Raw genomic sequence first — 54934 nt, 5'->3', positions numbered from 1 at the left:
ACTGCGCGTCGAGCGCACCCCGGGAGCGGAGTTCGAGGAGGAGGCGCTGCGGTCCGCGGACGCCGTGATCGCCTTCGCCGTCACCGACACCGGTATCGGCATCCCGCCGGAGAAGCTGCCGGTGATCTTCGAGGCGTTCCAGCAGTCCGACGGCACGACCAGCCGCAAGTACGGCGGCACCGGCCTCGGCCTGTCCATCAGCCGGGAGATCGCCGGAATGCTCGGCGGCCGGATCGTGGCCAAGAGCGAACTGGGCGTCGGCTCCCGCTTCACCCTCTACGTCCCCGTGCACTACAGCGGCGTCGCCCCGGTGCCCGACCCTTCGGACCCCAGGGCCACCGGCTCCACCGTCCCGGCGGCGGCCCCCGCCCCGGACGAGACGCTGCCGGACACCACCGACCACGCCCCCAGCGGGGTCTTCGGCGCGGCGGACAGCCTGGTCGCCGCCCGGGCCCTGAGCGGCGGGGCCGAGGCCGGCGCCGGAGAAGAGGCCGAGGACCACGACGACGGCTGGCCGGGGGCCACCCAGCTCAAGGAGTGGCAGCGCGGACGCCCCGGCCGGGTGCTGGACGGCCGCCGCATCCTGATCGTCGACGACGACATACGGAACGTCTTCGCCCTCACCCATGTGCTGGGCCGGGTCGGCATGACGGTGAAGTACGCGGAGAACGGCCGCGAGGGGCTGGAGGTACTCCATCGCAACCCCGACGTCTCGCTGGTCCTGATGGACGTGATGATGCCCGAGATGGACGGGTACGAGACGATCCGGGCCATCCGGAGCACACCCCGTCTGGCCGATGTGCCGATCCTCGCCCTGACCGCGAAGGTCATGCCCGGCGACCGGGAGAAGGCCATCGACAGCGGCGCGAACGGCTATGTCCCCAAACCCGTGGACGTCGACCGGCTGATGTCGGCGATCCTCGAGCTGCTCGATCCGGTGGAGGAGGCGGGGAGCGAGGACGCCGCGTCTGGTGGTGACGCTGCCGCGTCAGGTGGTGACCCTGCTGTGGTTGGTGGTGATGCCGTCATGTCTGGTGGTGACCCTGCCGTGGGTGGGGATGACGCCGTCACGTCTGGTGGTGACGCCTTCGACGATGCGTCGCTCGGGGTGCCGGGTGGTGTCGAGGGCGGCGATGGGGACGGCGTCGTTGATGGCCCTGGGGAGGACGGCCCTGGGGAGGACGGCCCTGGGGAGGATGGTGAGGGCGCCGGCCGGGGTGGGAGCGCGCCCGACGAGACCGGTCCGCCGAGGCCGAGGCAGGGGGAGTGATGACGACCGCATGCGAGAAGGCCGGAATCCTCATCGTCGACGACATGGAAGAGAACCTGGTCGCGCTGGAGGCCGTCCTCGGCCCGCTCAATCAGGAGCTCGTCCGCGCTCGCTCCGGCGAGGAGGCGCTGAAGGCGATGCTGCGGCAGGACTTCGCCGTCGTTCTGCTCGATGTGCTGATGCCGGGCATGGACGGCTTCGAGACCGCCGCCAACATCAAGCGGCTCGACCAGACCAAGGACGTCCCGATCATCCTGCTGACCGGGACCGACGCCGACTCCGACTACGCCTACCGGGGCTATGCGATCGGCGCCGCCGACTTCCTCACCAAACCCTTCGACCCCTGGCTGCTGCGGACGAAGGTCAATGTGTTCCTGGAGATGCACCGCAAGAACTGCCAGCTCGAGGCGCGGACCGCGCAACTGGCCGACCGGGTCGCGGAGCTGGAGCGCACGGTCGAGGGGCTGCGGAAGTCCAGCGCCGAGGGTTGATCGGGCCGGGCCGGCCGGCGGCCGCGGTTGACCGGCCAGGTCCGGCCAGGTCCGTTCAGGTTGTGGTCACGGGTCCACGGCGGTGACCAGGACGGCCACCGTGGGCGGCTGGTCCCCCGGGGCCGGGAGCGGGGCGGCCTGGGCCACCGCCGTTCGCACCGCCCGTGCCACGTCCACGGCGCGGTGATCCGCCGCCACGGCCAGCTCGATCCGGATGTGCGTGCCCTCGATCCGTACGGGCCGGGGCGATCCCAGCACCGGCGCGAGCCGGGTGACGCCGGGGACGGAGACGGCGGCGCGAGCGGCGGTCGCGGCGGGGTCCGGGCCGGGGCGTTCGACCGATGTCGGCCGTGGTGGTGGTTGGGGTTGGTGGGGTCGAGGGGTCGCCGGGGGCGGTGGCGGGAGTTCGTCCAGCACGTCCATCACCCGTACGTCCACCGTCTCCACCAGGAGGCCCAACCGGTCCGTCGCCGTGTCGAGGAGTACGTCGCGCAGCCGGTCCGCCGTCACGGGAAGCGGTTCCTCCAGCGTCGCCCCGCACTCCGCCGCGATGCATAGCGTTCCCGGCGGCAGCGCGCTCGGCGGGGGCGGTACCGCGGGTGTCGCGGCGGTGTCGGGGTCGGCGGGCGCGATCCGAAGCGCTCCCAGGCGTGCGTCGGTGATCTCGTCGGCGGCCCGCCGGAGCACCTCGCCGGCCGCGTGTTCGGTGATCCAGGAGCCGTCCTCCCGCCCGCCCAGGGGCAGCAGCCGTCCGAGTCGAAGTTGTTCCCTTACGGTCTGCGCGAGCCGGTCTGTGACCACCGTGTCACCCCTTGGCGCCGGACGGGACCGAGCCTTACTGGTCTCGGCCTGCCGTGTGCTCTCAGCCTGCCGCATCGATCGCGCGAGTGCCGCATCTCCGAGGCGGTTCGGGGAAGGCCCCTTTAAGGTTGACAGCAGAGCGAGCGGAAACTTCTTCGACCGCTCTTCGCCTCGGAAGGGACGATCGGTGATGTCCGAGACCGCACCACGGAACCGACCCGAGACCCCCGCCACAGAGCCCGCCGCCGGCACTCCCAGGACCCTGGGCGCCAGGGGCGGCATCGCCCCGGCCGCCAACGACCGGCCCCGGCGCGGCGGAGGCGACCCCGGCTCGCGGGGGCGCACCACCATCGCCGATGGCGTCGTCGAGAAGATCGCGGGTATGGCGGCCCGCGATGTGGTCGGCGTCCATGCGATGGGCGGCGGCCTCGCACGAACCTTCGGAGTCGTACGGGACCGGGTGCCCGGCAGCCGATCGGTCGCCCGTGGGGTGAAGGCGGAGGTGGGAGAGGTACAGACGGCCCTCGACCTGGAGATCGTGGTGGACTACGGCGTCTCCATCGCCGATGTCGCACGGGCCGTGCGGGAGAACGTGATCGCGGCGGTCGAGCGGATGACCGGCCTCGAAGTGGTCGAGGTCAATATCGCGGTCAGCGATGTGAAGTTGCCGGACGAGGAAGAGGAATCGCCGGAGCCGCGGCTCCAGTAGGCCGGCAGTGGTTCCGGTTGGCTCCAGCAGGGGAGCACACGATGAGCATGGCCGTGGTCGGGATGATCGCGGGGATGGCGCTGGCTTTCGCCGGTTACTTCGGTGGTTTCGGGGCCTTTCTGCTGGTGGCGGCGTTGGGCGCCGTCGGGTTTATCGTCGGCCGGTTCCTGGACGGTGATCTGGAACCGGGCGACTTCTTCCGTTCCCGTGGCCGTGATGACGGACGGCCACGGTGAACACTTTGACGACGACAGGCGCGATGACGACGGCAGGGGCCGTGGCGACGACAGGGGCCATGGCGGCGGTTGAGGCCATGACGACAGTAAGGACGCGCCGTGGTCGAGCCGGGTGAGCGGGGTGCGACGCGGATCGCGGACCGGGTCGTCGCGAAGATCGCCTCGCAGGCGGCGCGGGAGGCGCTGCGGGCGGACGGGGCTGATGTCGCGGATGCGGCTGCCGCTGGGGGCGCGGCGGATGCAGCGGACCTGGCGGACGTCGTGGATACGGCGGGTGCTGCGGATGCCCATGCTGCGGATGTCGGCCTTACCGATGCCGCCGCCGCGCGGCCGCACGCGGTCGCCGTGGTGCGCGGGGACGTCGCGCGCGTCCGGGTCGCCGTCGAACTGGGCTATCCCTCGGACATCGGCGCGCACTGTGGTGCGGTGCGTCGGCAGGTGATCGAACGGGTAGGCGAGTTGACGGGCATGGAGGTGCCCGAGGTCGTGGTGACGGTCGAACGGCTGCATGTGCCGCAGTGGGAGCACCCGGAGCGGAGGGTGCGTCGGGGGAGGGACAGGGTGCGATGAACGCGGACCAGAAGATGCGTCAGTCCACCTCGGCGTCGGCGTACGGCGGGCGGGCGGGGAGGGGAGCCGGGGACGGGGATCCGCCCGTGCGTATGAGGCGCTTCTGGTCCGTGCGGCGGGTACCGGCCGCGATCGTCGCCCTGGTCATTGCCGCCATCAGCGGGCTGCTGCTGTACGACGTGGCGGCCGTGCGTTCGGGTCGGCCCGCCATGCGATGGCGGGAATGGCTCGCCGACGAACTCGCCTCGCGGCCGCTGGACGACGCGTGGGTCATGGGCGGGGCGGCGCTGTTGGCCGCGCTGGGGGTGTGGATGGTGGTCCTCGCGTTGGCGCCGGGGCTGCGCGGGCTGCTCCCGATGCGTCCGCCGGAGGCGGAGCCGGGGGCCGAGGCGGAGCCGGGGAAGGCTGTGGAGCCGGGGAAGGCTGTGGAGCCGGGGAAGGCTGTGGAGGCGGGCGCCCGGGCCGGGGCCGCCGTACGGGCGGGGATCGACCGGACCTCGGCGGGTCTGGTGCTGCGGGACCGTGCGATGGAGGTGCCCGGTGTGCGGTCCGCCCGCGTGGATGTGGGCCGTCGGCGGGTCAGGGCCCGGGCGCTGGCCCACTTCCGTGATCTCGACGAGGTACGGGCGGATCTGGACGCCGCCCTCCACGAGGGCATCCGGCAACTGGGCCTGGCCCGGCGGCCCGCCCTGTCCGTCCGTGTCCGGCGGTCGGCGAAGTCGAAGGGGTGAGCGCGCCATGCTGAGTGTCGTCAACCGGGTGCTGCTGGGGGTCGTCGGTCTGGTGCTGGCCGGGGTGGGCGCGGTGGTCCTGGCCGGGTGGCCGCCGTTCGACGGGCGAGGCGACGTGCTGCTGAGCCGGGCGGACCGGACGCGGTGGCGGGACGCCGAGTGGTGGTGGCCGGCCGCCATCGCGGCGCTGGCGGTGCTCTTCGTGCTCGCGCTGTGCTGGTTCCTGGTTCAGATGCGGCGGCGTCGGCTGCAGGAGGTGCTGGTGGAGACGGGCGACGGCGAGGGCGCCCTGCTGAGGGGGCGGGCCCTGGAGGCGGCGCTCCTGGCGGACGCGGAGTCCCTGGACGGCGTGGAGCGGGCCCACGTCCTGCTACGAGGCCGACGGACCACGCCGGAGGCGCGGATGGGGCTGGTACTGGAACCGCGCGCGGAACCGACGCTGACGCTGGACGCACTGCGGGCGGAGGCCCTGGAGCGTGCACGGAGCTCGGCGGGCCTGGAACAACTCCCGGCGGAGGTGCGCCTGCGGGTGGCCCGGCACGGGGCGGAGCGGGCGCGGTAGGTCTGCGGGGGTGCCCTTGGGACGGGGGCGCCCTTGGGTGCGCGGTGCGCGGTGGGGTGTGTGGTGGGTGCCGGGTGCGGGGCCTTGGGGGCGGGGCCCTGGACCGTATATTTACGGCGCCGTTGGCCGGGGGCGTGGGGTTGGCCGGGGATGGGCGCCACAAATACACGTAAGCGTCCAGGACCCCACCCCTGCGGCCCCGCCCCCTCCTGCCGTCTCGCGGCCGCCCGCCGGTGGCACGGGCCGCCTGTCCGTCCCGTGTTCAGCCCGGGGGCCGGGTGTTGGGGTGGGGGAGGAGCGGCCCCGCCCCCTCCCGCGGTCTCGCGGCTGCCCGCCGGTGGGCCGGGTTCCGGTTCGCTGGGGCACGTTACGCGCCCCCTCCCGCCGTCTTGCGGCTGGGCGTCGGTGGCATGGGTGGTGTGCGGTTCCGGATCGTTCGGGGGAAAAAATCAGCCCCTCCGGCGTTTGAGGAGCGGGGTCCGGGGCGGAGCCCCGGCGGGGGTGAGGGGGGTGGAGCCCCTCCTTCGGGAAGGGGCGGGGTGGGGGGCTTTCCGCCGGAGGCGTCCACGGTCCGCACTTGGTGCACGGCCCCGGGGCCGGGTCTTGGGCGGAGCCCCGGCGGGGCCGAAGCCCCACCCCGCGCGGGGGGAGCCGCACAATGGTGTTGCGCGGGTTGCCGCCGGACGGCCCAAAGCCGCCTCAGAAGTTGTGCAGGGCCCCACCATCCACCGGCAGCATCAGCCCCGTGAGGTACGACGCCGCCGGCGAAAGCAGAAACGCGGCGGCCTTGCCGAATTCCTCGGGCGTCCCATACCGCCGCAGCGGAATCGCCGCCGCGTTCCGCTCCCGTGAGGCCTCCGCGTCGCCGGAGAGGGCGTCGAGTTCGCGGACGCGGTCGGTGTCGATGCGGGCCGGGAGGAGGCCCACGACGCGGATGCCGCGGGGGCCGACCTCGAGGGAGAGGGACTTGGCGAAGCCGGCGAGGCCGGGGCGCAGGCCGTTGGAGACGGTGAGGCCGGGGATCGGCTCGCGGACGGAGCCGGAGAGGACGAAGCCGATCACGCCGCCGGAGGGGAGCTGCTCGGCGGCCGTACGGGCGAAGCGGACGGCGCCGAGGAAGACGGAGTCGAAGGCGGCCTGCCACTGAGCGTCGGTGATGTCGGCCGTCAGCCCGGCCGGCGGGCCGCCGACGCTGATGAGGACGCCGTCGAAGCCGCCGAAGCGCTCGCGAGCGGTGGCGATGAGCCGGGCCGCGGCCTCGGGGTCGGCGTTGTCGGCGGCGACGCCGACGGCGTTCGGGCCGAGGTCGGCGGCGACGGCGGCCGCCGTATCGGCGTCGCGGCCGGTGATGACGGCCTTCGCGCCGTCGGCGATCAGCTCACGGGCGGCGGCGAGGCCCAGCCCGCGGGTGGCTCCGGTGACGATGTACACCCGGTCTTTGAGTCCAAGATCCATGGAGTCAGTCTGCCCTGGGCTGCTCCGCGAGGGTGAGGGCGGTCCCCACGAGGCCGATATGGCTGAACGCCTGGGGGAAGTTGCCGAGCTGCCGACCGGTCGCCGGGTCGTACTCCTCGGCGAGCAGCCCGACGTCGTTGCGGAGAGCGAGGAGGCGTTCGAAGAGCGCGCGGGCGTCCTTGTGGCGGCCGGCCAGGTGGAGGGCGTCGGCGAGCCAGAAGGAGCAGGCGAGGAAGGCACCCTCGGAGCCGGGGAGGCCGTCCATACCGCCGGCGGCGGTGTAGCGGCGGATCAGGCCGTCCTCGCTGAGCTCGCGGCGCACGGCGTCGATGGTGCCGATGACGCGGGGGTCGGTGGCGGGGAGGAAGCCGACGCGGGGGATGAGCAGGGTCGCGGCGTCCAGCTCGGAGGAGCCGTAGGACTGGGTGAAGGTGGACCGCTCGGGGTCGTAGCCCTTGTCGCAGACCTCACGGTGGACGGCGTCGCGCATGGCGCGCCACCGGTTCGCGTCGCCGCTCAGCTCGGGGGCGGCCTCCATGGCGCGGACGGCGCGGTCGGCGGCCACCCAGGCCATGACCTTGGAGTGGACGAAGTGGCGGCGGGGTCCGCGGACCTCCCACAGCCCCTCGTCGGGGTCGCGCCAGGCGGACTCCAGGAAGTCCATGAGCGCGGTCTGGATCTTCCAGGCGTGCGGTTCGGCGGGCAGCCCGGAGGCGCGGGCGAGGTGGAGGGTGTCGAGTACCTCGCCGTAGACGTCGAGCTGGCGCTGGTCGACCGCCCCGTTGCCGACCCGGACGGGGGTGGAGCGCTCGTACCCCTCCAGCCAGGGCAGCTCGTGCTCATGGAGCCGGCGCTCGCCTCTGAGGCCGTACATGATCTGCAGCTCGGCCGGGTCGCCGGCGATCGCGCGCAGCAGCCAGTCGCGCCAGGCGGCGGCCTCCTCGTGGTAGCCGGCGCGGAGCAGGGCGTTCAGGGTGAGGGTGGAGTCGCGCAGCCAGCAGTAGCGGTAGTCCCAGTTGCGGACCCCACCGAGCTGTTCGGGCAGCGAGGTGGTGGGGGCTGCGACGATGCCGCCGCTCGGGGCGTAGGTGAGCGCCTTGAGGGTGATCAGGGAGCGGATGACGGCGTCCCGGTGCGGGCCCTCGTAGCGGCAGCGGGCGGCCCAGTCGCGCCAGTCCGCCAGGCTGGAGCGGAGGGAGTCGTACGGGTCGATGAGCCGGGGGCGGGGCTCGTGCGAAGGGTGCCAGGTGAGCACGAAGGCCACCCGGTCCCCGGCCGAGACGGTGAACTCGGAGCGGGTGCTGAAGTCCTTGCCGTAGGTGTGGACCTCGGGCTCCGAGCGCAGCCATACGGAGTCCGGTCCGGCGACCGCGATCCGGTGGCCGTCGGTGCGGCGCATCCAGGGGACGATCCGACCGTAGTCGAAGCGCAGCCGGAGGACGCCGAGCATCTCGACGCTGCCGGAGACGCCCTCGATGATACGGACGACATCGGGGGCGCGATCGCGCTGCGGCATGAAGTCGATGACCTTGACCGTGCCGGTCTCCGTCTCCCAGACCGACTCCAGGACGAGGGAGTCGTCGAGGTAGCCGCGGCGGGTGCAGGCGCCCGCGCCCTTGGGGGCGAGCCGCCAGTGGCCGTTGTCACGGCCGCCGAGGAGCGCGGCGAAACAGGCCGGTGAGTCGAAGCGGGGCAGGCACAGCCAGTCGATCGAGCCATGGCGGCTGATCAGGGCCGCCGTCTGGTGGTCACCGATGAGGGCGTAGTCGTCGATGTGCTGGGCCATGTCCGGGCGCCTTCCCCCGGAAGGCGGATCCTAGGCCCGGACGGTGCTCAGTCCGCCGTGGCCGCGGCGGGGACCTTCTCCGGGGTGGCCGCCGCCTTCGCGGCCTCCGCGGCGCGGTCCCGGCGCTCGCGGCGGGCCAGGACGACCCAGCCGATGGGCACACCGGCGGAGAACAGCCACCACTGGACGGCGTACGCCATGTGCGGGCCGATGTCGCTGTGGTTGGGCGCGGGGACCGGCTGGGGCTGCTTGTCGCCCTTGGGGGAGGACGAGGTGAGCTCGACGTAGCCGCCGAGGACGGGCCGGGACAGAGCCTTCGCCTGCTGCTCGCTGTTGATCAGCGAGACCTGGCGGGGCGGCAGCCCCTGCTTGTCCTTGATGCCGCTGTTGCCGGTGGTCTCGTCGGCCTTCAGCCGGCCGGTGACGGTGACCTTGCCGGAGGGAGCGGCGGGGACCTTGGGGTACGCGGTGAGGTCGGCACCGGCCGGGATCCAGCCCCGGTTGACCAGGACCGCGCGGTCGTCCGGGAGCAGCAGCGGGGTGAGGACGAAGTAGCCGATGGACTGCTCGTCGGAGCCGGTGCGCTGGCGGACGACGACCTCATGGGCGGTGTCATAGGTGCCGGTGGCGGTCACCGTGCGCCAGGTGTCGTCGCGGGCCACCGTACGGCCGGGGGAGGTGAGCTTGTCGACGGCCACGGCCGGGGCGTCGAGGCTGTCCCCGATCAGCTGGTTCTGCGCGACCCGGTGCTCATGGCGGTGCAGCTGCCAGAAGCCCAGCCTGATCATCGTCGGGATCAGCGCCAGGGCGACAAGTGTGAGGATCACCCACTGCCGGGTCAACAGGAAGCGGTACACGTCCTTGACCCTACTCGGCGTGGATTGTCCCTCGGCCGCTGGGGGCGGCCCAGGCACAATCCACGCAGGTGGCCGGGTTCACACATGGTCGACGATGCCCACCTTCCCTTCCGCCCGCGCGCAGTGCGCACAGCAGTAGAACTGGCCGTCCGCTTCCACGCCCTGCCCGATGATCTGGGCGCGGCAGTGTTCGCAGATGGGCGCCATGCGGTGGATGGCGCACTGGAAACAGTCGAAGACGTGCACATTGCCCTGCGCGTGCACCTCGAATGTCATCCGGTAATCGTTTCCGCATACCTCACAACGTGCCATGCGCCTCAGCGTGCGGGCCCGCGCGGTGGCGGGCGAGCGGCGGGCGGGCGCGTCGCGCCGACTTCACCTGTTTGTCGGCGGCGCGGGGGTGACGTCCTGGAGGAGCTGCATGAAGGCGGCCTCGTCGATGACGGGCGTGCCGAAGGAGCGGGCCTTGGCGGTCTTGGAGGTGGGCGAGTCGGGGTCATTGGTCACCAGCACGCTGGTGAGCCGGGAGACGCTGGTGGCCACGTGCAGCCCGGCCTCGATCGCCCGGTCCTCCAGCAGCTCGCGGTCGACGGAGGTGTCCCCGGAGAACGCCACCCGCATGCCCTGGACCAGCTGCCCGCCCGGCTCGTACCGCCCGGGGTTGGGGTAGGGGCAGGCGGGGCGCTTGCGGCTGGGGCGCCAGGTCTGCCGGTACGACCGCTGGCGGCCGATCGCCGGGCCGTCGGACCACTCGGTGAGCGGCTGGCAGGCCAGCAGCGGCAGGCGCAGCCCGGTCTCGGCGGCCCGGTGGAGGCTGGGCCGGAAGGTCTCGGCGAGCACCCGCGCGTCGTCCAGGGCGTGGTGGGCGCGCCGCTGGACCACTCCGTAGTGCGCGGCGAGGGTCTCCAGCTTGTGGTTGGGCAGCGGCAGGCCCAGCTCCTTGGAGAGGGCGATGGTGCACAGCCGCTGCCGCACGGGCGCGGCGCTCTTGGAGCGGGCGTACTCGCGGGCGAGCATCGACCAGTCGAAGGCGGCGTTGTGCGCGACCAGGACGCGGTCGGCCAGGCGCTCGGCGAGCTCCCCGGCGATCTCGGGGAAGCGCGGGGCGCCCTCGAGCACCTCCTCGGTGAGGCCGTGGATCCACACCGGGCCCGGGTCGCGCTGCGGATTGACCAGGGTGTACCAGTGGTCCTGCACCGCGCCCCGAGCGTCGAGCTGATAGACCGCCGCGGAGACGATCCGGTCGTCGCGGGCGAGGCCGGTGGTCTCCACGTCGACGACCGCGTAACCCTGCGGATAGGTGGCCGGCCAGGAGGACGGCGGCGCGGGGTGCGGTGCGGCTGTCGTCGGGTCTTCGAGCATGGTCAATGAGGATACGGGCCGCCGCCGACAACCCTGACCGGCGGGCCGGTCGGGGCAGGCGGAGCCGCCGGGTTGACGGGGCGTCGGGCCCCGGCCGGAGGTCAGAGGTCGGAGAGGGCCAGCTGCAGATCGACGTCGCTGGTGAGGAGGCGGCCGGCGCGCTTGTCCTCCGGGCGGTCGGGCACCGTCACCTTCACCCCGGGCGAATCCCCGGTGAGAACCGTCACCTTGGCGCCGTCGAAGCGCGGGGCCCGCCGCTCGATGACGGACTTCAGCCGGTCGGCGGCGCGCTCGGCGGTCCGTTTGCCGTCGGTGAGGGCGCAGATGACCCCGGATGTCTCCTTCGCGGATTTCGCCAGCTGTCCGGTGGCCGTGACGCGCACCGCCCCCTTGGCGTTCTTCCCGCCGAAGTCGACGCGGTAGGCATCGCCCAGACAGCGGTCCAGAGCCTGGTAATCCGGGTCGTCCGCCAGGGACTTGCCCTTGGCCGGGCTCACCGAGGACAGGTCCTTGCCCGCGGAGCCGAAGGAGAGCTCGTCCTGGGCGACCCGGAGGGTTATGCCCTCCTTCTTCCAGATGGTCTCGCCGTGCCAGGTGCTCCGGGCGAATTTGCCCGCCTTGAGCTTGGCGGTGATGCGGTCCGCGTCGAAGGAGCCGTCCCAGTGCCCGGCGTAGCCATTGGTCACATCGGTGTCGATCATGGCCGGATCGAGCCCGTAGGCATGGGCGTTGAAGCGGTAGCCGCTCAGCAGTGGGCTGCCCGGCCGGCCGACCGTGCGGAACCGCTGGGAGTCGCCCTTCTCCAGCGAGCGCACCCGGTCGGCGTCGAGATAGGAGACCTGGGCCCCCGTCGCGCCCGCGACCGATACATGCCCGACCGCGGCCATCAGGGGTGAGGGGGAGTCATCGCCGCCCGACCCGGAGGAACACCCCGTGGTGAGCGCCGACAGCAAGCAGGCGAGGGCTATGCCGCCGGTCCGGAACCGTTCTCTGGCTCTGCGCACAGGCGGGGAGCTTAATCGGCCAATGGCTCCTGGGCGACCCCTATTGTTGACATCTCATCTACCATACTTGTTGGTAACTACCCCTAGCGGCGGCCTTGCGGGCGGTTCTATGTTGCGGACATGCCGCACCTGCCCAATGCCGTGCTGTGGTCGATACCGGCCTTTGTCCTGCTCACCGTCGTGGAGATGGTGAGCTACCGCTTCCACCCCGACGACGACGCCGAGGGCTACGCGGCGAAGGACGCCGCGACCAGCGTCACCATGGGGCTCGGCAGCCTCGTCTTCGACCTGGTGTGGAAGATCCCGATTGTGGCGGTCTACGCCGCCATCTACGAACTCACCCCACTGCGGGTCCCGGTGCTGTGGTGGACGCTGCCGCTGATGCTGCTCGCCCAGGACTTCCTCTACTACTGGTCGCACCGCGGGCACCATGTCATCCGCATCCTGTGGGCGTGCCATGTGGTGCACCACTCCAGCGAGAAGTTCAACTTCACCACCGCCCTGCGGCAGCCCTGGACCACCTGGACCGTGTGGCCGTTCTACGTGCCGATGATCGCGCTCGGGGTGCACCCCGCGGCGGTGGCCTTCTGCTCGTCGGTGAACCTCGTCTACCAGTTCTGGATCCACACCGAGCGGATCGGCACCCTGCCGCGCCCCATCGAGTTCGTCTTCAACACCCCCTCGCACCACCGCGTCCACCACGCCTCCCAAGGCGGCTATCTGGACCGCAACTTCGGGGGCATCCTCATCGTCTGGGACCGGCTCTTCGGGTCCTTCGTCCCCGAGATCGAGCGGCCCGTCTACGGCCTGACGAAGAACATCGGCACCTACAACCCGCTGCGGGTGGCCACGCACGAGTACGCGGCCATCGCCCGGGACATCGCGGCGGCGCGGGGCTGGCGCGAGCGGGCGGGCCGGGTCTTCAGGGGGCCGGGCTGGCAGCCCGCGCCGGCCCCGGAGCCCGGGTCGGCTCCGGAGGCCGGGCCGCGGGAGCCGGTCGGTGAGAGCGCGCGGTGAGGGCTGCCGCCGGGCGCGTGACGGGGGCCCTGCCCGCCCTCTTCGCGCTGCTGACCGCGGTTCACCTGGGCGCGCTGCTCATGGACGCCACCACCGTCGTCCATCTCACCAAGCCCGCCCTGATGCCCGTCCTCGCCGCCTGGGCGCTGGTGCGCGGCGGACCGTGGCCGCTCCCCGCCGCGCTGGTGTGCGGCTGTGGCGGCGATGTGCTGCTGCAGATCGGTGGCGAGACCGCGTTCCTGGCCGGAATGGGGTGCTTCGCGGCCGGGCACCTCTGCTATCTGGCGCTGTTCACCCGCACCGGGCGGGGCGCCCTGTTCGCTCGCGCCGGGCAGCCCCGTACGGCGCCCTGGGTGGCCGCCGGGTACGGGGCCGCGTGGCTGGGCACGGTGGCGCTGCTGTGGCCCGGCCTAGCATCGCATCTGCGGCCTCCCGTCGCGGGCTACAGCCTGCTGCTGACGGTCATGGCGCTGGCCGCGCTCGGGGCGGGTCCGTGGACCGGGCTCGGCGGGGCGCTGTTCATGCTCTCCGACACCCTGATCGCGGCCGGGCTCGCCGACTGGCCACGGCCACCGGTGCCGCAGTTCTGGATCATGGCCACCTATATCGCCGCCCAGTGGCTGCTGATGGTCGGAGCGACACGCGAGGCGATCCCGCGCCCCGGGCCGGAACCGGCGCTCGTCGGGCCGTGAGGAGCGCCGGCCGGGCCACCACGGGTGCTCCTCAGGCCACCACGGGTGCTCCTCAGGCCACCACGGGCGCTCGTCAGACCGTGGCGGGCAGCCGCCTCAGCCGGACCACCCGCAGCGGGTCCGAGGGGCGGTCATGGCTCAGCTCCCAGCCCCGGGCCCGCGCCGCCTCCAGGACATAGCCCGCGCCCACCCCGCGGTACTCGCGCACGGAGACGTCGTGCGGGCCCGGCGGCGGGGCCTTCTCCGCCTTCTGGGCGGCCAGTTCCTTGCCGGTCCAGGTGGCGATGCGCTTGTCGACCCGGGCCCGGTAGAAGGCCGCGTCGCCCTCGTGCCGCAGTTCCGGGAGCGTCACGCACCAGGCGGGCCACACCGCCACGCTGTCCCCGAACTTGTCGATCAGGCCGAGGAACCCCTTCTCGAACCCGGGGATGACCGTAAGGATCTCGGCCACGATTCCGAAGGCGATGAAGCCGAGGAAGATCACCACGATCAGCGCCCACCACAGCGGCAGCAGCAGCACGGTCAGCACGAACCGGATCAGCAGCCAGAAGGCCGGCCGCGGGGGCAGCGGTCCCCAGGAGGCGTCGTGGTGCACGGGAACGGGGTCCTCTCGCCGCTACATGGGGAACGCGTACGGGCCGCCGGGTGGCTGATCCACCCTGGCGGCCCGTGCATTGTGTCAGCCGGTCACTTCTCGACGGCGTCCAGGGCGTCCGCGAGCCCGGCGCCGTAGAAGCCGTTGTAGCCCTTGCCGCCCTCGCACACCGCGTCGACCGTGCCGTCGCCGTCGATGTCGTACGGCGTCGGGCAGGCGAGGTCATCGGCCTCGGCCTTCAGCAGCGCCTTCACCATCCAGGGGGAGGCGTGCGGATGGGTGCTCTTGACGAGCGCCGCGACACCGGCGACATGCGGCGAGGCCATCGAGGTGCCCGCCATGTAGCCGTACTGCCCGCCCGGCAGCGTGTTGTAGATCAGACCGCTGGTCGCCGGGGGCTCCGGCTTCTGGTAGACGGTGCTGTCGCCGCCGGGGGCCGCGATGTCGATGATCCCGAGGCCGTAGTTGGAGAACGAGGACTTGAGCGTCTTGGCGCCGGTCGAGGCGACCGTGACGACGCCCGGCAGCTGGGTCGGGATGTCCAGGCAGACGCTCGGGTCCACCTCCCGCTCACCGGGGGTGGTGTCGTTGGGGCTGGAGGGGTCGGTGATGGTGTCCGAGGTCAGGTCGTAGTTCTCGTTGCCCGCCGCGGCCACATTGACCACGCCCTTGCGCTCCGCATACGACGAGGCCCGGCGCACCGCCTCGACCAGAGCCTTCTGGTCCGGGTCGGTGGTGCAGTTGAAGTACCACGGGTCGGTGTAATAGCTGTTGTTGGTGACGTCCACGCCGTGCTCGGCGGCCCAGATGAAGCCGCAGACGACCGCCTCGGTGTAGAAGAATCCGGCCGTCGTGGACACCTTGATACCGGAGACCTTGACGCCCGGGGCCACGCCGGTGACGCCGATGCCGTTCTTCGCGGCGGCGATCTCCCCCGCGACATGGGTGCCGTGCGGGGACTCCTCCGCGGTCGGCCGCCAGGCGCCGTCGGTGGTGTCCGGCTTGCCCGTCACACAGTTGACGGACGCCTTACGGTCGAAGTTCGGCGCCAGGTCGGGGTGGGTGTCGTCCACCCCGGTGTCGATGACCCCGACGGTGACATTCCGGCTGCCCAGGCTCTTCTCATGCGCCTTGTCCGCCTTGATCGCCGGCAGATCCCACTGCAGCGGCTCCAGCGGGTCCTGCCCGGCCTTGGCCTTCGCCGCCACCGCCTGCCGCTCCTTCTCGCTCAGCAGCTTCGGCGTGTCGATGTCGTCGGTGGACTGGGCGGGCAGCGGGGCGGTGCGGGTGTTACCGGCGGAGGCGACGCCGCGGACCTTACGGACGCTCTTGGCGAAGTCCGGGTTGGCGGAGTGGACGACGATGACGCCGATCCGGTCGTACGACACGACGACCGTGCCGCCGGCCTGGACGATGGCCTTGCGGATCCGGGACGGGTCCTGCCCCGGCCGGGTGTTGACGACGTAGCTCAGTGACGGACCGTCGGCCGCGGTGGCCGCGGAGGCGTGGCCGTCCCGTCCGAGAGCGGTGGCGGTGGTGGGCAGGAAGGCCAGCGCGGTGGTGAGCGCCATGGCGGCGGGTATCGCGGCGGTGCGCAGCGGCAGGGAGGTGCGGCGCGGCGTCATGGGTACTCCGGTTCTCTCGATGGGGTGAGGAGGCTCTGTGCGGACGGACCGGGCTGGATGGACAGCGTTCCGGACCGGGGGCGCGGACGCGCGCTCAGCGCGCCACTCGGGGGACGTGGAGCCCCCGGGCGCGGGCGGCGGCCCAGCGGGCCGCGTCAACGGCCGCGGTACGGCCGGGGTCATCCGCACAAGCGAATGTGCGCGCTCTCGGGGCGCGGATCCCGCGCGCCGCCTCGATGCCCCGGGACGCCGCGAGACCGGGGCAGAGACGGCGGGGAGTGGCGATGAGGCGGTGCAAAGCCGACGGACCGTCAACAGCCCGCCGTCCGGGTCTTGGAGGAGCCGATCTCAGATGAGCCATGGGGTCTCCACTTCATCCGTACGGGCCGCCCGAACGCCGTCAGCGTCTGGGCGGGTACATGACGAAGGAAGCTATCGCTGATCAAGGTCGGACATCAATGCATTCCGGAAGAAAACCCGCCACAGTACCCGGAGCCGATCCTCGCTTCGAAGTCGTATCCGTCTCTCAACCAACCTGCCCCTGTCGTAGTGGGTCGGCGTCGCCCTACCATGCGTGATCTGGATCACCTCCGCCGCCGTGTTCATCCCCGTCGGACCCACTCACCAGGAGAGACCGTGGATACCGCACCGGCCAATGATCGTCCCGACGATCAGCGGCAACGAGACCGTTCTTCCTACGCCGAGGTGCAAGCGAGCGCGGAGTTCGGCGAACTGCGCGGTGCCCACCGCTCGTTCGCCTTCCCGCTCACCATCGCCTTCGTCAGCTGGTACCTGCTCTATGTGCTGCTGTCCAACTACGCGGGCGACTTCATGGGCACCAAGGTCGTTGGCCATGTCAACGTGGCCCTGGTGTTCGGGCTCGCCCAGTTCCTGACGACCTTCCTCATCGCCTGGTGGTACTCCCGGCACGCCGCCGCCAAGCTCGACCCCCGCGCCGAGGCGATCAAGTCCCGTATGGAGGAGCGTTCATGAGCCCCCATCTGCTCGCGGCCGAGAGCGCCTCGGACAACCGGCCGCTGATCATCACGCTCTTCGCGGTCTTCGTCCTGGCGACCCTCGGCATCACCATCTGGGCGGGCCGGCAGACCAAGGACGCCAACGACTTCTACGCCGGCGGCCGCCAGTTCTCCGGCTTCCAGAACGGCCTCGCCATCTCCGGCGACTACATGTCCGCCGCGTCCTTCCTCGGCATCGCCGGCGCCATCGCGCTCTCCGGCTACGACGGCTTCCTGTACTCGATCGGATTCCTCGTCGCCTGGCTGGTCGCCCTGCTGCTGGTCGCCGAGCCGCTGCGCAACTCCGGGCGCTACACGATGGGCGACGTCCTCGCCTACCGGATGCGCCAGCGCCCGGTGCGCACCGCCGCGGGCGTCTCCACCATCGTCGTCTCGATCTTCTATCTGCTGGCGCAGATGGCGGGCGCCGGTGTGCTGGTCTCCCTGCTGCTGGGCATCACCAGCGAGGCCGGGAAGATCCTCATCGTCGTCCTCGTGGGCGTCGTGATGATGCTCTACGTCACCATCGGCGGCATGAAGGGCACCACCTGGGTGCAGATGGTCAAGGCCGTGCTGCTCATCGCGGGCACCCTGCTGATCACCTTCCTGGTGCTGCTGAAGTTCAACTTCAACATCTCCGACCTGCTGGGCGAGGCGGCCAAGAACAGCGGCATCGGAGAGTCGTTCCTGGAGCCGGGGCTGAAGTACGGGCTCAACGCCACCACCAAGCTCGACTTCATCTCCCTCGGCATCGCCCTGGTCCTGGGCACCGCGGGACTGCCGCACATCCTGATCCGCTTCTACACCGTGCCCACCGCCCAGGCCGCCCGTAAGTCGGTCAACTGGGCCATCGGCATCATCGGCGTCTTCTACCTGATGACCATCGCGCTGGGCTTCGGTGCCGCCGCCCTGCTCGACCACGACGCCATCATCGCCTCCAATAAATCCGGCAACACCGCGGCCCCGCTGCTCGCCGAGGAGATCGGCGGCGGACCGGACTCCACGGGCGGCGCCATCCTGCTCGCGGTGATCTCCGCGGTGGCGTTCGCGACGATCCTCGCCGTGGTGGCCGGGCTCACCCTCGCCTCCTCGTCCTCCTTCGCCCACGACCTGTACGCCAATGTCATCCGTAAGGGCAAGGCGACGCAGAAGGAGGAGATCTCGGCGGCGCGCTGGGCCACCGTCGGCATCGGCACCGTCGCCGTCGTCCTCGGGGTGTTCGCACGAGATCTCAACGTCGCCGGACTCGTGGCGCTCGCCTTCGCGGTCGCCGCCTCCGCCAACCTCCCGACCATCCTCTACAGCCTGTTCTGGAAGCGCTTCACCACCCAGGGGGCGCTGTGGTCCATCTACGGCGGACTGATCTCCTCGGTCTTCCTGGTGCTCTTCTCGCCCGTCGTCTCGGGCAAGGAGACCTCGATGTTCCCGGACGTGGACTTCCACTGGTTCCCGCTGGAGAACCCCGGACTGATCTCCATCCCGCTGGGATTCCTGCTCGGCTGGCTGGGCACCCTCGTCTCCAAGGAGCAGCCGGACAAGGACAAGTACGCCGAGCTGGAGGTCCGCTCCCTCACCGGCCACGGCGCCCACTGACTTGCCCCAACCACCCGTGCGGCCCCTCCCTGTCACATCCGTCGCGTACGCTGCAGGACAATTGACCACAGTGCACGCGACGTCAACCGTGGAGGGGCCGCCACCATGCTGATCGACACCTATGGTCGCGTAGCCACCGACCTTCGGGTCTCCCTGACCGACCGGTGCAATCTGCGCTGCACCTATTGCATGCCGGAAGAGGGCCTGCAGTGGCTCGCCAAACCGGATCTGCTGACCGACGACGAGATAGTCCGGCTGATCGGGATCGCCGTCACCGACCTCGGGGTCACCGAGGTCCGCTTCACCGGCGGTGAGCCACTGCTGCGCCCGGGTCTGGTCGGCATCGTGGAGCGCTGCGCGGCCCTCGCCCCGCGCCCCCAGATGTCGCTCACCACCAACGGCATCGGGCTGGAGCGCACCGCCCAGGCCCTGCGCGACGCGGGCCTGGACCGGGTCAATGTCTCGCTCGACACCCTGCGCCCCGAGGTCTTCCAGGCCCTGACCCGGCGCAAGCGGCATGACGATGTGCTGCGCGGCCTCGACGCGGCGCGCACCGCCGGGCTGACCCCGGTGAAGGTCAACACCGTGCTGATGCCGGGGCTCAACGACGACGAGGCGCCCGATCTGCTCGCCTGGGCCCTGGAAAACGACTATGAGCTCCGCTTCATCGAGCAGATGCCGCTCGACGCCCAGCACGGCTGGAAGCGCGACGGCATGATCACCGCCGGGGACATCCTGACGAGCCTGCGCACCCGCTTCACCCTCACCGCCGAAGGCGAGGACGAGCGCGGCTCCGCGCCCGCCGAGCGCTGGCTGGTCGACGGCGGCCCTTCCCGGGTCGGCGTCATCGCCTCGGTCACCCGCCCCTTCTGCCGCGCCTGCGACCGCACCCGGCTGACCGCCGACGGGCAGGTGCGCACCTGTCTGTTCGCGCGCGAGGAGTCCGATCTGCGCGGAGCACTGCGCTCCGGGGCCCCGGACGAGGAGATTGCCCGGCTGTGGCGGCTGGCGATGTGGGGCAAGAAGGCCGGATCGGGGCTCGACGACCCGTCGTTCCTCCAGCCCGACCGCCCGATGTCGGCGATCGGCGGCTGACGGCCGCCGGGGCCGGGGGTCGCGGGGGTGAGGGGCCGCGGTCAGTGTTCGGTGGCCGACCACTCCGCCAGTGTCACCACGTCCTTGAGGAAGCCCCGCATCCCGAGGAACTCCGACAGATACTCGCGGTGTTCCTCGCAGGCCAGCCAGGTCTTGCGCCGCTCCGGAGTGTGCAGCTTGGGATTGTTCCAGGCCAGCACCCATACGGCGGGGGCGCGGCAGCCCTTGGCGGAGCAGATCACGGTGTCGGTCTCGGCGGTGGTCTCGCGGGTGTTCACACCGCAGACTCTACGGAAGGCCCGGCGGACATGGCGACGCCGGGCAGCCACGGGGGGAGCCGCCCGGCGTCGGTCCGTCGCTCCGACGGGGGATGCGGAGCGCGTACGCAGTATGTCACGAGGGATGGGGCCCGGTGCACCGGTCCTGCACTATTGATCTGAGGTTTTCTTGAGCTTACGGAAACGTGGCAGGTCAGCCCCGCTCGCCCCGTCCAGGCTCGCTGATATGTCCGACGTCCTCCGGGACGGATTCCGCCCGGCGGGAATCGGTCGGCTCCTCGCCGCGCCCGGCGATCAGCATCGGGCGGGGCGGGGTCGGGATGAAGGTGGTGGGCAGCGAAGTGCTGTTCTCCCGGCCCGCGTTGGCGATTACCACCGCGACGTAGGGCAGCACCACGCCCAGTACCAGGGCCACGATGGCCACATGGCGCTCCACGTTCCACAACACCGCCGCCAGCACGACCGCGAGGGTCCGCACCGACATCGAGATCACATAGCGGCGCTGCCGGCCGCGGACGTCATCGGCCAGCCCCTGCCGGGCTCCGGTGATCCGGAAGACCTCCGCATCGCCATGCTTCCGCATCACGTTCCACCACCTGATCGCCGAGCGGGCTTCCCCCGCTCTGGGACGTACTCAACGTTACGCCGCGTCTGCTGTCGGTTCGAGACCGGGGCGCCCTGATGGGGGCCGTCCGGGGTGCGCCAGAAGGCATACCGGCCCTCCGGCGTGCGCCGTAGCCGAAGTGGCCGAACACTGGAGGGGATGTGCATCTCCCGTGCATCCCTTCGCCGCGTGTCAGGGAGGCGACATGAGCTGGCTATGGGCGATCGTCGTGGGTTTGATCCTGGGTGTGATCGCCAGGGCGATCCTGCCCGGCAAACAGGCCATTCCGCTCTGGCTGACCTGCATCTACGGCATCCTCGGCGGCATCCTGGGCAATGCGGTGGCCGGCTGGATCGGAGTCAGGCACACCGAGGGCTTCGACTGGATCCGGCATCTGCTGCAGCTGGCGGGTGCGGTGGTGATCGTCGCCCTGGGCACCCCGCTGTGGCACTCCATCCGCGGCGGCGGACGCAGACATGGTGCGACGCGGACCTGAGCGGTGGCCCCCGGGAACGCGGCAGGTCGCGCCGGGGGTGCCGACACGATGGCGGTGCCGGGGGCCGGGTGCCGGGGTGCCGATACGGCGCCGATGACGAGCCGTCCGGGCGCCGACACGGCGGCGGCGGCCGGCGCGCGTGGTGGACGCGCACCGGCTGCCGCTTTCGTCCAGCGTCCAGCGGTGAGGCGGGCGGGTTACACCCCGTGCACCTGGGCGATCTTCCGCCCGGCCTTGAGGTAGACCGTGCCGGAGCCCGCCGTCACCCCGGTGGACGCCAGCGTCTCCGCGACCACCTCGGCCAGCGGGCGCACCGCCTGGGCCTCGGGGAGCACCACCGACTCCTGGCCGCTCTCGGTCTCGATCACCAGCCGCAGACCGTTCTGCTTGGCGACCCGGCGGGCGGCCGAGGCGCTGGGCTGGAACTCCAGCACCTTGCTCAGCACGGTCGCGATGGACTCGGCGCCGTGCTCCCCGGCGTCGACCACCGGCAGCGTCTCGACGTCGGTGAAGCTCTTCTTGGAGAACTGGGCGACAAAGCCCGCACGGGCCGCCATCGCCTTCTCGACGCCGTACAGCGCCGCCACGACCTCACCCGCCAGGACCTTCTTCAGATCCATCGGGTGCAGCGACCGGTCCTCCACCCGGGCCGTCGCGGCGGCGATCTCCGCGTCCGTCCACTCGGTCCATGCCTCCAGGTACGGCTTCATCAGCCGGTCCGGAATCGACATGATCTTGCCGAAGACATCGTCGGCGGTCGCGGACAGCGCGACATAGTTGCCCTTGGACTTGGACATCTTGGCGCCGGTGCCGTCCGTGCCCTCGATCAGCGGCATCGTGACCACCAGCTGCGGCCGCTGCCCGCGCAGCTCCATCAGCTTGCGGCCCATCTGCAGATTGAGCAGCTGATCCGCGCCACCCAGCTCCACATCGCACTCCAGCGCCACGGAGTCGAGGGCCTGCGCGATCGGGTAGAGCAGCTCGGACATGGTGAGCCCCGAGCCGGCGGCCAGCCGGTTGCGGAAGTCCTCGCGCTGCAGCAGCTGGGAGACCGGCACCTGGGAGAGCAGCCCCAGCAGCTCGGGGAAGGTGTACGGCGCCAGCCACTCGCTGTTCTGCCGGAAGCTGACCTTCTCGAAGTCGAAGAACGGCCGGACCTGGTCCTGGTAGCCCGCGAGGTTCCGGGCGATGTCCTCGTCGGTCAGCGGCGGGCGCTCCGCCGTACGGCCCGACGGGTCGCCGATCTTGGCCGTGAAGTCGCCGATCAGCAGGGTGACGTCATGCCCCATGCGCTGGAAGCGGCTGAGGATGATCATCGGCACCACATGGCCGAGATGCACATCGGCGGCCGTCGGGTCGATGCCCAGCTTGATGCCCAGGCCCTGGCCCGCGCCGCGGCGCTCCTCGATCCGCTTGGCCAGCTCCGCCACGCCGGGCAGGATCTCGACCGTACGGGACGCGATCAGCTCGGCCTGCTCCGTCGGCGACAGGTCCGTCAGATCGATATAGCGCCGCGAGCCCGTCTCCTCGAGCAGCTGCTCGACGGTCTTGTCGGAGGAGAGGTCCTGGGAGAGGAGCTCGGTGGCGCGGGCGACGGATTCGCCGAGGCGTGTCATGGCGTTCCTGGGGATAGACGAAACGGATACGGATCAGATCGGGCGTGGACCAGTCTATTCGGCTCGTTCACACCCCCTTGCTGACCGAGCTCATATTGAAGTCCGGGATGCGCAGCGCGGGCACCGCGGCGCGGTTGAAGTAGTCGCTCCACTCCCGTGCCAGCGTCCGCTCGGTGCGGCCCGCCTCGGTGGCGCGGGCGAGCAGATCCACCGGCGATTCATTGAATCGGAAATTGTTCACCTCACCGACCACCTCGCCGTTCTCCACGAGATAGACGCCGTCCCTGGTCAGCCCGGTCAGCAGCAGCGTCGCCGGGTCGACCTCGCGGATGTACCACAGGCAGGTCAGCAGCAGCCCCCGCTCGGTCGAGGCGACCATCTCCGCCAGCGAGCGGGTGCCGCCCGCGTCCGCGATCAGGTTGTCGACGGGGGGAGCGAGGGGCAGCCCGGTGAGTCCGGCCGTATGCCGGGTGGTGATCAGATGCTGGAGTACGCCGTCGCGGATCCAGTCGGTGGCGGACAGCGGCAGACCGTTGTCGAAGACCGACGCGTCGTCCCCGGACGCGTGCGCGATCACGAACGGCGCCGCCTCGAGCCCCGGCTCGGCCGGGTCGCTGCGCAGCGTGAGGGGCAGCTCGGACAGCTTCTCGCCGACCCGGGTGCCACCGCCCGGCTTGCTGAAGACCGTACGGCCCTCCGCCGCGTCCCGCGCCGAGGAGGACCACAGCTGGTCGATCAGCAGATCGGCCACGGCGCTCGGGGGCAGCAGCGTCTCGTAGCGGCCGGCCGGCAGCTCGATCCTCCGCTCGGCCCAGGCGAGCCGCCGGGCGAGCTCGGCGTCGATCGCGGCCGGGTCCACATCGGTGAAGTCGCGGGTGGCCCGCCCGGCCCAGGCCGAACGCGTCCGGTCCGGGGACTTGGCGTTGACCTCGAGCGTGCCGGTCGGCTGGTCATGGCGCAGCCGCAGCCCGGTGGACGTGCCCAGGTAGCTGGAGACCAGCTCATGGTGGGCGAATCCGTACAGCTCCCGGCCGCCCGCGCGGGCCCGGGCGAAGGACTCGCCGAGGGCGGGGGCGAAGTCGGCGAACACCTCGGAGGAGGTCACGGCGGGGGAGTCGGTGAAGCCGGGGGAGACCGCCGCACCCGCGTCCCGCTCCACCAGCGGCTGGGCGTCCTCGGCCGGCTCCGCCTCCCGCGCGGCCGCCTCGGCGGCCCGGACCAGCGGCTCCAGCTCGTCGGCGGTGACCGCGGACCGGGACACCACACCCGAGGCGGTGCCCTGTCCGCCGTTCACGGTGGCCACGACGGTCAGGGTGCGGCCGCGGGTGACGCCGTTGGTCGTCAGGGCGTTGCCCGCCCAGCGCAGATTGGCCGTCGAGCTCTCGTTCGCGATCACCACACAGCCGTCCGCACGGGACAGCTCCAGGGCGCGCTCGACGATTTCATGCGGCTTGCTGCTCATCGTCCCGCCTCCTGGGTGGTGTTGAGGATGTTGACGCCGCGGAACAGCGCCGACGGGCAGCCGTGCGAAACGGCCGCGATCTGCCCGGGCTGAGCCTTGCCGCAGTTGAAGGCGCCGCCCAGGACGTACGTCTGCGGACCGCCGACGGCCGACATCGACCCCCAGAAGTCGGTGGTGGTGGCCTGGTAGGCGAAGTCGCGCACCTGCCCGGCGAGAGCGCCGTTCCTGATGCGGTACGCCCTTTGCGCCGTGAACTGGAAGTTGTACCGCTGCATATCGATCGACCAGGAGCGGTCGCCGACCAGATACAGACCGTTCTCGACGTCCCCGATCAGCTCCTCCGTCGAGGGGCCGCCGGGGGCGGGCTGGAGCGATACGTTCGCCATCCGCTGCACCGGCACATGGCCCGGCGAGTCGGCGAACGCGCAGCCGTTCGACCGCTCGAAACCGGTCAGCCGGGCGATCCTGCGGTCCAGCTGATACCCGACGAGCGTGCCGTCCTTCACCAGATCCCAGGACTGCGCGGCCACCCCCTCGTCGTCGTACCCGATGGTGGCCAGCCCGTGCTCGGCCGTCCGGTCCCCGGTCACATTCATCACCTCGGAGCCGTACTTCAGCTTTCCGAGCTGGTCGAAGGTGGCGAAGGAGGTGCCCGCGTACGCCGCCTCGTAACCGAGCGCGCGGTCCAGCTCGGTGGCGTGGCCGATCGACTCGTGGATGGTCAGCCACAGATTGGACGGGTCCACCACCAGGTCGTACGACCCGGCCTCGACGGATGGCGCCCGCATCTTCTCGGCGAGCAGTTCCGGGATCTCCGCCAACTCCGCGTCCCAGTCCCAGCCGCCCGCCCCGGGCCCGCCGGTCAGATACTCCCAGCCGCGCCCGACCGGCGGGGCCAGCGTGCGCATCGAGTCGAACTCTCCGCTCGCCGGGTCCACCGCGACGGCGGTCAGCTGCGGATGGAGCCGGATGCGCTGCTGGGTGGTCGTGGTGCCCGCGGTGTCCGCGTAGAACTTGTTCTCGTGGACGGTGAGGAGCGACGCGTCCGCGTGCGCGACCCCCTCGGCCCGCAGCAGCCGTTCGCTCCACTCGGCGAGCAGCCCGGTCTTGTCGGCGTCCGGCACCTCGAACGGGTTGACCTCGTACGAGGACACCCAGGTCCTGTCGGCATGCACCGGCTCCGGCGCGAGCTCCACCCGCTCATCGGACCCCGCGGCCTCGATCACCTTGGCCGACAGCTTCGCCATCGCCACCGCCTGCGAGGCGACGCGAGCGGCGGCGTCCATGGTCAGATCCACCCCTGACGCGAACCCCCACGCCCCACCGTGCACCACCCGCACCGCATACCCCAGGTCGGTGGTGTCCGAGGCCCCGGACGGCCTGGCATCCCGCAACCGCCAGGCGGCACTGCGCACCCGCTCGAACCGGAAGTCGGCATGCTCGGCCCCGAGCGCGCGGGCACGCGCGAGCGCCGCGTCGGCGAGCGCCCTCAGGGGCAGCGCGAGGAAGGACGGATCAATCTCGTGCGCCACGGGCGACTCCCCTTCGTCGGTGTACGTCTGGTTGGTTGGTGTCCGTCGGCAGTGAACCATGGCTGCACGACACAGGGCGCCCTTTTTGCTGCGGATGCCCGGGCCTCGCGTCTGTAACCTGGTCCCCCGACTTGCCTGTCGTAGTATGAGGCCACCGGGCCGCGAACTCGACCGAAATCGTCAGCGCTGGTCTTTCGGTTCCGGCAAGCCGTGGAGAGCGTAGATTGCCTGACGCTGCTCTTCCACGGTGCCCACCTCTGAGCAGGGTGCTGGATCGAGAATGTAAACCTCTGCTTGGTTCACGGTGCGATTCCTGGGGTCGAACGTGTAGGCGTACAGCCCGTCCGACATCTGTGCTTGCATGCCGCTCAACGTGATATCCAGTCGTGCGCCTTGGCAGCAGAGCAGAAGTCCTTCCTTCTCCAACTCTTCCCTGAAGAGTGAGAGGCACCGAAAGAAATTCCCTGCCTCGAATTCCGTCCTGATGCCACTCTCTCTCGTGCAGGAGATTCTGTGCGGATGCGTCCCGAGTAGTTCTACCTGAACAGACTCCGTCGCGCCGGACCTGCTTTGTGCGACGAGCGTACTTACCGTTGTCACTCTGGTCCTTTGTAGTGGGGGTTTGGAATCCAATTGTGGAATCTGTCCCAAGCTCCAACGATATCAGAGGAGTCGATTTTCCTCGGGAAGGCGATCTCCTTTTCGTGGGCGCTGGGATTTCCGGGTAGTGTATTGTTCACGTCGATGCCATCGTCAATGGTGTCGACCATGTATACATAGCCATCGCTATTCGATCCGAAGCGACTGAATGCGTGAGATTTTTCTAGAGAGGTGGCCACGTATCCCGATTCGGCTGTATGTACCCCCGAGATTCCGTAAACGTGTTCCTCCAGGCTCATGTTGTCGCCTTTCGGGGAGAAGCCGTTTTCGAATATCTCTTCCACGCCTCTCGAATCTTTCCGGTACCGATGGTTCTTGTTTTCTTTCGGGCAATCCGGTGCGAGCCCCAGCGGGTCAGTCTGCGCACTTGGATTATGAACGTAGGTTCTCGGGTTAGGAGCTGGCTGCAGGCCCAACGGATCGGGGCACGTATAGCGCGCCGTCTCGGGGTCGTAGTGGCGGAAGTAGTTGTAGTGCAGGCCCGTTTCGGGGTCTGCGTACTGGCCGGGGAAGCGGAGGGGGCAGTCCACCTCTGAGGTTCCCGGCGGGGTGGGGAGAGGGGTGCCCCAGAGGGTGGTGCGGTGTTGCCAGGCGAGGGTGCCGTCGGGGGCGATGAGCTCGGTGGGCGTACCCACCAGGTCCGTGACGATCGCGTGGAAGCGCGTGTCGTAGTCGGTTCCGGCCGTCCTCGACGTCGTCGTCTGAGATAGCGGACGGTGGGTGCCGGGGGCGTAGTCCCACGTCGTGGTGTGACCGTCGGCCGTGGTCTGTTCGGCCAGGCGCGTGCCGTCCCAGGTGAAGTCGATCCGCTCGGCGACCGTGTCGTCCGCCGCGAGGCGGTGCTTGGCGGCGCGGCGGCCCAAGGGGTCGTAGGTGTAGCGCCAGCGGGCGCCGTCCGGGGTGATGGCTTGGGTGAGGCGGTCCTCCGCGTTCCAGGTGTAGGTCCAGGTGTGGCGCTGGCCGTTCAGGAGGCGGCGGGTGCGGCGGATCAGACGGCCCTGGGCGTCGTGCTCGTAGGTCGTGCGCTTGCTGCCGCCGCCCGCGTCGCGGATGAGGGTGCCGCTGAACTCACGCGGGCCAGGAGATGGGTGCTTGGGGGCCTCGGCTCTGGTGAGGTTGCCCGCCGCGTCGTAGGCGTAGGTCTCGGTCCAGCCGTGCGCGTGGACCGCCGTCACGCGGCCGACCGGGTCGAGGTCGAAGCGGCGGGTGCCGGACGCCAGTTCACGGATCTCGGTGAGGTGGCCGTCCGGCCGGTAGCTGTACGCCCGGTGCTGGATGAGGGCGTTGGCCGGGCCGGTGACGGTCTGGCCCGTCATGCGGTTCAGGTCGTCCCAAGCCTGCGTGAGTGTCACATCGGCGCCGAAGGTGCGCGACGTCTCGCGGCCCGCCGCGTCGTAGCCGAGGCGCAGACTGTTGTCCGCCGTGGTGAGGGATACCGGACGCGATGCCGCGTCATACGTCCACGTGGAGCGGACCCCGGCCGAGGTCATGCGTTCGGTGCGGTTGCCCGCTGCGTCGTACGCGTAGGTCGTGGTGCGGCCGTTGACCGACTCGGTCAGGATCCGTCCGAGTGCGTCATAGGTGCGGGCAAGCTCCGTGTCTGGGTTCGTCGCCCCCGTCAGACGGCCTGCGGCGTCGTATCCAAAGGCTGTCTCGGTGCCGTCGCTGCCGCGTGTGGAGACCGTACGGCCCAGGACGTCCCGCCGATAGTGCAGCCGCTCGCCCGCGCCGTTGGTGCGGGTGCTGATGCGGCCCGCCGCATCGTGCTCGTACGACAGCGTGCGCCCGTTGAAGTCGGTTTCGGAGATGAGCCGCCCGGCCCCGTCATAGGCGTAGGTCCAGGTCAGGCCCTGGGGGTTGGTGACCCCGGTCAGGCGCAGCTCGGTGTCGTAGGCGAAGGCGTACGTCGCCCCGTCCGGGTCGGTCCGCGTCGCCGGGAGGTCGAAGTGGGTGTGGGTGTGGCGGGTGGTGTTGCCCGCCGGGTCGGTGTGTTCGAGGAGGTTGCCCTCGGCGTCCCAGGCCCAGGTCTCGCGGCTGCCGTCCGGCCGGGTGCGCCAGGCGGGCTTGCCCTCGATCGTCCAGCCCTGGCGGGTGACATGGCCCAGGGGATCGGTGACGCGGGTGATGCGGCCATGGGTGCCCCGGCGGACCCGTGTCGTGTTGCCCAACCCGTCGGTGATTTCCACCGGCAGGCCCGCCGCGTCGCATACGACATGCGTGGTGTGGCCCAGCGCGTCCGTGACCGAGGTCAGGTTCCCCGACTCGTCGTACGTGTAGCGCGTCAGCGCGCCTGCGGGGTCCGTCGTCCGTACGCGGTTGCCCCGCTCGTCGTAGGCGTGGCGCCACACCGCGCCGTCCGGTTCGCACACCTCCAGCGGCCGGCCATCCCCGTCGTACGTGGCCGTGGCCGCCGTGCCGTCCGGGCGGTCGACGCGTATCAGGTTGCCGGAGTCGTCGTACGCGTAGCGCGTGGTGTGGCCCAGCGGGTCGGTCACCGACAGCGGCAGGCGGCGTGTCTGCGGATCCCACTCGGTGCGGGTGGTGTGGCCCAGCGCGTCGGTGCGGGACACCGCCCGGTACGCCTCGTCGAAGACGTAGGTGATGCGGTGGCCGAGCGAGTCGGTGTAGACGGTGGTGCGGGACGCCTCGTCGTAGTGGAAGCGGCCGGTCATCATGTCGTCCGAGCCGATGGTGCGCAGCACCCGGCCCCGGTGGTCATAGACGTACCCGAAGCTGGTGCCGTTGCGGTCGGTCCATGAAGTGACGCGGTGCTGGTCGTCGTAGGTGAACCGCATCGGCTCGCCGGTGGAGTTGAAGACCTCGGTCAGGTCGCCCGCGCCGTTGTAGCCGAAGGAGACCAGTAAGGTCCCTTCCTCGGCGTCACCCACGCCCAGCAGTCGCAGTCCGGTGACACGCATCAGCTCCGGATCGGTGTCGATCGCGATGCGGTACCCGCCGGAGTGCGCCACCTCTCGCGGGGTGCCGTCCTCGTCGTAGGTGAACGTGATGGACCGCCCATTGCGGTCCTCGATCACCTCGAGAGGGAGCTCATTGCCGTTGCCACCCAGCGGGGCGAAGTGCAGTGTGCGGCCCCGCTCCGGTATCTCGACCCGCATCGTGCCGCCCGCCGCGCCGTCCCAGCGCAGGGGCCAGCGCGGGCCCCGCGCCGGAAACGTGTCCTCCCCGGGCGTCGGCACCCCGTAGCGCAGCACCATGCCGTCGGCCGTGACGAACACGATCCCGTCCGCGTCCAGCTCCAGCCGCTGGTCGAGCGTGGCCGCCCAGGTGCGGCCGAACCAGCCGCCGCAGGTGTGCCCGGAGACGAAGGTGCGCTCCAGGACCAGGGGGAGCGCCCCGGGCAGGGACACGTCCGTGGCCGGCATGACCATCTCGCCGGTGGCGACGTCGACCGGGTCGTCCTCGCAGTCCCTGTCGTGCGTATGCCGGTCGTGCGTCCCCTCGCTGTCCGCCCGGCCGGACGCCTCGCCGTCCCGGCCCAGGGCCCTCTTACGGAGCGCCAGCCGCTGGGCGGCGGTCTGGCCCGTCCGGAGCTCCTTGCGCAGCGCGCTCGCGCCGCCCGTGGCCAGGGCCAGCAGCAGCGACGGGGTGATCTCGCCCGCCGCGCGCAGCGGGTCCTTGGACCACAGGTCCCAGTTCGTGACCGCCTTGGCGAACTCCTTGGGGTGCTGGGCCGCGTACGCCGCGCCGTCCGCCATGCCGGCCAGCTGCATCGCCAGGCCCTTGCCGTCACCCTTGGCGATCGAGGCGGGGATCTCGCCCAGGCCCAGGATGCCGTGGTGGACCTTCCACAGCCCGTCCTTGAAGCCGTCCCCGACCTTCTGCCAATTGCTCGGCTTGTTCGGGGCCTTCTCCGCCGCCTTGTCGATCTTCTTCTTCGACGCGTCGACGACCAGCTGCAACTCCTCGATCAGCTTGTCCAGCCGACCGACACACCCCTCCATCGCGGCGATGCCCGGATCGGTCTCCGAGGGCTTCTCCGGCAACTGCTCGTCGCCGCGCTTCACCGCGTCGTTGTACGACTCGACCTTCTTGCCGTACGCCTTGGACGCCGCCCGCGCCGCGTCCGCGTCCTCGATGATCGCCTCACACCGCTTCTGCACCGACCGCAGCTTGGTGGCGTACGCCGCCAGCGCACTCGCCGCATGGGTGAACTGGTCATGGCCCGAGGTCAGTTCCTTCGGCAGCCGGTCGACCGACTTCCGGAACTCGCTCGCGCCCTTGCCCGACCAGTCCGCCAGCTCCAGCGGCCGCAGCTTGTCCTTGCCGTCCTGGAAGGCACCCGCGTACGCGCGCAACTCCAGCACCAGGTCGTCGATGTCGTCCGGGTTGCCCGGGATCAGGTCTTTGGGCCCCGCGTCCTCCGGTATCCGTATCTGCGGGGTCCGCCCCGCGTCCGGATCGCCCATCAGGACTCGTCCCCGTACTCACTCTGCAGTTTGCGCGAGAACTTCGACAACGCCGTGTCCTCCGGGCGCTTCTCCATCTCGGGCGCGCCCACGTGCTCCCAGGACCACTTGGCCGCCGCGCCCGAGGGGAGCTTGGCCATGTTCTCGTCCGAGGGCCAGAAGTCCTTGATCCGCATCAGATCCGCCAGCATGTACCCGGCTATCGCCTCGTACAGCCGCTCCACCACCGCGTCCGCGTGATCGGCCAGTTCCCCCATGCCGAAGCCCCACTCCTTGAGGAATCCCTTGCCGGATTCCAGGAGTTCGGGCGCGCCGCAGTGCTGGAGGTAGCCCGTCAGCTTCTCCTGGCCGTTCTTCACGGCGCGGGCCCCGACGACCGACTCCTCCAGCGGGGCGATCAAACCCTTTACGGAGGCGATCTCGATCTTGTAGCCGTCGGCACCCTCGTTGCCGCCGTACTTGCCGTGTTCGCCACCCTCGCTGGGGGCGCGGTTCACATTCCGCGCGTCAGGATCCGCCACCGTCAGCCCTCTCCTCGCGGCCGTCCGCTTCCTGGCCGTCCGCTTCCTGGCTTTCCGCGCCCTGGGCGTCCGCGTCGCGCAGCGTCCGCGCGTCCAGCAGGAACGGGCGCTCACCCAGCGGGTCCACCAGTGCCCGTACACCCTCGGGCAACAGGCCCACCAGGTCCTCGACAGTCGTGGACGCCCATCCGCACGCCCCCGCGAAGCGCGCGAGCCCCTCGACCGAGGTGAAGACCGGCACGAGCGGGCCGCCTTCGGCGGTCTCCGAGACCAGGAAGCCGGGCTCCTCCGGGCGCTGGAAGTACAGCCGCGCCTTCCGTAGCGCCGCCCACTTCTCCCGCTCCGGCATCCGCGCGGCGGTCTCCTGGCGGATGAGGTCCGCCAATGTCGTTCTGCCAGCCTGACCAGGCGGTCTACTGTCCCCTCCCCCAAACATGCGGGCCATCTTCGCACAGGTGACCGACACCATTGGTGACCGCCACACGACACGGCGTGATGACGGGTCGCTCGGGTGCTTTCGGGCCCGTGAGAGAGGCTCGGGCCCGAAAGTGCAAGATCGGCAGGACCTACCGGTTTTGTCCGCGGCTGGCTATCCCTGAAAGGGCGGTCCCGGTCGGGGCCGCATTCTCGGAAGGAGTCCGGTCATGGACGACTGGTACGTGGACGACCGCTGTACCAACTGCGATGTCGCCCGGCAGTTGGCGCCCGAGCTGATCAGCGAGGTCGGCGGGCGGTCGGAGGTCGTGCGCCAGCCGCGCGACGAGGCGGAGGCGCGGCGCCTGCACGCCGCCGTGTTCGCCTGCCCCACCCGCTCGATCCGCCCCGCGTCCGGGCAGCCGGACCGGGCGCTCGACCCGTTCCCCATGGCCTTGGACGACGGTGTACTGATCTGCGGCCACAACTCCCAACACACCGCTGGGGCCAACTCCTATTTGCTGCCGCGGCCGTCCGGCACGGCGATGATGATCGACACACCGCGCTGGAGCCGGGAGCTGGCCGGGCGTTACACGGCCTCGGGCCCCGTCACCGATGTGCTGCTGACCCACCGCGACCACGCCGCACACGGCCGCCGTTACGCCGATCACTTCGGCGCCCGGCTGTGGATCCACGAGGGTGACCTGGACGCGGCGCCCGACGCGGACCAGGTGATCCGGGGCCTGGAGCCCGTGGAGATCGGCCCGGGAATCACCGCCCATCCGCTGCCGGGTCACACCCTGGGCAGTGTGCTCTACCTCGCGGACGACCGGTACTGCTTCAGCGGTGACAGTGTCTACTGGTCGCGCGCGCTCGGAGATCTGGCCGTGGCGGAGAGCGTGACCTGGCACTCCATCGAGGAGCTGGCCGCCTCACTCGCGAGGGTGGCCGGACGGCTGCGGTTCGAGTGGATCCTGCCGGGCCATGGCGACCGGTGCCATCTGGACGCCGAGGAGATGTCCCGGCGGCTGCGGGCGCTGGCGGAGCGCACGGGGCTGCTGCGACCCCGGCCGATCGACTTCACGGCCGTCCGGTGGTGAGGGCGGGCCCGGTTGGGGGAGAGGCCGGGGTCGAGCCCGGCGGGGGTCGGTGACCACCGCGTCTGAGCAGGAAGGTGACCACTGGTTTCTGTAGGAAGTCGACAGGGAGGGACACCCGCCCCTGTGGGTGCCCGATTCCTCCTCGAGGGCCCCGGACCGATAGTTTGCGAGGGTGGGGGTCGGCACGCACTGTGACGTCCGGCTCGACACCGACATGAGAGATCGACAAGAGAAGGTGGTCCCTTGAGCCGCTCGGTTCTCGTCACCGGAGGCAACCGCGGCATCGGCCTCGCCATCGCCCGTGCCTTCGCCGATGCTGGCGACAAGGTCGCCATCACCTACCGGTCCGGCGAGCCGCCGGCCGACCTGCTCGCGGTCAAGTGCGACATCACCGAGCCGGAGCAGGTCGAGCAGGCGTACAAGGAGATCGAGGAGAAGCACGGCGCGGTCGAGGTCCTGGTGGCCAACGCCGGGGTCACCCGCGACCAGCTGCTGATGCGGATGTCCGAGGAGGACTTCGCCACCGTCCTCGAGACCAACCTCACCGGCACGTTCCGCGTGGTCAAGCGGGCCAACCGGGGGATGCTGCGGGCCCGTAAGGGGCGCGTGGTGCTGATCTCGTCGGTCGTCGGGCTGATGGGTTCGGCCGGTCAGGCGAACTATGCCGCGTCCAAGGCGGGCCTGGTGGGCTTCGCCCGCTCCCTCGCCCGTGAGCTGGGCTCGCGCAACATCACCGTCAATGTGGTCGCGCCCGGTTTCGTCGACACGGACATGACGCGCGCGCTCAGCGACGACCAGCGCGAGAACATCGTGAAGCAAGTACCGCTCGCGCGTTACGCGCAGCCCGAGGAGATCGCCGCCTCGGTCCGCTTCCTGGCCTCCGACGAGGCCGCGTACATCACTGGAGCCGTCATCCCTGTCGACGGCGGATTGGGCATGGGTCACTGAACGTCATGAGTGGAATTCTCGCCGGCAAGCGCATCCTGGTCACGGGCGTCATCACCGAGGCGTCCATCGCCTTCCACACCGCCAGGCTGGCCCAGGAGGAGGGCGCCGAGGTCATCCTCACCGGCTTCGGCCGGGTCTCCCTCGTCGAGCGGATCGCCAAGCGGCTGCCCAAGCCCGCCCCGGTCATCGAGCTGGACGTGCAGAACCAGGAGCAGCTGGACGGCCTGGCCGACAAGGTGCGCGAGCATCTGGGCGAGGGTGTCGACCTCGACGGCGTGGTGCACTCCATCGCCTTCGGCCCGCAGGGCGCGTTCAACTTCCTCGAGGGCAGCTGGGAGGACGTCGGCACCGCCGTGCACGTCTCGGCCTACTCCCTCAAGGCGCTCACCATGGCGTGCCTGCCGGTGATGCCGCGCGGCGGCTCGATCGTCGGCCTGACCTTCGACGCCCAGTTCGCCTGGCCGAAGTACGACTGGATGGGCGTGGCCAAGGCCGCGCTGGAGTCCACCAGCCGTTACCTCGCCCGCGACCTCGGCGAGAAGAACGTGCGCTGCAACCTGGTCTCCGCCGGGCCGATCAAGTCCATGGCCGCGAAGTCCATCCCCGGCTTCGAGGAGCTCGCGGACGTGTGGAACCACCGGGCCCCGATCGGCTGGGACCTGACCGACCCGGAGCCGGCCGGCCGCGGCGTCGTCGCCCTGCTGTCCGACTGGTTCCCGCGCACCACGGGCGAGATCGTGCATGTCGACGGCGGTGTGCACATGATGGGTGCCTGAGCACACGGCGTTTCCGCGCGACGGCCGCCGTCCCGCCCCCGCGCACCGGGGGGCCGGGGCGGCGGCCGTTCCGCGTGCGCGTTCACCCGTCCGGGGGAACAGGACGCGCGTCCGGGTGGTGGGCACCCGCACTGTGGAGCCATACGACGAACCGACTCACCGGAGCGCCAGCGCCAGCGGCACGGCCGAGGAGGTCCCGCATGCGTACGACCCGCCGTGTCGCGGCCGCGCTGCTGCTCCTCGCCACGGTGGGTCTGGTCATAGCCGCCTCCAGCTCCGCCGCGCAGGAACGGCCCAAGAGGCGCGAGGCCGCCTGCAGCACCTCGGTGCGCGGCTCGCACGCCACGGCCAGCTGCTTCAACCCCAACCCCAACGCGGACCGGGTGCAGCTGCATGTCGAATGCGCCCGCTGGTGGGACCCGGACATGGACGCCCGCCCGGTGGAGGTCGGCCCGGCCCAGCACGTGGACCTCGCCGAGCGCTGCTGGAAGGAGATACGGAAGGCGTGGGTGAGCCACCACGCTGAGCGCTGAACCCACGCGCCCGAAGGCTGCCGCCTGCCTTCGGGCGGCCGCCGGTCGCTCAGCGCGCGCGGAGGCGGCAGCCGAACGGGTGGGTGCTGGCCTCGGCCGCCGCCTGTTCCCCGTCGCCCTCCCGGATCGCCTCCACCAGCCGTCCGTGGTCCACATACGTGTCCGGGCCCATTCCGCTGCCCACGTCCGCGCGCAGGAAGTCCCGTACGACCGCGCCCAGGTCCGCGTACAGCTCCGCCAGCACATCGTTGTGCGAGGCGGCGACGACCGCCATGTGCAAGGTGGCGTCCGCCTCGACGAACGCGTCCGGATCGCCCGCCTCCCAGGCCCGCTCGCGCCGGTCCAGCTGTGCGTCCAGCTGCTTGAGGTCCTGTTCGGTGCGGCGCTCCGCGGCCAGCTGGGCCGCCTTGGTCTCCAGGGCGCTGCGCAGCTCGGCCACATGACGGGGGTCGGCGGCGGCGAAGCGGCGGTGCATCACCCCGGCCAGTTCGCTGGTCGCCAGCACATAGGTGCCCGAGCCCTGGCGGATGTCCAGCAGCCCGTTGTGTGCGAGGGCGCGTACGGCCTCCCGCACGGTGTTGCGCGCGACCCCCAGCTGCTCGACCAGCTCGGGCTCGGTGGGGATCCGCGAGCCCACCGGCCATTCGCCCGAGGTGATCTGGGCGCGCAGCTGGGCGATCACCTGGTCGGCGAGGGCGGAGCGCCGGGGCGAGGTCAGCGGCATGACTCTCCTGTGCGTGGGGCGGATATGGCCCGAGGTGAGCGAACGGGTCGAACGGGCCCTTCCATGATGCCGTCAGGCCGTTACCGGGCGGTCGCTCACCACTGGACGGGTATTCATCCCATCATTCTATGATGGTCGGCATGCACACGCCCCCGTCTGACGATCTCGCGACGCTCGACACCGCCGACTCCGCGCCCCGCCCGGCGGAACCGGGAGGCCCGCGCCGCGCCGTCTCACCCTGGCGAGGCCGCGTCATGGCGGCAGGGCTCATCCTCGCCGCGCTCAATCTCCGCCCCGCCGTCACCAGTCTCGGTCCCCTGCTCGAAGAGGTCCGCGCCGACCTCGGGATGAGCGGCACCGTCGCCGGAGTGCTCACCTCCGTGCCCGCGGCGTGTTTCGCGCTCTTCGGGTTCACCGCACCCCGGCTGGCCCGGCGCTGGGGGCCGGTGGCCATCGTCTGCGCCGGGCTCGCCGCCATCGCCGCCGGTCTGCTGCTGCGCCCCCTGGCCGGCGGGACCGTGGCCTTCCTGGCGGCCAGTGCGCTCGCCCTGGCCGGGATCGCGGTGAGCAACGTCCTGATGCCGGTGATCGTCAAGCGCTGGTTCCCGGACCGGGTCGGCTCGATGACCGGGCTGTACTCGATGGGTCTGTCGCTGGGCACCGCCGCCTCCGCGGCGGTCACCGTGCCGCTGACCGACGCACTGGGCGGCTCCTGGCGGACCGGGCTCGGGGCATGGGCGCTGCTCGCCGCGGTGGCGCTGGTGGCGTGGCTGTTCCTCGCCCGCGGCCGTACGAGCGATTCGGGGGCGGACGGCGCCGAGGCGACCGGTACCGAGGCGGGCCGTACGGACGCGGACGCCCCGGCCACGGCCGAGAGCGTCGCCCCGGCCGACGGGCCCGCGATCCGCATCACCCGCAGCCCCCTCGCCTGGGCGATGGCCGTCTTCTTCGGCTTCCAGGCCACCGCCGCGTACATCTCCATGGGCTGGATGCCGCAGATCTTCCGGGACGCGGGGGTCTCCGCCTCCACCTCCGGATTGCTGCTGGCCGTGATGATGGCGATGGGTGTGCCGCTCGCCTTCGTCCTGCCGCGGATCGCCGCCCGGCTGCGGCACCAGGGCGTCCTGGTCGTCATCCTCGGCGTCTTCGGCCTCACCGGTTACGCCGGGCTGTGGCTGGCTCCGGCCGCAGGCGCCTGGGCCTGGGCCCTGCTGCTCGGCATCGCCAACTGCGCCTTCCCGCTCGCCCTCACCATGATCGGCATGCGGACGAGGACCCACGCGGGCGTGGTCCGGCTGTCGGCCTTCGCGCAGTCCGTCGGCTATCTGCTGTCCATCCCGGGCCCGCTGCTGGTCGGCGTGCTCTACCAGCACAGCGGCGGCTGGGGCCAGCCCATCGCGCTGATGGCCGGGTTCATGGTGCCGCAGATCATCGCGGGCGTGCTGGCCGGACGCGACCGCACCCTCGAGGACGAGGTCTGATCGCGGTCGCGTACGGAGGCTGATCCATGTCGCGTGCGAGGGCTGATCGAGGTCGCGTACGGGGGATGGGAGACTGGTGCCATGCCAGTGCTCGATGAGAACCCCCCGGACGGCCAGAAGAAGCTCCTCATCATCCTCGGCGTGATGCTGGGCATCACCGTGATCGTCGGCGTGATCGCCACCCTCGCCTCGCCCTGACCCGGGGCGGGGGACCGGATGGTGGGGCTGGCCCCACCATCCCCTAGGGGGCTGGGCTCAGGGGTAAGTGGGTGGCTCACCGGATGGGAGCCGCCCCGCCCGCTCCGTACCGTCGAACCATCGACACGTTCGGCGACCCGGAGGCGATCCCATGTCCGCCCGCACCCGTACCCGGCCCGCACACCCGGTGGACAGTGGCATGGACGTCCGGCTGCCGTGGTGGGCCATCGTTCTCCCGACCGTGGCCTTCGCGGCGCTGCTGCTCCTGCTCACCGGGCCCACCGACGCCCATGCAGAGAGCGGTGTCTCCGGACCGGTCTCGCAGGTCGTGGACTTGCTGCACCAGACCTTCGGGGACGCGGCACCGTGACCACCGTAGGCGGTGGTGATCAGCCGTGTCCGCCATATCGCGGCTGTGCTCACGTTTGACGAGGTCGTTCCAACACCCTGCGCTTCGTGCACCGATTCATGCGAAGCTGGGACGCATGAGCGTCGATGTGCCCCGCAGGATTGTCCTCCTTCGACACGCCAAGGCCGACTGGCCCCAGGTGGCCGACCATGAGCGCCCGCTCGCGGAGCGCGGCCGCAATGACGCCCCGCTCGCCGGGCGCCGGATCGCGGAGGCCGGTCTCACCCCCGAACTCACCCTCTGCTCCACCGCGCTGCGCACCCGTGAGACCTGGAAGCTGGTGGTCCACGAGCTGCCGCACCGCCCCAAGACCGTCTACGAGGAGCGGCTGTACGACGCCCCGGTCGGTCAGCTCATCGAGGTGATCAACGAGACCGCTGACGACGTCACCGATCTGCTGGTCGTCGGCCACAACCCCGGGATGCACGGCCTCGCCGACGCGCTGGCGGGCGAGGCCGACGAGGGCGCCAGGGAGCGTATGGAGCGTGGTGCCTTCCCCACCTCCGCGTTCGCCGTCGTGACCTTCAGCGGCTCGTGGAAGTCGGTCGAGATCGGCTGCGGGCGTCTCGCCAGCTTCTGGGCGCCCCACGAGTGATGCCCGATTCCCGGGTGATCCCCCGGGCGTGATCTCAGCCCACCGGCCCCCGCTCCGCCGTCGTACGGGGAGTGGGGGCCGGTGCGCGTTCCGGGCCGGGGCCCGTCAGCCCTGGGTCCCTCGGCCTGAGCCCTCGGGTCAGTCCACGTGCGCGTCCGCCGCCTCGACCTCTTCGCGGGTCACGCCCAGCAGATACAGCACCGTGTCGAGGAACGGCACGTTCACGGCGGTGTGCGCGGCCTCCCGGACGACCGGCTTGGCGTTGAAGGCGACGCCCAGCCCGGCCGCGTTCAGCATGTCCAGGTCGTTGGCCCCGTCGCCGATCGCGACGGTCTGCACCAGCGGCACCCCCGCCTCGGCCGCGAAGCGCCGCAGCAGCCGGGCCTTGCCCGCCCGGTCCACCACCTCTCCGACCACCCGGCCGGTCAGCTTGCCGTCCACGACCTCCAGGGTGTTGGCGGAGGCGAAGTCCAGCCCCAGCCGCTCCTTGAGATCGTCGGTGACCTGCGTAAAGCCACCGGAGACCACGCCCACCTGATAGCCGAGACGCTTCAGGGTGCGGATCAGCGTACGGGCGCCGGGCGTGAGCCGGACCTCGGCGCGCACCTTCTCCACCACGGACTCGTCGATCCCCGCCAGCAGCGCGACCCGCGCGTGCAGCGACTGCTCGAAGTCCAGCTCACCGCGCATCGCCCGCGCCGTGACCTCGGCGACCTCGGCCTCACAGCCCGCATGCGCGGCGAAGAGCTCGATCACCTCGTCCTGGATCAGGGTGGAGTCCACGTCCATGACCACCAGGCGCTGGGCCCGGCGCTGCAGCCCCGACGCCACCACGGCCACATCGACGCCGATATCGGCGGCCTCGATGGCCAGCGCGGTGCGCAGCGGCTCCGTCTCGGCGCCGGAGACCTCGAACTCCACGGCCGTCACCGGATACTTCGCCAGCCGGAAGATCCGGTCGATGTTGCCGCCGGTGCCGGTGATCCGGGAGGCGATGGCGGCGGTCGACTCGGCGGTCAGCGGATTCCCCAGCACGGTGACATGCGACCGGCCGGTGCCACGCGGGCGGTTGTCGCCCCGGCCGGAGATGATCTCGGCCTGGAGCCGCATCGACTCCGCCCAGCTGTGCACGGTGGCCCGCAGATCACCCTCGGTGCCGTCGGCCGTCGGGGCCGTGACCAGGACGCACAGCACGATACGGCCCCGGGTGACGACCTGCTCTATGTCCACTATGTGCACGCCGTAGGCGGCGAGAGTGTCGCAGAGGCCGGCGGTGATACCGGGGCGGTCCTTGCCGAAGATCTTGACAAGGAGGGTGGGGACATCGTCGTCGTCCGGTACGGCGGTGACAGGGAGGATCCGCGGTGTGCTCATGGTCTTCCCACCGTATCCGGCTCATCCCGCGGTGCGCGCGGCAGCCCGCACCGTGGACGGTCGCCTGAGGTGGAACGTTCATGTCCCGGTCGCCGCGGCGTCACCCCTCGCATGATCGGCGGCTTCATGCGCCACATCCGCCGTCGTGCCCTTCGCCCCCGCCGTGACCCTCGCCTCCCTCGCCTCCCTCGTCCCCGTCGTCGCGCCGCCCGACGGCCGCCCCGTTGTCCCGCCGCCCGACGGCCGTTCCGTCATCCCGCCGCGCGAGCGCCGCGGCCCGGCGGCCCGCCGTGCCCGTGGCCCATGCCACGAGCGCCCCGGCGGCCCCCGCCGCCGCGCCCCACCCCGCGCCCAGCGCACCCGCGAGCGGAGCGTTTCCGTACAGCTCGAGCCCCGCCCCGAAGGCGTCGAAGCCGAGCACGGACAGGCTCGCCCCCGCCGAGACCCGGGTCAGCCACACCAGCAGCGGCAGCGCGAGCGCGGCCGCCACGCCCAGCCGCAGCGCACACCACCTCGCGAAGGCGAACGGCCGGGAGCTCCCCACAGGCGTACGGGCCGCGGTGAGCACCCCGGCGGCGAGCATCAGCAGCACACTCGCGACCACCAGCAGCCAGACCCGGCCGTCGAGCTCGGCCAGCCGCCCCACCGTGAGCGGCTCCCCGCCCGGCCCGGCGAGCAGATCGTCCACGGGGTCGGGCAGCACCTGCCTCAGCGCGCCGCTCGCCCTGCCGTACCAGGGGACGAACAGCCCCAGCGGTACGCCGATCCACACCCCGCCCGGCGCGTCGAGCAGCGCCGACCCGAGCACCAGCCCCGGATGGTCGTCCCCGACCGCCGCGTAGATCCCGGCCACCAGACCCGCGCCGACCGCGAGCACCAGTACCCCGCACAGCGCGGACACCGCCGGCCGGACCGTGCGGTGCAGCGCCTGCCCGCCGGGCGGCAGCGGGGTACGGCGCGCGGCCAGCAGCGCGAGCAGCAGGACGGCGACGACCCACACCGCGCCGCCCAGCAGCGAGCGGCCGGCCGCCACGGTGAAGCCGACGGACGCCTTGGCGTCGACGAGCTCGGCGAGCCGGTCCGGCAGCAGCCCGGCGCCGATGTCCGCGATATCGCCGAGCTGCTCGGGAAGCCGGCTCAGCAGATCGTGCTCGGTGCGCTGTCTGCCGAGGCCAGGCAGGACGAGCGTGGCGCCGTCGATCGTGACCGTATCGTTGCCCACCCAGGTCAGCCCGGCGAGCAGCAGCAGGAAGAGCACGGCCACGAGGCCCGCGCGCACGGCGAGTTCGGCCCGGCCGATCACCGCCCCCGCGGCCCGCAACGACCGTACGAACAGCCACCCCAGCAGCAGCGCGCCGACCAGGCTCACCCCGAGTGGCGCGATATCGATGGCGGCGTGGGCCTGGGCGCCCTCCAGCCCGAAGACGCCCACATCGCCGGACGGAGTGACGGAACCGCCGACCGCCAGCACCGTCACCGCGGCGGTCATCGGCCCGAGCGCGCCCGCACGGTCGGCGCCGATCAGATGCAGGCCGAGTGCGGCGATCCCCACCATGGCCAGAAACGCCCAGCTCACCGTCGCGATCGCGGCGAGCAGCGCGGGCCCCCAGGGCGCTCGTCCGCCACCGCTCGCGCTCATATCGCCGACTCCCGATCGTCGCGAGTTGCCCGGATTAACCATGATCCGCACTATCCGTCAGTGCTTACCACTTTCCGAGGGCCTTTCGGATGAGTCAATGACGCCCGAGTTGTGGTCTTGTCAAAGCCCGACTTCCGGTGAAGGGACTGAGCCTGAAATAGTTCCTCAGGATGTTCGCCATCCCTAGACTCCCTCTGTCAGGGGGGTAACTCGGGGGACAACTAGTGGGGCATGGAGTGCCGGAACTCGTACTGGAATTGAACGGACAGACCTGGACACTTGATCCGTCCAGGTCGTACAGCCTGGGGCGTGACCCACAGGGCGACATGGTGCTGGACGACGCCAGAGTCTCCTGGCGGCATGCCACGGTGCGCTGGGGTGGGCGCAGTTGGGTCATCGAGGATCAGGGCTCCACCAACGGCACCTATGTGCAGGGCCGGAGAATCCAACAGGTGGAAATCGGCCCTGGTTCGGCCGTCCATCTCGGCAATGCCACCGATGGCCCTCGGCTCAGCGTCTCCGGCGGCGGCGCCTCGATGGGCGCCGCGGGCGCGTACGGCCAGCAGGCGGCGATGGGCATGCCCCAGCAGGCCCAGCAGCCCCACCAGGCTCAGCAGCCCCCCGCCCAGCAGCAGCCGCAGCAGCAGCCCGGCCCCGGCTGGCCGCAGCAGGGTGTACCGCAGCAGGGTGTACCGCAGCAGGGCGCGCCGCAGCCCCAAGGCTGGCCGCAGCCCCAGCAGCAGCCCCAGGCCCCGCACCAGCAGCAGCCGTTCATCCCGCAGCAGCAGGCGCCCCATCAGCAGCCGCAGCACCAGCAGGCCCCCCAGCCTCCGCAGCAGCAGCCTCAGGCCCCGCAGAACAACCTCGCGCAGAACGTTCCCGGCACCGGCCCCTCCGGCCCGGCGGGCGCCGCGCCCGCCCAGGGCGACCGCAGCCCGACCACCTTCCACCAGCTGGCCGCCGGCCGGGTGATGCGCATCGGTCGTGCGCTGGAGAACGAGCTGGTCGTCTCCGATCTGCAGGTCTCGCGCCACCACGCCGAGTTCCGGGCGCTGCCCGACGGCCGCTTCGAGATACGCGACCTCGGCAGCCACAACGGCACCTATGTCAACGGTCAGCCGGTCCGGCAGCAGATCATCGGCCCCACCGACACCGTCGGCGTCGGTCACTCCACGTTCCGGCTGGTCGGCGACCGCCTCGAGGAGTTCGTCGACACCGGTGAGGTCTCCTTCTCGGCCCGCCATCTGACGGTGACGGTCGACGGCGGCAAGCAGATCCTCAAGGACGTCTCCTTCGGCGTCCCGGAGAAGTCCCTCGTCGCGGTCATCGGCCCGTCCGGCTCCGGTAAGTCCACGCTGCTGAAGGCACTCACCGGCTACCGTCCGGCCAACCAGGGCGATGTCCTCTACGACAACCGGAACCTCTACAAGCAGTTCGCCGAGCTGCGCCAGCGCATCGGTCTGGTGCCCCAGGACGACATCCTGCACAAGGAGCTGACCGTCCAGAAGGCCCTGCGCTACGCCGCCAAGCTCCGCTTCCCCGGTGACACCGCCGAGGCCGAGCGCGAGGCCCGGATCGACGAGGTGCTGCGCGAGCTCAAGCTGGACATCCACCGGGAGAAGAAGGTCACGGCCCTCTCCGGCGGGCAGCGCAAGCGGGTCTCCGTCGCGCTGGAGCTGCTCACCAAGCCGTCGCTGATCTTCCTGGACGAGCCGACCTCCGGTCTCGACCCGGGCATGGACCGCGATGTCATGCAGCTGCTGCGCGGTCTCGCCGACGACGGCCGCACCGTGCTGGTGGTCACCCACTCGGTCGCCGAGCTGGCGCTGTGCGACAAGCTCCTGGTGATGGCGCCGGGCGGCTCGGTGGCCTATTTCGGCCCGCCGGACGAGGCGCTCAACTTCTTCGGCTACGACAGCTGGGCGGATGTCTTCTCGTCGTTCGAGAACTACCGCGACTACGACTGGGCGGGCCGCTGGCGCGGTTCGCAGCACTACCAGATGTACGCGGCGGACCTCGACTCCGTCGCCCCGCAGTCCGTCCATGTCCAGGCGCCGCCGACCCGGATGCAGAAGCCGCAGAGCTGGGGATCGCAGCTGTGGACGCTGATCCGCCGCTATCTGTCGGTGATCGGCTCCGACAAGGGCTTCATGGGGCTGATGGTGATCCTGCCCGCCGTGCTGGGCTCGGTGAGCGTCGTCATCCCGGCGAAGTTCGGCCTTCAGATGGCCCCGAAGGGCAGTTTCAACCAGGCCGCCGGGACGGTTCTGCTGATTCTCGTGGTCGGCATGTGCTTCACCGGCGCGGCCAATTCCGTACGAGAATTGATCAAGGAACGGGTCATCTACGAACGGGAACGGGCGGTCGGCCTGTCCCGCTCCGCGTATCTGATGTCCAAGGTGATCGTGCTCGGTGTGATCACCGCCTGCCAGGGCGTCATCATCTCCGCCATCGGTCTCTCGACGCGCAAGATGCCCGCGGAGGGCCTGCTGATGCCGCCGGCCGCCGAGCTCTGCCTGGCCGTCATCGCGATCGGCTTCACCTCGATGATGGTCGGCCTGGTCATCTCGTCCCTGGTGAAGACGGCCGAGAAGACCATGCCGCTGCTGGTCATGTTCGCGATCGTCCAGGTCGTCTTCACCGGCGTCCTGTTCAAGATCTACGGATCGCTCGGTGTGGAGCAGTTCGCCTGGCTGATGCCGTCCCGCTGGGCGGTCGGCGCGGCCGGTGCCACGCTGGACCTGGGCCCGGGCGTCGGCCACATGATGGCGCCGTGGGACAGCAAGAAGCCCCTGGATACCGACCCGCTGTGGGAGCACACCACGACCCAGTGGGGCATCGACATGATCGCGCTGATCGTCCTGGGCATCGCGTGCGGCTTCGTGGTCGCGCGGCTGCTGCGCCGCCATGAGCCGGAGGTCATGCGCAAGTAGCCGCGGCCCCCGGTGGTCATGCGCGAGCAGCCGCCGTCACCGTCACGCACAAGGGTGACGGCACCCCTCGCACACAGGGGGTGCCGTCGCCCTTCGGCGTCGCAACGCCGGGTTCGGGACGGGTCGTTCAGGCTCAGTACGGGCCGTTCACGTTGTCCATCGAGCCGTACCGGTCGGCCGCGTAGTTGCAGGCCGCGGTGATGTTCGCGACCGGGTCGTAGGCGTCCCAGGCGGTGCCCTCGACGTGGTAGGCCTTGAAGGTCGGGGCTATCACCTGGAGCAGGCCCTTGGAGGGCACGCCGTTCTGGGCGTTGATGTCCCAGTTGTTGATGGCGCGCGGGTCGCCGCCGGACTCCCGGATGATGTTGCGGTGAATGCCCTCGTAGGTGCCGGGGATGCCCTTCTTCTTCATGATGTCGAGGGATTCCCGGATCCAGCCGTCGAGGTTGTCCGGGTAGGTCTTCTTCTCGGCGGCGACCGTCTCGATGCGCGCGGCGGAGCGGCTCGCGGCCTGCTTGACGGCGCGCTCCTTGGCGGCCTTGGCCTCGGCGGCCTTCTTCTGGGCGGCGTCTTCCGCCGCCTTCTTCTGGGCGGCCTCTTCCGCCGCCTTCTTCTTCGCGGCCTCGGCCGCGGCCTTCTTCTCGGCGGCCTCTTGCTTGGCCTGCTTGTCGGCGAGCGCGGACTGCTTGACCAGGGCCTCGTGGTGGGCCTGGGCGTCGGCCTTCTGGGACGTGAGGGCGACGGGCTTGTTCGGCAGATCCTGGGCCGTCGTCTTGGCGTCCGCGTTGCCACCGGGGACGACTGCGAAGGCTATGGCGGCCGCACCGGCGGCAGCGATTCCGGCGGCGGAGTACTTGTGCGTCTTGTTCAGACGGGCGTAGCCGGGGATGTTGGGCAGGGGCATGGCGGAGTAGACCTCTTCCAATCGCTTGAGTCGCAGGCCAAATCGGCGCGCAGAGCGCCGTTCCTGGATCTACGGCGCCGTGCGACTGGGGGAAATTCTTAGCTGCCGCAAAAAGCTGTCGCAAAGGCGTGACATACGATGCTGCTTAGTGGATAAGTAGGCCGCTCATGCCCACGCGGACGGCCGTCATCCCCGCTCAGTCGCCTATGAAACGTCCACTAAGCACGTTCGTAAGTGATTTAGGTCGTGTGTCCGGGCTCACATCGCGGAGCTTCTCATATTGCGCGCTGTGCCCACGCAAATGCTCAGGGTGTTTGTTTTTTCCACCCCTGCAACAGCCCCTTTGGGGGTCCTGTGTGCGCCGTTCGACCTAGGGCTCAGGTCTTATCAGGTGGCCGCCGACCGGCCGATATGCCCACCGGATGGCGGGTCGGTACGGTAATGGCCATGACGAAAGGACGGGGCGGTGGACCCGGGGCCGGGCTGAGTCGGGTGAGCGGGGCGCTGCTCGCCATGAGCCGGCATCTGGAAGTCCGTGATGTCCTAAAGACCATCGTTGTGTCCGCCCGTGAGCTGCTCGATGCGGAGTATGCCGCTCTGGGGGTCTCCGATGATCACGGAGGTTTCGCCCAGTTCGTAGTAGATGGGGTGAGCGATGAGCAGTGGAAGGCCATCGGGCCGCTACCCCGGCAGCACGGCATTCTCGCCGCCATGCTCAAGGACGCCACTCCGCAGCGACTCGCCGACGTGCGACGTGATGTCCGTTTTGAGGGATGGCCATCGGCTCATCCGGAAATGTCGGATTTTTTGGGTCTTCCCATTGCCGATGGCGATGAAGTTCTCGGCGCGGTATTCCTCGCCAACAAACGATGCCCCAAGCCCGAGGGCGGCTGCGGTTTCACCGCCGAGGACGAGGAGCTGCTGTCCATCCTGGCCCAGCACGCCGCCATCGCCCTGACCAACGCCCGGCTCTACGAGCGCAGCCGCGAGCTCACCATCGCCGGGGAGCGGGCCAGGCTCGCCCATGAGCTGCACGACGCGGTCTCCCAGAAGCTCTTCTCGCTGCGACTGACCGCCCAGGCGGCCACGGCCCTGGTGGACCGCGACCCCGACCGCGCCAAGGACGAGCTCCAGCAGATCGCCCTCCTCGCCGCCGAGGCCACCGACGAGCTGCGCTCCGCCGTCGTGGAGCTGCGCCCCGCCGCGCTCGACGAGGACGGCCTCGTGGCGACCCTGAGGACGCAGGTGCAGGTGCTCGACCGGGCCCACTCCGCCCAGGTCACCTTCGCCTGCCACGGCGTGCGGGCGCTGCCCGCCGCCCAGGAGGGGGCGGTGCTGCGGGTGGCCCAGGAGGCCCTGCACAACGCGCTGCGCCACGCCGACGCGCGGCAGGTCGACGTCACCCTCACCCGGCACGGCCAGGGCGCCCGGCTCCGCGTCGCCGACGACGGCAGGGGATTCGACCCCTCGGCCGTACGGCGCGCCGGGCGCCACCTCGGGCTGGTGTCGATGCGGGACCGGGCCGGCGGCGTCGGCGGCGCTCTGACCGTGGAGTCGGCGCCCGGTAAGGGCACCGTGATCGAGATGGAGGTGCCCGGTGGCTGACCCCGGACGGATTCGGGTGCTGCTCGTCGACGACCACCAGGTGGTGCGGCGCGGTCTGCGGACCTTTCTCCAGGTCCAGGACGACATCGAGGTGGTCGGCGAGGCGTCGGACGGCGAGGAGGGCGTCGCCCGCGCCGAGGAGCTGCGCCCCGACGTCGTCCTCATGGACGTGAAGATGCCCGGCCTCGACGGCATCGAGGCGCTGCGCACCCTGCGCGACCTCGACAACCCCGCCCGGGTGCTCATCGTGACCAGCTTCACCGAGAAGCGCACCGTGGTCCCGGCCCTGCGCGCGGGCGCCGCGGGCTATGTCTACAAGGACGTGGACCCCGAGGCGCTCGCCCGCGCCATCCGGTCCGTCCACTCCGGCCATGTGCTGCTCCAGCCCGAGGTGGCCCTCGCGCTGCTCTCCCAGGAGGAGGGCGGCGGCCAGGGGCGCGGTGGCTCACTCACCGAGCGGGAGCGCGAGGTGCTCGCGCTGATCGCGGACGGCCGGTCCAACCGGGAGATCGCCCGCGCGCTGGTGCTGTCCGAAAAGACCGTGAAGACCCACGTGTCCAATATTCTTATGAAATTGGACCTCGCTGACCGTACTCAGGCCGCGCTATGGGCCGTACGGCACGGGATTGGGGCATGAACAGCGTTTCTCCGTGAAATCACACCAACGGGTGGCTATCACTCGAACAGCGCAACTCAGCATCAGTCGGGCCGTTTTTCACGGCGTACCGCGGCGGATCGCCGCGGTCACGCGCTGATGAATGAAGGGTCTTGCCAAGTGAAGAACATCAAGAGGTTCGCTGCCATCACGATCACGGCCGGCGGACTCGCCGTCGCCGGTGCCGGTGTCGCCACCGCCCAGGGCCCCTGGGCCGACGGTGGGGCCACGATGTCCCCGGGTGTCGTCTCCGGCAACAACATTCAGGCGCCCATCCACGTGCCCGTGAACTTCTGCGGCAACACCATCTCGGTCATCGGGTCCATGAACCCGGCGCTCGGCACCCCCTGCGGCGGCTGACCGCCACCCGGCGAATACACGACGCACCACCGACCGGCCCCGGAGGCACCCGCCTCCGGGGCCGGCCCCATGGCATCCGGGGGAAGCCAGAGACCGCCAGGGAAGCGCAGGGACCCTCCGGGAAGCGTCAGAAACCCCCCGGGCACACCAGAGACCCCCGGGGAAGGCCAGAGACCCCCGGGGAAGCTCAGAGACCCCCGGGGAAGCTCAGAGACCGCCCCGCTCCCGCTCCTCCACATACGCGTTGTACGCCGCCACCTGCGCCCGCCGCGAGGTGCGCTCCACCGGCCGCAGTGCCTTGGCCCGCGCTGTGATCTCCGACGCGCTCACCGCGCCGCCGTGCTCCCGGCCGTCCCCGCCCGCCATATAGGCGATGTCCACCAGCGCACCCACCCGCTGCGCCAGCTCCAGCACCCGGATGGCCCGCGGCGGATAGCCCGGGGCCAGCACCTCGCGCCCCCGCTCGGCCCGCGCCCGATACGCCTCCAGGGCCGCCTCGGCCACTGGGCCCGATCCGGCCACATTCAGCCGCGAGAGCACCTCCGTGGCCTCCCGCAGCGCCTCGGCCAGCTCCCGCTCGGCCTCGCTCAGCGACGGCACATCGGCCGGCGGCGCCTCCCGCACGCTCTGGCACCGCCAGACCACCTCGATGTGCTGATCGCCCTCGGGCCCGGCCGCCGACACCTCGGGCACCAGGCCGAGCGCCGCGCCCGTCGCGATCACCGCCTCACCCGCGTCGAGCGCGTGGGCGTTGAACTCCGGCGGACCGCTCAGCCCCAGGGGATGCCCCGCTATGGGCAGCGCCACCCGCAGCCCCTTGGCCCCGAGCGCCCGCAGCCGCCCCAGCGCCAGCGTGAGCCCCACCGGCCCGGACTCCCCCGGAAGCCCGGCCACCCGGTGCGACGCGTCCTCATCCGCGATGCGATGCGCCGCCTCGTCGGGGGAGACAAGTCCGGCGATAAGGGCATTTCCCCAAGCAGCGAGGCGCCCTGAACGTGGTTCATCGAGCATGGCACCAGCCTAAGGACTGGCACCGACAACGTGTGGCGTAGGTTTTCCTCAGGGGGCTGCGCCCACAGGCGCACGCACGACTCGAGACTGCAATGGGAGACAACGCGCTCATGAGCGAGGTTCTGGAGCTGCTGGACGTATCGGTGGTCCGCGATGGGCGGGCTCTGGTGGACGAGGTCTCCTGGTCGATCAAAGAAGGCGAGCGCTGGGTCATCCTCGGGCCCAACGGCGCCGGCAAGACCACCCTCCTCAACCTCGCCTCCAGCTATCTCTTCCCGAGCGCCGGAAGCGCCCGGATCCTCGGCGAGCAACTCGGTCGCGTCGACGTCTTCGAGCTGCGCCCCCGCGTCGGCATGGCGGGTATCGCCATGGCCGAGAAGCTGCCGCGCAGCCAGACCGTCCTCGAGACCGTCCTCACCGCCGCGTACGGCATGACGGCCCACTGGCAGGAGGACTACGACGCGGTCGACGAGACCCGCGCCCGCGCCTTCCTCGACCGCCTCGGCATGACCGAGTACCTCGACCGGAAGTTCGGCACCCTCTCGGAGGGCGAGCGCAAGCGCACGCTCATCGCCCGCGCCATGATGACCGACCCCGAGCTGCTGCTCCTCGACGAGCCCGCGGCCGGACTCGACCTCGGCGGCCGCGAGGACCTCGTCCGCCGCCTCGGACGGCTCGCCCGCGACCCGCTCGCCCCGTCGATGATCATGGTGACACATCATGTCGAGGAAATCCCCCCCGGCTTCACCCATGTTCTGATGATCCGCCAGGGCAAGGTGCTCACCGCGGGCCCGGTCGAGACCGAACTGACCTCCCGTAACCTCTCCCGGTGCTTCGGACTCCCGCTGGTCGTCGAGCGCTACGGCGAGCGCTGGACCGCCCAGGGCCTGCCGCTGGCCTGATGTCCGCCCCCTGCGCCCGCCGTGTCACCGGCAGGTGATCCGCGCACTGTCCCCGGGGACCGTCGACAACTACCATGACCATGTGGATCCATGGGTGTGGTGGCTGATCGCCGCCGTAGGACTGGGTATCCCGCTCGTACTGACCGCGATGCCCGAATTCGGGATGGTCGCCGTCGGTGCCGTGGCCGGTGCCATCACCGACGCGCTCGGCGGCGGCATCGTGCTCCAGGTCGTCGTCTTCTGCGCCGTCTCGGTCGCGCTGGTCGCGGTCGTGCGCCCGATGGCGGTCCGCAGCCGCCGTCAGCAACCCGAGCTGCGCAGCGGCATCGAGGCGCTGAAAGGACGTCAGGCCGTCGTCCTCGCACGCGTCGACGACAGCGGCGGCGGCCGCATCAAACTCGCGGGCGAAGTGTGGTCCGCGCGCTCACTCGACCCCGGCCAGGCGTACGAACCCGGGCAGCAGGTCGACGTGGTGGAGATCGACGGTGCGACGGCCGTCGTCATGTAGACGCCGTACCGGGAGTGTCCTACCAAGAGTTGAGGGCGCCCGGGTTGAGCTGCGGAGTCGACCATGGATCTGACAGACTCCACCCTCGGGAACCGCCAGACCTGATCATCCCGACCATCCGAATCACCGCATGAAGGGCACGGGGAGCCGCTGTGGAACCGATCATCATCGTCCTGATCATCCTCGTGGTGCTGGTCTTCATCGCACTGATCAAGACGATCCAGGTCATCCCACAGGCCAGCGCCGCCATCGTGGAGCGCTTCGGGCGCTACACCCGCACCCTCAACGCGGGCCTCAACATCGTCGTCCCGTTCATCGACTCGATCCGCAACCGGGTCGACCTCCGTGAACAGGTCGTGCCCTTCCCCCCGCAGCCGGTGATCACCCAGGACAACCTGGTCGTGAACATCGACACCGTCATCTACTACCAGGTGACCGACGCCCGCGCCGCCACCTACGAAGTCGCCAGCTACATCCAGGCGATCGAGCAGCTCACCGTCACCACCCTGCGGAACATCATCGGTGGCATGGACCTCGAGCGCACCCTGACCTCCCGCGAGGAGATCAACGCGGCGCTGCGCGGCGTCCTCGACGAGGCCACCGGCAAGTGGGGCATCCGCGTCAACCGCGTCGAGCTCAAGGCCATCGAGCCGCCCACCTCCATCCAGGACTCGATGGAGAAGCAGATGCGCGCCGACCGTGACAAGCGCGCCGCGATCCTCCAGGCCGAAGGTGTCCGGCAGTCCGAGATCCTGCGCGCCGAGGGCGAGAAGCAGTCCGCGATCCTGCGGGCCGAGGGTGAGTCCAAGGCCGCCGCGCTGCGCGCCGAGGGCGAGGCCCAGGCGATCCGTACGGTCTTCGAGTCCATCCACGCCGGAGACCCGGACCAGAAGCTGCTCTCGTACCAGTACCTCCAGATGCTGCCGAAGATCGCCGAGGGCGACGCCAACAAGCTCTGGATCGTGCCCAGCGAGATCGGCGACGCCCTCAAGGGCCTCGGCGGTGCCATGGGCAACTTCGGCCCGTTGACCGGCGGCGGAAACGGCGGCGGCACCCCCGCCGCCACCGGTAAGGAGCCCGCCCCGCGCCGCGAACAGCCCACGATCGACTGAACGGACGGCAGTGGGACGGGCCCCCTCCAGCGCCTGAGGCGGCCCGCCGGCGCTCCCCGCCGGGCCCCTGCGGGACGAACCCGGTGCTAGGCAGGAAGCGCCAGCCACTCCGGCAGAGCGTCCCGCTCCGCCGCCCCCAGGGCCAGCAGCAGCGCATCCGAAGGCGTCGGCTCGAACGGCACCTGGAGCAGCCGCATCCCCGCCTGCTCCGGAGTCCGGTCCGCCTTACGGTGGTTGTCCTCCGCACAGGAGGCCACCGTATTCAGCCAGGTGTCCGCGCCCCCGCGCGACCGCGGCACCACATGGTCCACGGTCGTCGCCCGGCGGCCGCAGTACGCGCACCGGTGCTGGTCCCGGACCAGCACCCCGCGCCGCGACCACGGGGCACGTCTTCGGAACGGCACCCGCACATAGCGGCACAGCCGGATCACCCGTGGCAGTGGCAGATCGATGTCCGCGGCCCGCACCCGCAGCCCCGGGTGGGCGTGTTCGACGACGGCCTTGTCCTGGAGGACCAGCACCACGGCGCGCCGCAGCGTCACCGTCGCCAGCGGCTCGAAGCTCGCGTTCAGAACCAGTGTCTCGCGCATCCCGACCACCCCCGCATCCCGCTGTCCCGGCCCCGCGCCCGGAATGGGCGGGACCGGGATCAACTCTGGCCGGGAGCCTGGCCGAGAACAACGCAATTTCGCCGCGTCAGCCCGCGGCCGGCACCTCGTACTCCCCGATCAACTGGGCACGCCCCAGCGTGTGGAACCGCAGATTGAAGCCGACCACCGCGGGGGTGGCATCCGCGTCCGGGCCCAGCTTCTCCGCGTCCACCGCGTAGACGGTGAACACATAGCGGTGCGGACCGTCCCCGGGCGGCGGCGCGGCCCCGCCGAAATCACGGGTCCCGTAGTCGTTGCGCGCCTGCACGGCACCCTCGGGCAGGCCCGTGAAGCCGCCACTGCCCGCACCCACCGGAAGCTCGGTGACCGTGGCCGGGATGTCGAACAACACCCAGTGCCAGAAGCCGCTGCCGGTCGGCGCGTCCGGGTCGAAGCAGGTGACGGCGAAGCTTTTCGTACCCTCCGGGAATCCCTCCCAGCGCAGCTGCGGAGAGGTGTTCCCCTCCGCCTGCACCTGGGCGGACTTGAGCGTGCCGCCCGGTTGCACATCGTCGCTCACCACCGAGAACGACGGCACCGGCGGATGGAAGTCATGGGGGAGCGGCGGCCGGTTCTGCTCGGACACGTCGAGAACCTCCTGAGGTTGCGGTGGATCATCTCCGCGGCCAGCCTAACGAGACCGCCAGACGGCGGGCTGGCACCATGGCGCCCATGACCGGCCCCACCCTCGCCCTCCACCTGCGCCTCGACGGCGTGACGGACAAGGACGGCTTCCTCGACCGCTGCGCCCGGGACCTGCGCTTTCCCGACTGGTACGGGCGCAACTGGGACGCTCTAGCCGACTGCCTCACGGATCTGTCCTGGTGGGCCGAGGGCCGCGAGCCCAGCGGCTGTCTGCTGGACATCCAGGGCTGGCTTGCCTTCCGCGACGCGGCCCCCGACGCCGCCGCGATCGCGGCGGACATCCTGGCCGACGCGGAGGCGTACTGGGCGACGCAGGGACGGCCTCTGGTGGTGCGCTACGACGACGGCCCCTGACGCACGACGCACCACACGCCGACATACGACGCGGGGCGTGCGCCGACCTGCCGTCGGTGCACGCCCCGCGCGGAAGTCCGGCCCAGGGGAGGGAAACCTCAGAACCAGTTGCGCTTGCCGCCGACCTGGGCGAGCCACTGGTTCAGATAAGCGGCCCAGTCGGTGTCCTGGAAGGTCGCCAGGTTCATCGTGAACGACCGGTAGGTGTCACTGCCCTCGGTGAACAGGCCCGGCTTCTTGTCCATCTCCAGCACCACGTCCATCTCGCGGTCGTCCGCGACGAAGGACAACTCCACCTGGTTCAGCCCCCGGTACTGCTCCGGGGCGTAGAACTCGATCTCCTGGTAGAAAGGCAGCCGCTGCCGGGTCCCACGGATGTGCCCCTGCTCCAGGTCGGCGCCCTTGAACCGGAAGCCGAGCGAGCCGAAGGCGTCCAGGATCGCCTGCTGGGCGGGGAGCGGATGCACATTGACCGGGTCCAGATCGCCCGAGTCCACCGCGCGCGCGATCGCCAGCTCCGTGGTCACCCCCACGTTCATACCGGTCAGATGCCGGCCCAGGAACATGGTGATCGGGGTCTCCCACGGGATCTCCAGGCCGAACTGCACCGCGTGCACCGCACCCGGCTGCACCTCGAACGCGCCGCCCAGCTGCTGCCGGGTGAACTCCACGTTCTGCTTGTACTCCTGGTCGTCCCGCTCCACCTCGACCCGCGCCTGCAGGCCGACCGAGAGCGCCTCGATCTGCTGCGCGACCGAGCCGCCCTGGATCCGGACCTCGCCCTGCACAATGCCGCCCGGGACGACGTTCTCCTCGGTCAGTACCGTCTCCACCGAAGCGCCACCGGCACCCAGACTCGCGAGCAGCTTCTTGAAGCCCATGTTCTCCCTCTCAAGGACGCGACTGCGTCTTGACTTGATCGCACTCGATCACTGTTGACACCTAGGAACGCGAAACAGCCGTGAGCGGTTCCGCAGCTCATACCCTTCCAGCGGACCGGTGCCGCCTCCAACCACCGGTTCATATCTGTTCCACTACGCTCGGGCCGCGTGACAGCAGGACCTGACCGCGAGCCCCTCGACCGTTCCTTCTTCGACCGACCCGTTCTCGAGGTCGCGCCCGACCTCCTGGGCCGCCTCCTGGTACGGCGCACCCCGGCCGGACCGATCGAATTGCGCCTGACCGAGGTCGAGGCATACGCGGGCCCGGCCGACCCCGGCTCGCATGCCTACCGTGGCCGCACCGAGCGCAATGCCGTGATGTTCGGCCCCGCGGGTCATGCGTATGTCTACTTCACCTACGGCATGTGGCACTGCCTCAACCTGGTCTGCGGACCGGAGGGCCACCCCAGCGGGGTGCTGCTGCGCGCGGGCGAGGTACGGCACGGCGCTGAGTGGGCCCGTCAGCGCAGGCCGAAGGCGCGTAACGACCATGAGCTGGCCAAGGGCCCGGCCCGGCTGGCCACGGCCCTGGGGGTGGACCGCCGTCTGGACGGCAGCGATGTCTGCGCGGGCGCCGACGCCCCGCTGTCCATACTCACCGGCCACCCCGCCCGGCCCGACCAGATCCTCAGCGGCCCGCGCACCGGTGTGGGCGGCGAGGGCGCAACTCACCCCTGGCGCTTCTGGATCGACGGCGAGCCCTCCGTCAGCCCCTACCGGGCGCACACCCCGCGGCGCCGGAATTCGACGCGCCGTCAGGTCGGAACTTGACTCTCCTGGACGGGACGCCTAACGTAGCCCGAGCCGCTTGAGACGGGCAGCGCTGTCGGCACGATCGCACGATCGAGTCACCGCGGCCCCGGAGCGGCCAACCACTGACGACAACTCCCGAACAGGGTCCTATTTCGCTGCGCGAAATCAGGACCCGGGGCTCCGATTAGGAGCTGAGCGGGAAATTGGCTAAAGTAGTGGACACGCCGGAAGGCGCGAAAGACCCCGCTCCAACAGGGGGCCGGAAACGGAATTCGGACCGGAAACGGAACGGAAAACGGATCTGGTAAGGTTGGAAACACCGAAGGGAAGCGCCCGGAGAAACCGGT

At 70.7% G+C, this 54934-nt stretch carries 56 protein-coding genes (1 of these 56 cut by a window edge); 30 read left to right on the top strand and 26 right to left on the bottom strand.

Annotation, left to right across the window (positions count from 1 at the left end):
* Both ACFYOY_RS09580 and ACFYOY_RS09575 read left to right on the top strand, forming a co-directional pair.
* Positions 1-1270 carry the end of a HAMP domain-containing protein gene (locus ACFYOY_RS09580; RefSeq protein ID WP_388585858.1) on the top strand. 3257 nt of this gene lie to the left of the window's left edge, so only the last 1270 of its 4527 coding nucleotides appear in the window; the start codon falls outside the window, past its left edge; its stop codon occupies positions 1268-1270.
* On the top strand, positions 1270-1761 hold the full coding sequence (locus ACFYOY_RS09575; RefSeq protein WP_351891200.1) for a response regulator: 492 nt from the start codon (positions 1270-1272) through the stop codon (positions 1759-1761). The genes ACFYOY_RS09580 and ACFYOY_RS09575 overlap by 1 nt, the downstream gene beginning before the upstream one ends.
* A gap of 66 nt (positions 1762-1827) precedes the next feature.
* Here ACFYOY_RS09575 and ACFYOY_RS09570 read toward each other — a convergent pair whose 3' ends face one another.
* A complete protein-coding gene (locus ACFYOY_RS09570) occupies positions 1828-2562 on the bottom strand; it encodes a nucleopolyhedrovirus P10 family protein (protein ID WP_388585855.1) in 735 nt (244 codons plus the stop codon).
* 190 nt (positions 2563-2752) lie between these two features.
* Here ACFYOY_RS09570 and ACFYOY_RS09565 point away from each other — a divergent pair, with 190 nt between their 5' ends.
* The 5 genes from ACFYOY_RS09565 (at position 2753) to amaP (ending at position 5370) form a co-directional block, all read left to right on the top strand.
* Positions 2753-3271, top strand: a complete 519-nt coding sequence (locus tag ACFYOY_RS09565) for an Asp23/Gls24 family envelope stress response protein (RefSeq protein WP_351891188.1) — start codon at positions 2753-2755, stop codon at positions 3269-3271.
* A gap of 41 nt (positions 3272-3312) precedes the next feature.
* A complete protein-coding gene (locus ACFYOY_RS09560; protein ID WP_078640735.1) occupies positions 3313-3507 on the top strand; it encodes a hypothetical protein in 195 nt (64 codons plus the stop codon).
* Between the two features lie 99 nt (positions 3508-3606).
* Positions 3607-4077 carry a hypothetical protein gene (locus ACFYOY_RS09555; RefSeq protein WP_351891178.1) on the top strand — a complete coding sequence of 157 codons (471 nt, stop codon included), beginning with the start codon at positions 3607-3609 and terminating at the stop codon, positions 4075-4077.
* Positions 4074-4808 carry a DUF6286 domain-containing protein gene (locus ACFYOY_RS09550; protein ID WP_351891173.1) on the top strand — a complete coding sequence of 245 codons (735 nt, stop codon included), beginning with the start codon at positions 4074-4076 and terminating at the stop codon, positions 4806-4808. The genes ACFYOY_RS09555 and ACFYOY_RS09550 overlap by 4 nt, the downstream gene beginning before the upstream one ends.
* Positions 4809-4815: 7 nt before the next feature.
* Positions 4816-5370, top strand: coding sequence for an alkaline shock response membrane anchor protein AmaP (gene amaP, locus ACFYOY_RS09545; RefSeq protein ID WP_351891167.1), 555 nt, complete (start codon positions 4816-4818; stop codon positions 5368-5370).
* A gap of 699 nt (positions 5371-6069) precedes the next feature.
* Here the strand turns inward: amaP and ACFYOY_RS09540 are convergent.
* The 6 genes from ACFYOY_RS09540 to ACFYOY_RS09515 all read right to left on the bottom strand — a co-directional run bounded on the left by ACFYOY_RS09540 (position 6070) and on the right by ACFYOY_RS09515 (position 11834).
* Positions 6070-6825, bottom strand: a complete 756-nt coding sequence (locus ACFYOY_RS09540; protein WP_351891162.1) for an SDR family oxidoreductase — start codon at positions 6823-6825, stop codon at positions 6070-6072.
* A 4-nt stretch (positions 6826-6829) separates the two neighbouring features.
* A complete protein-coding gene (locus tag ACFYOY_RS09535; RefSeq protein WP_351891157.1) occupies positions 6830-8611 on the bottom strand; it encodes a glycoside hydrolase family 15 protein in 1782 nt (593 codons plus the stop codon).
* Positions 8612-8658: 47 nt separating this feature from the next.
* The gene (locus tag ACFYOY_RS09530; protein ID WP_351891151.1) at positions 8659-9468 is read right to left on the bottom strand and encodes an SURF1 family protein; all 810 of its coding nucleotides are present in this window, start codon (positions 9466-9468) and stop codon (positions 8659-8661) included.
* Positions 9469-9546: 78 nt separating this feature from the next.
* Positions 9547-9780, bottom strand: coding sequence for a hypothetical protein (locus tag ACFYOY_RS09525; protein ID WP_037949523.1), 234 nt, complete (start codon positions 9778-9780; stop codon positions 9547-9549).
* A gap of 63 nt (positions 9781-9843) precedes the next feature.
* Complete coding sequence (locus tag ACFYOY_RS09520; protein WP_211126292.1) at positions 9844-10830, bottom strand: DEDDh family exonuclease; 987 nt, start codon at positions 10828-10830, stop codon at positions 9844-9846.
* Positions 10831-10931: 101 nt separating this feature from the next.
* Positions 10932-11834 carry a hypothetical protein gene (locus ACFYOY_RS09515; RefSeq protein ID WP_351891140.1) on the bottom strand — a complete coding sequence of 301 codons (903 nt, stop codon included), beginning with the start codon at positions 11832-11834 and terminating at the stop codon, positions 10932-10934.
* Between the two features lie 120 nt (positions 11835-11954).
* Between ACFYOY_RS09515 and ACFYOY_RS09510 the strand changes: the two genes are divergently transcribed.
* On the top strand, positions 11955-12851 hold the full coding sequence (locus ACFYOY_RS09510) for a sterol desaturase family protein (RefSeq protein WP_351891134.1): 897 nt from the start codon (positions 11955-11957) through the stop codon (positions 12849-12851).
* Positions 12848-13543 (top strand): lysoplasmalogenase, encoded by a 696-nt coding sequence (locus tag ACFYOY_RS09505; protein ID WP_388585847.1) that lies wholly within the window; start codon positions 12848-12850, stop codon positions 13541-13543. Before ACFYOY_RS09510 ends, ACFYOY_RS09505 begins: the two co-directional genes overlap by 4 nt.
* A gap of 73 nt (positions 13544-13616) precedes the next feature.
* Here the strand turns inward: ACFYOY_RS09505 and ACFYOY_RS09500 are convergent, their stop codons facing one another.
* A complete protein-coding gene (locus tag ACFYOY_RS09500; protein ID WP_351891123.1) occupies positions 13617-14138 on the bottom strand; it encodes a hypothetical protein in 522 nt (173 codons plus the stop codon).
* 92 nt (positions 14139-14230) lie between these two features.
* A complete protein-coding gene (locus ACFYOY_RS09495; RefSeq protein ID WP_351891117.1) occupies positions 14231-15763 on the bottom strand; it encodes a S8 family serine peptidase in 1533 nt (510 codons plus the stop codon).
* Positions 15764-16399: 636 nt separating this feature from the next.
* On the opposite strand from ACFYOY_RS09495, the gene ACFYOY_RS09490 reads away from it, so the two are divergent.
* From ACFYOY_RS09490 to moaA, 3 genes are all read left to right on the top strand, one after another.
* A complete protein-coding gene (locus tag ACFYOY_RS09490; RefSeq protein WP_059147086.1) occupies positions 16400-16756 on the top strand; it encodes a DUF485 domain-containing protein in 357 nt (118 codons plus the stop codon).
* Positions 16753-18372: a cation acetate symporter gene (locus ACFYOY_RS09485; RefSeq protein ID WP_351891107.1), complete on the top strand. Its 1620-nt coding sequence runs from the start codon at positions 16753-16755 to the stop codon at positions 18370-18372. The genes ACFYOY_RS09490 and ACFYOY_RS09485 overlap by 4 nt, the downstream gene beginning before the upstream one ends.
* Before the next feature lie 105 nt (positions 18373-18477).
* Entirely contained in the window at positions 18478-19467 is a 990-nt protein-coding gene (gene moaA / locus ACFYOY_RS09480) for a GTP 3',8-cyclase MoaA (protein ID WP_351891101.1), read from the top strand.
* 41 nt (positions 19468-19508) lie between these two features.
* On the opposite strand, the gene ACFYOY_RS09475 is transcribed toward moaA, so the two are convergent.
* Together ACFYOY_RS09475 and ACFYOY_RS09470 are read right to left on the bottom strand one after the other, a co-directional pair.
* Positions 19509-19745, bottom strand: a complete 237-nt coding sequence (locus ACFYOY_RS09475) for a hypothetical protein (protein ID WP_351891094.1) — start codon at positions 19743-19745, stop codon at positions 19509-19511.
* Positions 19746-19938: 193 nt separating this feature from the next.
* Positions 19939-20328 (bottom strand): DUF3099 domain-containing protein, encoded by a 390-nt coding sequence (locus tag ACFYOY_RS09470; RefSeq protein WP_351891849.1) that lies wholly within the window; start codon positions 20326-20328, stop codon positions 19939-19941.
* A gap of 226 nt (positions 20329-20554) precedes the next feature.
* Between ACFYOY_RS09470 and ACFYOY_RS09465 the strand changes: the two genes are divergently transcribed.
* Positions 20555-20845, top strand: a complete 291-nt coding sequence (locus ACFYOY_RS09465; RefSeq protein ID WP_351891088.1) for a GlsB/YeaQ/YmgE family stress response membrane protein — start codon at positions 20555-20557, stop codon at positions 20843-20845.
* A 197-nt stretch (positions 20846-21042) separates the two neighbouring features.
* On the opposite strand, the gene tyrS is transcribed toward ACFYOY_RS09465, so the two are convergent.
* The 7 genes from tyrS to ACFYOY_RS09430 all read right to left on the bottom strand — a co-directional run bounded on the left by tyrS (position 21043) and on the right by ACFYOY_RS09430 (position 31448).
* On the bottom strand, positions 21043-22461 hold the full coding sequence (tyrS, locus tag ACFYOY_RS09460; protein WP_351891081.1) for a tyrosine--tRNA ligase: 1419 nt from the start codon (positions 22459-22461) through the stop codon (positions 21043-21045).
* A gap of 67 nt (positions 22462-22528) precedes the next feature.
* Positions 22529-23923: a metallopeptidase TldD-related protein gene (locus ACFYOY_RS09455; RefSeq protein WP_351891074.1), complete on the bottom strand. Its 1395-nt coding sequence runs from the start codon at positions 23921-23923 to the stop codon at positions 22529-22531.
* Positions 23920-25455, bottom strand: coding sequence for a TldD/PmbA family protein (locus ACFYOY_RS09450; RefSeq protein WP_351891068.1), 1536 nt, complete (start codon positions 25453-25455; stop codon positions 23920-23922). Before ACFYOY_RS09450 ends, ACFYOY_RS09455 begins: the two co-directional genes overlap by 4 nt.
* Positions 25456-25635: 180 nt before the next feature.
* Positions 25636-25818 (bottom strand): hypothetical protein, encoded by a 183-nt coding sequence (locus ACFYOY_RS09445; protein WP_351891062.1) that lies wholly within the window; start codon positions 25816-25818, stop codon positions 25636-25638.
* A gap of 233 nt (positions 25819-26051) precedes the next feature.
* Positions 26052-30542: a putative T7SS-secreted protein gene (locus ACFYOY_RS09440; RefSeq protein WP_388585839.1), complete on the bottom strand. Its 4491-nt coding sequence runs from the start codon at positions 30540-30542 to the stop codon at positions 26052-26054.
* Complete coding sequence (locus tag ACFYOY_RS09435) at positions 30542-31063, bottom strand: hypothetical protein (RefSeq protein ID WP_351891047.1); 522 nt, start codon at positions 31061-31063, stop codon at positions 30542-30544. The genes ACFYOY_RS09440 and ACFYOY_RS09435 overlap by 1 nt, the downstream gene beginning before the upstream one ends.
* Positions 31050-31448: an SseB family protein gene (locus ACFYOY_RS09430; RefSeq protein WP_351891042.1), complete on the bottom strand. Its 399-nt coding sequence runs from the start codon at positions 31446-31448 to the stop codon at positions 31050-31052. Before ACFYOY_RS09430 ends, ACFYOY_RS09435 begins: the two co-directional genes overlap by 14 nt.
* A gap of 259 nt (positions 31449-31707) precedes the next feature.
* On the opposite strand from ACFYOY_RS09430, the gene ACFYOY_RS09425 reads away from it, so the two are divergent.
* The 4 genes from ACFYOY_RS09425 (at position 31708) to ACFYOY_RS09410 (ending at position 34834) form a co-directional block, all read left to right on the top strand.
* Positions 31708-32577, top strand: coding sequence for a 4Fe-4S domain-containing protein (locus ACFYOY_RS09425; RefSeq protein ID WP_351891035.1), 870 nt, complete (start codon positions 31708-31710; stop codon positions 32575-32577).
* Positions 32578-32820: 243 nt separating this feature from the next.
* Positions 32821-33525 carry a 3-oxoacyl-[acyl-carrier-protein] reductase gene (fabG, locus tag ACFYOY_RS09420; RefSeq protein WP_059147101.1) on the top strand — a complete coding sequence of 235 codons (705 nt, stop codon included), beginning with the start codon at positions 32821-32823 and terminating at the stop codon, positions 33523-33525.
* A gap of 5 nt (positions 33526-33530) precedes the next feature.
* The gene (gene fabI / locus ACFYOY_RS09415; protein ID WP_059147102.1) at positions 33531-34301 is read left to right on the top strand and encodes an enoyl-ACP reductase FabI; all 771 of its coding nucleotides are present in this window, start codon (positions 33531-33533) and stop codon (positions 34299-34301) included.
* 200 nt (positions 34302-34501) lie between these two features.
* Positions 34502-34834 (top strand): hypothetical protein, encoded by a 333-nt coding sequence (locus ACFYOY_RS09410; RefSeq protein WP_351891023.1) that lies wholly within the window; start codon positions 34502-34504, stop codon positions 34832-34834.
* A gap of 49 nt (positions 34835-34883) precedes the next feature.
* Here the strand turns inward: ACFYOY_RS09410 and ACFYOY_RS09405 are convergent, their stop codons facing one another.
* Positions 34884-35558, bottom strand: a complete 675-nt coding sequence (locus ACFYOY_RS09405) for a FadR/GntR family transcriptional regulator (RefSeq protein WP_351891018.1) — start codon at positions 35556-35558, stop codon at positions 34884-34886.
* A gap of 140 nt (positions 35559-35698) precedes the next feature.
* On the opposite strand from ACFYOY_RS09405, the gene ACFYOY_RS09400 reads away from it, so the two are divergent.
* The 4 genes from ACFYOY_RS09400 (at position 35699) to ACFYOY_RS09385 (ending at position 38241) form a co-directional block, all read left to right on the top strand.
* Entirely contained in the window at positions 35699-37039 is a 1341-nt protein-coding gene (locus ACFYOY_RS09400; RefSeq protein WP_351891013.1) for a CynX/NimT family MFS transporter, read from the top strand.
* Positions 37040-37120: 81 nt separating this feature from the next.
* Positions 37121-37237: an SGM_5486 family transporter-associated protein gene (locus ACFYOY_RS09395; RefSeq protein ID WP_351891006.1), complete on the top strand. Its 117-nt coding sequence runs from the start codon at positions 37121-37123 to the stop codon at positions 37235-37237.
* Between the two features lie 151 nt (positions 37238-37388).
* Entirely contained in the window at positions 37389-37607 is a 219-nt protein-coding gene (locus tag ACFYOY_RS09390; protein ID WP_351891002.1) for a hypothetical protein, read from the top strand.
* Positions 37608-37722: 115 nt separating this feature from the next.
* Complete coding sequence (locus ACFYOY_RS09385; protein ID WP_351890996.1) at positions 37723-38241, top strand: histidine phosphatase family protein; 519 nt, start codon at positions 37723-37725, stop codon at positions 38239-38241.
* A gap of 138 nt (positions 38242-38379) precedes the next feature.
* On the opposite strand, the gene serB is transcribed toward ACFYOY_RS09385, so the two are convergent.
* Positions 38380-39615, bottom strand: coding sequence for a phosphoserine phosphatase SerB (gene serB / locus ACFYOY_RS09380; protein WP_351890989.1), 1236 nt, complete (start codon positions 39613-39615; stop codon positions 38380-38382).
* 124 nt (positions 39616-39739) lie between these two features.
* Positions 39740-41254: a streptophobe family protein gene (locus ACFYOY_RS09375; RefSeq protein ID WP_351890984.1), complete on the bottom strand. Its 1515-nt coding sequence runs from the start codon at positions 41252-41254 to the stop codon at positions 39740-39742.
* Positions 41255-41478: 224 nt separating this feature from the next.
* Here ACFYOY_RS09375 and ACFYOY_RS09370 point away from each other — a divergent pair, with 224 nt between their 5' ends.
* Positions 41479-44187 (top strand): FHA domain-containing protein, encoded by a 2709-nt coding sequence (locus tag ACFYOY_RS09370; RefSeq protein WP_351890978.1) that lies wholly within the window; start codon positions 41479-41481, stop codon positions 44185-44187.
* A 133-nt stretch (positions 44188-44320) separates the two neighbouring features.
* On the opposite strand, the gene ACFYOY_RS09365 is transcribed toward ACFYOY_RS09370, so the two are convergent.
* A complete protein-coding gene (locus tag ACFYOY_RS09365; RefSeq protein ID WP_351890971.1) occupies positions 44321-45091 on the bottom strand; it encodes a transglycosylase SLT domain-containing protein in 771 nt (256 codons plus the stop codon).
* A gap of 441 nt (positions 45092-45532) precedes the next feature.
* Here ACFYOY_RS09365 and ACFYOY_RS09360 point away from each other — a divergent pair, with 441 nt between their 5' ends.
* The 3 genes from ACFYOY_RS09360 to ACFYOY_RS09350 all read left to right on the top strand — a co-directional run bounded on the left by ACFYOY_RS09360 (position 45533) and on the right by ACFYOY_RS09350 (position 47711).
* Positions 45533-46696, top strand: a complete 1164-nt coding sequence (locus ACFYOY_RS09360; RefSeq protein ID WP_388585828.1) for a GAF domain-containing sensor histidine kinase — start codon at positions 45533-45535, stop codon at positions 46694-46696.
* On the top strand, positions 46689-47333 hold the full coding sequence (locus tag ACFYOY_RS09355) for a response regulator transcription factor (protein ID WP_237516858.1): 645 nt from the start codon (positions 46689-46691) through the stop codon (positions 47331-47333). The genes ACFYOY_RS09360 and ACFYOY_RS09355 overlap by 8 nt, the downstream gene beginning before the upstream one ends.
* Positions 47334-47471: 138 nt before the next feature.
* The gene (locus tag ACFYOY_RS09350; protein WP_208522927.1) at positions 47472-47711 is read left to right on the top strand and encodes a chaplin; all 240 of its coding nucleotides are present in this window, start codon (positions 47472-47474) and stop codon (positions 47709-47711) included.
* Between the two features lie 207 nt (positions 47712-47918).
* On the opposite strand, the gene ACFYOY_RS09345 is transcribed toward ACFYOY_RS09350, so the two are convergent.
* On the bottom strand, positions 47919-48722 hold the full coding sequence (locus ACFYOY_RS09345; RefSeq protein WP_351890952.1) for a hypothetical protein: 804 nt from the start codon (positions 48720-48722) through the stop codon (positions 47919-47921).
* Positions 48723-48832: 110 nt separating this feature from the next.
* On the opposite strand from ACFYOY_RS09345, the gene ACFYOY_RS09340 reads away from it, so the two are divergent.
* The 3 genes from ACFYOY_RS09340 (at position 48833) to ACFYOY_RS09330 (ending at position 51244) form a co-directional block, all read left to right on the top strand.
* Positions 48833-49624 carry an ABC transporter ATP-binding protein gene (locus ACFYOY_RS09340; RefSeq protein ID WP_351890946.1) on the top strand — a complete coding sequence of 264 codons (792 nt, stop codon included), beginning with the start codon at positions 48833-48835 and terminating at the stop codon, positions 49622-49624.
* A gap of 34 nt (positions 49625-49658) precedes the next feature.
* Positions 49659-50132, top strand: coding sequence for an NfeD family protein (locus tag ACFYOY_RS09335; RefSeq protein WP_351890940.1), 474 nt, complete (start codon positions 49659-49661; stop codon positions 50130-50132).
* Positions 50133-50284: 152 nt separating this feature from the next.
* Positions 50285-51244, top strand: coding sequence for an SPFH domain-containing protein (locus ACFYOY_RS09330; RefSeq protein ID WP_059147117.1), 960 nt, complete (start codon positions 50285-50287; stop codon positions 51242-51244).
* 86 nt (positions 51245-51330) lie between these two features.
* Here the strand turns inward: ACFYOY_RS09330 and ACFYOY_RS09325 are convergent, their stop codons facing one another.
* A complete protein-coding gene (locus ACFYOY_RS09325; protein WP_388585822.1) occupies positions 51331-51834 on the bottom strand; it encodes an HNH endonuclease in 504 nt (167 codons plus the stop codon).
* Positions 51835-51940: 106 nt separating this feature from the next.
* Entirely contained in the window at positions 51941-52480 is a 540-nt protein-coding gene (locus ACFYOY_RS09320) for a YbhB/YbcL family Raf kinase inhibitor-like protein (protein WP_351890925.1), read from the bottom strand.
* An 86-nt stretch (positions 52481-52566) separates the two neighbouring features.
* On the opposite strand from ACFYOY_RS09320, the gene ACFYOY_RS09315 reads away from it, so the two are divergent.
* Positions 52567-52893 (top strand): barstar family protein, encoded by a 327-nt coding sequence (locus ACFYOY_RS09315; protein ID WP_351890919.1) that lies wholly within the window; start codon positions 52567-52569, stop codon positions 52891-52893.
* A gap of 98 nt (positions 52894-52991) precedes the next feature.
* Here ACFYOY_RS09315 and ACFYOY_RS09310 read toward each other — a convergent pair whose 3' ends face one another.
* Entirely contained in the window at positions 52992-53774 is a 783-nt protein-coding gene (locus tag ACFYOY_RS09310) for a sporulation protein (RefSeq protein ID WP_014059729.1), read from the bottom strand.
* 168 nt (positions 53775-53942) lie between these two features.
* On the opposite strand from ACFYOY_RS09310, the gene ACFYOY_RS09305 reads away from it, so the two are divergent.
* Complete coding sequence (locus ACFYOY_RS09305; RefSeq protein ID WP_351890909.1) at positions 53943-54605, top strand: DNA-3-methyladenine glycosylase; 663 nt, start codon at positions 53943-53945, stop codon at positions 54603-54605.
* Positions 54606-54934 lie beyond the last annotated feature (329 nt).

The sequence above is a fragment of the Streptomyces sp. NPDC007875 genome (assembly GCF_042868035.1).
GTDB classification, from domain to species: domain Bacteria; phylum Actinomycetota; class Actinomycetes; order Streptomycetales; family Streptomycetaceae; genus Streptomyces; species Streptomyces antimycoticus.
This window is presented reverse-complemented; position numbering and strand designations above follow the sequence as displayed.

Excerpts from the sequence above, each read along its gene's own strand:
- ACFYOY_RS09575 (WP_351891200.1), top strand. The coding sequence starts at position 1,270 with ATGACGACCGCATGCGAGAAGGCCGGAATCCTCATCGTCGACGACATG.
- ACFYOY_RS09565 (WP_351891188.1), top strand. The coding sequence starts at position 2,753 with ATGTCCGAGACCGCACCACGGAACCGACCCGAGACCCCCGCCACAGAG.
- ACFYOY_RS09560 (WP_078640735.1), top strand. The coding sequence starts at position 3,313 with ATGAGCATGGCCGTGGTCGGGATGATCGCGGGGATGGCGCTGGCTTTC.
- ACFYOY_RS09550 (WP_351891173.1), top strand. The coding sequence starts at position 4,074 with ATGAACGCGGACCAGAAGATGCGTCAGTCCACCTCGGCGTCGGCGTAC.
- amaP (WP_351891167.1), top strand. The coding sequence starts at position 4,816 with ATGCTGAGTGTCGTCAACCGGGTGCTGCTGGGGGTCGTCGGTCTGGTG.
- ACFYOY_RS09540 (WP_351891162.1), bottom strand. The coding sequence starts at position 6,825 with ATGGATCTTGGACTCAAAGACCGGGTGTACATCGTCACCGGAGCCACC.
- ACFYOY_RS09535 (WP_351891157.1), bottom strand. The coding sequence starts at position 8,611 with ATGGCCCAGCACATCGACGACTACGCCCTCATCGGTGACCACCAGACG.
- ACFYOY_RS09525 (WP_037949523.1), bottom strand. The coding sequence starts at position 9,780 with ATGGCACGTTGTGAGGTATGCGGAAACGATTACCGGATGACATTCGAG.
- ACFYOY_RS09520 (WP_211126292.1), bottom strand. The coding sequence starts at position 10,830 with ATGCTCGAAGACCCGACGACAGCCGCACCGCACCCCGCGCCGCCGTCC.
- ACFYOY_RS09510 (WP_351891134.1), top strand. The coding sequence starts at position 11,955 with ATGCCGCACCTGCCCAATGCCGTGCTGTGGTCGATACCGGCCTTTGTC.
- ACFYOY_RS09495 (WP_351891117.1), bottom strand. The coding sequence starts at position 15,763 with ATGACGCCGCGCCGCACCTCCCTGCCGCTGCGCACCGCCGCGATACCC.
- ACFYOY_RS09485 (WP_351891107.1), top strand. The coding sequence starts at position 16,753 with ATGAGCCCCCATCTGCTCGCGGCCGAGAGCGCCTCGGACAACCGGCCG.
- moaA (WP_351891101.1), top strand. The coding sequence starts at position 18,478 with ATGCTGATCGACACCTATGGTCGCGTAGCCACCGACCTTCGGGTCTCC.
- ACFYOY_RS09470 (WP_351891849.1), bottom strand. The coding sequence starts at position 20,328 with ATGCGGAAGCATGGCGATGCGGAGGTCTTCCGGATCACCGGAGCCCGG.
- ACFYOY_RS09465 (WP_351891088.1), top strand. The coding sequence starts at position 20,555 with ATGAGCTGGCTATGGGCGATCGTCGTGGGTTTGATCCTGGGTGTGATC.
- tyrS (WP_351891081.1), bottom strand. The coding sequence starts at position 22,461 with ATGACACGCCTCGGCGAATCCGTCGCCCGCGCCACCGAGCTCCTCTCC.
- ACFYOY_RS09455 (WP_351891074.1), bottom strand. The coding sequence starts at position 23,923 with ATGAGCAGCAAGCCGCATGAAATCGTCGAGCGCGCCCTGGAGCTGTCC.
- ACFYOY_RS09445 (WP_351891062.1), bottom strand. The coding sequence starts at position 25,818 with ATGCAAGCACAGATGTCGGACGGGCTGTACGCCTACACGTTCGACCCC.
- ACFYOY_RS09440 (WP_388585839.1), bottom strand. The coding sequence starts at position 30,542 with ATGGGCGATCCGGACGCGGGGCGGACCCCGCAGATACGGATACCGGAG.
- ACFYOY_RS09425 (WP_351891035.1), top strand. The coding sequence starts at position 31,708 with ATGGACGACTGGTACGTGGACGACCGCTGTACCAACTGCGATGTCGCC.
- fabI (WP_059147102.1), top strand. The coding sequence starts at position 33,531 with ATGAGTGGAATTCTCGCCGGCAAGCGCATCCTGGTCACGGGCGTCATC.
- ACFYOY_RS09410 (WP_351891023.1), top strand. The coding sequence starts at position 34,502 with ATGCGTACGACCCGCCGTGTCGCGGCCGCGCTGCTGCTCCTCGCCACG.
- ACFYOY_RS09405 (WP_351891018.1), bottom strand. The coding sequence starts at position 35,558 with ATGCCGCTGACCTCGCCCCGGCGCTCCGCCCTCGCCGACCAGGTGATC.
- ACFYOY_RS09400 (WP_351891013.1), top strand. The coding sequence starts at position 35,699 with ATGCACACGCCCCCGTCTGACGATCTCGCGACGCTCGACACCGCCGAC.
- ACFYOY_RS09395 (WP_351891006.1), top strand. The coding sequence starts at position 37,121 with ATGCCAGTGCTCGATGAGAACCCCCCGGACGGCCAGAAGAAGCTCCTC.
- ACFYOY_RS09390 (WP_351891002.1), top strand. The coding sequence starts at position 37,389 with ATGTCCGCCCGCACCCGTACCCGGCCCGCACACCCGGTGGACAGTGGC.
- ACFYOY_RS09385 (WP_351890996.1), top strand. The coding sequence starts at position 37,723 with ATGAGCGTCGATGTGCCCCGCAGGATTGTCCTCCTTCGACACGCCAAG.
- serB (WP_351890989.1), bottom strand. The coding sequence starts at position 39,615 with ATGAGCACACCGCGGATCCTCCCTGTCACCGCCGTACCGGACGACGAC.
- ACFYOY_RS09375 (WP_351890984.1), bottom strand. The coding sequence starts at position 41,254 with ATGAGCGCGAGCGGTGGCGGACGAGCGCCCTGGGGGCCCGCGCTGCTC.
- ACFYOY_RS09365 (WP_351890971.1), bottom strand. The coding sequence starts at position 45,091 with ATGCCCCTGCCCAACATCCCCGGCTACGCCCGTCTGAACAAGACGCAC.
- ACFYOY_RS09360 (WP_388585828.1), top strand. The coding sequence starts at position 45,533 with ATGGCCATGACGAAAGGACGGGGCGGTGGACCCGGGGCCGGGCTGAGT.
- ACFYOY_RS09345 (WP_351890952.1), bottom strand. The coding sequence starts at position 48,722 with ATGCTCGATGAACCACGTTCAGGGCGCCTCGCTGCTTGGGGAAATGCC.
- ACFYOY_RS09340 (WP_351890946.1), top strand. The coding sequence starts at position 48,833 with ATGAGCGAGGTTCTGGAGCTGCTGGACGTATCGGTGGTCCGCGATGGG.
- ACFYOY_RS09325 (WP_388585822.1), bottom strand. The coding sequence starts at position 51,834 with ATGCGCGAGACACTGGTTCTGAACGCGAGCTTCGAGCCGCTGGCGACG.
- ACFYOY_RS09315 (WP_351890919.1), top strand. The coding sequence starts at position 52,567 with ATGACCGGCCCCACCCTCGCCCTCCACCTGCGCCTCGACGGCGTGACG.
- ACFYOY_RS09310 (WP_014059729.1), bottom strand. The coding sequence starts at position 53,774 with ATGGGCTTCAAGAAGCTGCTCGCGAGTCTGGGTGCCGGTGGCGCTTCG.